Origin of the sequence: Parasphingorhabdus sp. (assembly GCF_036963805.1) — a bacterium.
Lineage (GTDB): Bacteria > Pseudomonadota > Alphaproteobacteria > Sphingomonadales > Sphingomonadaceae > Parasphingorhabdus.
In genome coordinates, this window is the sequence record NZ_JBALUN010000007.1 from 56,700 (window position 1) to 114,370 (window position 57,671).

At 56.5% G+C, this 57,671-nt stretch carries 48 protein-coding genes and 2 pseudogenes (2 of these 50 cut by a window edge); 32 read left to right on the forward strand and 18 right to left on the reverse strand.

The features are described from left to right. The 3 genes in view from V7676_RS14665 to hpaH are tightly spaced (at most 9 nt apart) and all read right to left on the reverse strand, a layout consistent with a single transcriptional unit that may run on beyond the window. Positions 1 to 486, reverse strand: partial view of a CaiB/BaiF CoA transferase family protein gene (locus tag V7676_RS14665; RefSeq protein ID WP_100093352.1) — the 5' end (the start) only. The gene continues 687 nt to the left of window position 1, outside the view; the window shows 486 of its 1,173 coding nt (coding positions 1-486); it begins with the start codon at positions 484 to 486; its stop codon lies beyond the left edge, outside the window. Beyond that, the gene (locus V7676_RS14670) at positions 483 to 1,277 is read right to left on the reverse strand and encodes an HpcH/HpaI aldolase family protein (protein WP_100093351.1); all 795 of its coding nucleotides are present in this window, start codon (positions 1,275 to 1,277) and stop codon (positions 483 to 485) included. Before V7676_RS14670 ends, V7676_RS14665 begins: the two co-directional genes overlap by 4 nt. A gap of 9 nt (positions 1,278 to 1,286) precedes the next feature. Further along, positions 1,287 to 2,141 carry a 2-oxo-hept-4-ene-1,7-dioate hydratase gene (gene hpaH, locus V7676_RS14675; protein WP_100093350.1) on the reverse strand — a complete coding sequence of 285 codons (855 nt, stop codon included), beginning with the start codon at positions 2,139 to 2,141 and terminating at the stop codon, positions 1,287 to 1,289. A 127-nt stretch (positions 2,142 to 2,268) separates the two neighbouring features. Between hpaH and V7676_RS14680 the strand changes: the two genes are divergently transcribed. From V7676_RS14680 to V7676_RS14690, 3 genes are all read left to right on the forward strand, one after another. After that, positions 2,269 to 3,129: an alpha/beta fold hydrolase gene (locus tag V7676_RS14680; protein WP_100093349.1), complete on the forward strand. Its 861-nt coding sequence runs from the start codon at positions 2,269 to 2,271 to the stop codon at positions 3,127 to 3,129. 75 nt (positions 3,130 to 3,204) lie between these two features. Then, the gene (locus tag V7676_RS14685) at positions 3,205 to 3,759 is read left to right on the forward strand and encodes a TIGR02444 family protein (protein ID WP_100093348.1); all 555 of its coding nucleotides are present in this window, start codon (positions 3,205 to 3,207) and stop codon (positions 3,757 to 3,759) included. A 371-nt stretch (positions 3,760 to 4,130) separates the two neighbouring features. Then, positions 4,131 to 5,156 (forward strand): IS110 family transposase, encoded by a 1,026-nt coding sequence (locus V7676_RS14690; RefSeq protein ID WP_100093347.1) that lies wholly within the window; start codon positions 4,131 to 4,133, stop codon positions 5,154 to 5,156. A 360-nt stretch (positions 5,157 to 5,516) separates the two neighbouring features. Here the strand turns inward: V7676_RS14690 and V7676_RS14695 are convergent, their stop codons facing one another. Continuing rightward, entirely contained in the window at positions 5,517 to 7,163 is a 1,647-nt protein-coding gene (locus tag V7676_RS14695) for a long-chain fatty acid--CoA ligase (RefSeq protein WP_206170022.1), read from the reverse strand. A 108-nt stretch (positions 7,164 to 7,271) separates the two neighbouring features. Then, positions 7,272 to 8,282, reverse strand: coding sequence for a serine hydrolase domain-containing protein (locus V7676_RS14700; protein ID WP_100093346.1), 1,011 nt, complete (start codon positions 8,280 to 8,282; stop codon positions 7,272 to 7,274). A 151-nt stretch (positions 8,283 to 8,433) separates the two neighbouring features. On the opposite strand from V7676_RS14700, the gene V7676_RS14705 reads away from it, so the two are divergent. The 4 genes from V7676_RS14705 (at position 8,434) to V7676_RS14720 (ending at position 14,426) form a co-directional block, all read left to right on the forward strand. Further along, positions 8,434 to 9,174 carry a GntR family transcriptional regulator gene (locus tag V7676_RS14705; RefSeq protein ID WP_100093345.1) on the forward strand — a complete coding sequence of 247 codons (741 nt, stop codon included), beginning with the start codon at positions 8,434 to 8,436 and terminating at the stop codon, positions 9,172 to 9,174. 122 nt (positions 9,175 to 9,296) lie between these two features. Next, positions 9,297 to 10,475, forward strand: a complete 1,179-nt coding sequence (locus V7676_RS14710; RefSeq protein ID WP_123906264.1) for a hypothetical protein — start codon at positions 9,297 to 9,299, stop codon at positions 10,473 to 10,475. Positions 10,476 to 10,579: 104 nt separating this feature from the next. Then, positions 10,580 to 12,823: a TonB-dependent receptor gene (locus V7676_RS14715; RefSeq protein WP_100093343.1), complete on the forward strand. Its 2,244-nt coding sequence runs from the start codon at positions 10,580 to 10,582 to the stop codon at positions 12,821 to 12,823. 43 nt (positions 12,824 to 12,866) lie between these two features. Beyond that, complete coding sequence (locus tag V7676_RS14720) at positions 12,867 to 14,426, forward strand: carboxylesterase/lipase family protein (RefSeq protein WP_164089016.1); 1,560 nt, start codon at positions 12,867 to 12,869, stop codon at positions 14,424 to 14,426. A 248-nt stretch (positions 14,427 to 14,674) separates the two neighbouring features. Here V7676_RS14720 and V7676_RS14725 read toward each other — a convergent pair. The 4 genes and pseudogenes from V7676_RS14725 to V7676_RS14740 form a co-directional block, all read right to left on the reverse strand. Then, positions 14,675 to 14,797 (reverse strand): annotated as a pseudogene (locus V7676_RS14725) (AlpA family phage regulatory protein); the annotation flags it as partial. Positions 14,798 to 15,176: 379 nt separating this feature from the next. After that, positions 15,177 to 16,156 (reverse strand): annotated as a pseudogene (locus V7676_RS14730) (IS630 family transposase); the annotation flags it as partial. A 742-nt stretch (positions 16,157 to 16,898) separates the two neighbouring features. Beyond that, positions 16,899 to 17,120, reverse strand: coding sequence for a helix-turn-helix transcriptional regulator (locus V7676_RS14735; RefSeq protein ID WP_100093339.1), 222 nt, complete (start codon positions 17,118 to 17,120; stop codon positions 16,899 to 16,901). Next, entirely contained in the window at positions 17,113 to 17,604 is a 492-nt protein-coding gene (locus V7676_RS14740; RefSeq protein ID WP_100093338.1) for a helix-turn-helix domain-containing protein, read from the reverse strand. The genes V7676_RS14735 and V7676_RS14740 overlap by 8 nt, the downstream gene beginning before the upstream one ends. Positions 17,605 to 17,968: 364 nt before the next feature. On the opposite strand from V7676_RS14740, the gene V7676_RS14745 reads away from it, so the two are divergent. Genes V7676_RS14745 through V7676_RS14830 form a run of 18 tightly spaced genes read left to right on the forward strand, consistent with a single transcriptional unit; the run spans position 17,969 to position 35,802 of the window. After that, complete coding sequence (locus tag V7676_RS14745; protein ID WP_100093337.1) at positions 17,969 to 18,280, forward strand: hypothetical protein; 312 nt, start codon at positions 17,969 to 17,971, stop codon at positions 18,278 to 18,280. A 28-nt stretch (positions 18,281 to 18,308) separates the two neighbouring features. Beyond that, a complete protein-coding gene (traL, locus tag V7676_RS14750) occupies positions 18,309 to 18,596 on the forward strand; it encodes a type IV conjugative transfer system protein TraL (RefSeq protein ID WP_100093336.1) in 288 nt (95 codons plus the stop codon). An 11-nt stretch (positions 18,597 to 18,607) separates the two neighbouring features. Further along, complete coding sequence (locus tag V7676_RS14755; RefSeq protein WP_100093335.1) at positions 18,608 to 19,174, forward strand: type IV conjugative transfer system protein TraE; 567 nt, start codon at positions 18,608 to 18,610, stop codon at positions 19,172 to 19,174. A 5-nt stretch (positions 19,175 to 19,179) separates the two neighbouring features. After that, positions 19,180 to 19,995: a type-F conjugative transfer system secretin TraK gene (locus V7676_RS14760; protein ID WP_100093334.1), complete on the forward strand. Its 816-nt coding sequence runs from the start codon at positions 19,180 to 19,182 to the stop codon at positions 19,993 to 19,995. Then, positions 19,992 to 21,305 (forward strand): TraB/VirB10 family protein, encoded by a 1,314-nt coding sequence (locus V7676_RS14765; protein WP_442955450.1) that lies wholly within the window; start codon positions 19,992 to 19,994, stop codon positions 21,303 to 21,305. The genes V7676_RS14760 and V7676_RS14765 overlap by 4 nt, the downstream gene beginning before the upstream one ends. Continuing rightward, complete coding sequence (locus tag V7676_RS14770; RefSeq protein ID WP_100093332.1) at positions 21,302 to 22,180, forward strand: DsbC family protein; 879 nt, start codon at positions 21,302 to 21,304, stop codon at positions 22,178 to 22,180. Before V7676_RS14765 ends, V7676_RS14770 begins: the two co-directional genes overlap by 4 nt. After that, entirely contained in the window at positions 22,180 to 22,794 is a 615-nt protein-coding gene (locus V7676_RS14775) for a hypothetical protein (RefSeq protein ID WP_100093331.1), read from the forward strand. Before V7676_RS14770 ends, V7676_RS14775 begins: the two co-directional genes overlap by 1 nt. After that, positions 22,791 to 25,349: a type IV secretion system protein TraC gene (traC, locus tag V7676_RS14780; RefSeq protein ID WP_100093330.1), complete on the forward strand. Its 2,559-nt coding sequence runs from the start codon at positions 22,791 to 22,793 to the stop codon at positions 25,347 to 25,349. Before V7676_RS14775 ends, traC begins: the two co-directional genes overlap by 4 nt. Next, positions 25,346 to 25,759 carry a hypothetical protein gene (locus tag V7676_RS14785; protein WP_240616883.1) on the forward strand — a complete coding sequence of 138 codons (414 nt, stop codon included), beginning with the start codon at positions 25,346 to 25,348 and terminating at the stop codon, positions 25,757 to 25,759. The genes traC and V7676_RS14785 overlap by 4 nt, the downstream gene beginning before the upstream one ends. 35 nt (positions 25,760 to 25,794) lie before the next feature. Beyond that, complete coding sequence (locus V7676_RS14790; protein ID WP_240616882.1) at positions 25,795 to 26,142, forward strand: TrbI F-type domain-containing protein; 348 nt, start codon at positions 25,795 to 25,797, stop codon at positions 26,140 to 26,142. Continuing rightward, positions 26,139 to 26,666, forward strand: a complete 528-nt coding sequence (locus V7676_RS14795; protein ID WP_335660410.1) for a S26 family signal peptidase — start codon at positions 26,139 to 26,141, stop codon at positions 26,664 to 26,666. The genes V7676_RS14790 and V7676_RS14795 overlap by 4 nt, the downstream gene beginning before the upstream one ends. Continuing rightward, entirely contained in the window at positions 26,663 to 27,295 is a 633-nt protein-coding gene (gene traW, locus V7676_RS14800; RefSeq protein ID WP_100093328.1) for a type-F conjugative transfer system protein TraW, read from the forward strand. The genes V7676_RS14795 and traW overlap by 4 nt, the downstream gene beginning before the upstream one ends. 44 nt (positions 27,296 to 27,339) lie before the next feature. After that, entirely contained in the window at positions 27,340 to 28,317 is a 978-nt protein-coding gene (gene traU / locus V7676_RS14805; protein WP_206170113.1) for a conjugal transfer pilus assembly protein TraU, read from the forward strand. Next, positions 28,314 to 29,072, forward strand: a complete 759-nt coding sequence (gene trbC, locus V7676_RS14810) for a type-F conjugative transfer system pilin assembly protein TrbC (RefSeq protein ID WP_100093326.1) — start codon at positions 28,314 to 28,316, stop codon at positions 29,070 to 29,072. The genes traU and trbC overlap by 4 nt, the downstream gene beginning before the upstream one ends. Then, entirely contained in the window at positions 29,069 to 30,811 is a 1,743-nt protein-coding gene (locus V7676_RS14815; RefSeq protein ID WP_100093325.1) for a conjugal transfer protein TraN, read from the forward strand. The genes trbC and V7676_RS14815 overlap by 4 nt, the downstream gene beginning before the upstream one ends. Beyond that, the gene (locus V7676_RS14820; protein WP_100093324.1) at positions 30,808 to 31,650 is read left to right on the forward strand and encodes a conjugal transfer protein TraF; all 843 of its coding nucleotides are present in this window, start codon (positions 30,808 to 30,810) and stop codon (positions 31,648 to 31,650) included. The genes V7676_RS14815 and V7676_RS14820 overlap by 4 nt, the downstream gene beginning before the upstream one ends. Beyond that, positions 31,640 to 33,076, forward strand: a complete 1,437-nt coding sequence (locus tag V7676_RS14825) for a conjugal transfer protein TraH (protein WP_100093323.1) — start codon at positions 31,640 to 31,642, stop codon at positions 33,074 to 33,076. The genes V7676_RS14820 and V7676_RS14825 overlap by 11 nt, the downstream gene beginning before the upstream one ends. Positions 33,077 to 33,093: 17 nt before the next feature. Then, complete coding sequence (locus V7676_RS14830) at positions 33,094 to 35,802, forward strand: conjugal transfer protein TraG N-terminal domain-containing protein (RefSeq protein WP_100093322.1); 2,709 nt, start codon at positions 33,094 to 33,096, stop codon at positions 35,800 to 35,802. A 3-nt stretch (positions 35,803 to 35,805) separates the two neighbouring features. On the opposite strand, the gene V7676_RS14835 is transcribed toward V7676_RS14830, so the two are convergent. Further along, positions 35,806 to 36,015 (reverse strand): hypothetical protein, encoded by a 210-nt coding sequence (locus tag V7676_RS14835; RefSeq protein ID WP_100093321.1) that lies wholly within the window; start codon positions 36,013 to 36,015, stop codon positions 35,806 to 35,808. A 229-nt stretch (positions 36,016 to 36,244) separates the two neighbouring features. Between V7676_RS14835 and V7676_RS14840 the strand changes: the two genes are divergently transcribed. Both V7676_RS14840 and V7676_RS14845 read left to right on the forward strand, forming a co-directional pair. Further along, positions 36,245 to 36,604: a helix-turn-helix domain-containing protein gene (locus tag V7676_RS14840; RefSeq protein WP_240616881.1), complete on the forward strand. Its 360-nt coding sequence runs from the start codon at positions 36,245 to 36,247 to the stop codon at positions 36,602 to 36,604. Beyond that, complete coding sequence (locus tag V7676_RS14845; RefSeq protein WP_100093319.1) at positions 36,601 to 37,905, forward strand: type II toxin-antitoxin system HipA family toxin; 1,305 nt, start codon at positions 36,601 to 36,603, stop codon at positions 37,903 to 37,905. The genes V7676_RS14840 and V7676_RS14845 overlap by 4 nt, the downstream gene beginning before the upstream one ends. A gap of 153 nt (positions 37,906 to 38,058) precedes the next feature. Here V7676_RS14845 and V7676_RS14850 read toward each other — a convergent pair whose 3' ends face one another. Beyond that, the gene (locus V7676_RS14850) at positions 38,059 to 38,265 is read right to left on the reverse strand and encodes a hypothetical protein (protein WP_123906262.1); all 207 of its coding nucleotides are present in this window, start codon (positions 38,263 to 38,265) and stop codon (positions 38,059 to 38,061) included. 354 nt (positions 38,266 to 38,619) lie between these two features. Here V7676_RS14850 and V7676_RS14855 point away from each other — a divergent pair, with 354 nt between their 5' ends. Next, positions 38,620 to 39,255 (forward strand): S24 family peptidase, encoded by a 636-nt coding sequence (locus V7676_RS14855; RefSeq protein ID WP_100093317.1) that lies wholly within the window; start codon positions 38,620 to 38,622, stop codon positions 39,253 to 39,255. A 131-nt stretch (positions 39,256 to 39,386) separates the two neighbouring features. On the opposite strand, the gene V7676_RS14860 is transcribed toward V7676_RS14855, so the two are convergent. The 4 genes from V7676_RS14860 to V7676_RS14875 all read right to left on the reverse strand — a co-directional run bounded on the left by V7676_RS14860 (position 39,387) and on the right by V7676_RS14875 (position 45,516). Then, positions 39,387 to 39,818 carry a thermonuclease family protein gene (locus V7676_RS14860; protein ID WP_442955451.1) on the reverse strand — a complete coding sequence of 144 codons (432 nt, stop codon included), beginning with the start codon at positions 39,816 to 39,818 and terminating at the stop codon, positions 39,387 to 39,389. 72 nt (positions 39,819 to 39,890) lie between these two features. Continuing rightward, positions 39,891 to 42,815 carry a MobF family relaxase gene (mobF, locus tag V7676_RS14865; RefSeq protein ID WP_100093315.1) on the reverse strand — a complete coding sequence of 975 codons (2,925 nt, stop codon included), beginning with the start codon at positions 42,813 to 42,815 and terminating at the stop codon, positions 39,891 to 39,893. A 48-nt stretch (positions 42,816 to 42,863) separates the two neighbouring features. Beyond that, positions 42,864 to 45,197 (reverse strand): type IV secretion system DNA-binding domain-containing protein, encoded by a 2,334-nt coding sequence (locus tag V7676_RS14870; RefSeq protein ID WP_100093314.1) that lies wholly within the window; start codon positions 45,195 to 45,197, stop codon positions 42,864 to 42,866. Further along, on the reverse strand, positions 45,187 to 45,516 hold the full coding sequence (locus V7676_RS14875; RefSeq protein WP_100095460.1) for a hypothetical protein: 330 nt from the start codon (positions 45,514 to 45,516) through the stop codon (positions 45,187 to 45,189). Before V7676_RS14875 ends, V7676_RS14870 begins: the two co-directional genes overlap by 11 nt. A gap of 562 nt (positions 45,517 to 46,078) precedes the next feature. On the opposite strand from V7676_RS14875, the gene V7676_RS18865 reads away from it, so the two are divergent. The 3 genes from V7676_RS18865 to V7676_RS14890 all read left to right on the forward strand — a co-directional run bounded on the left by V7676_RS18865 (position 46,079) and on the right by V7676_RS14890 (position 50,369). Then, positions 46,079 to 46,360, forward strand: coding sequence for a hypothetical protein (locus V7676_RS18865; RefSeq protein ID WP_442955449.1), 282 nt, complete (start codon positions 46,079 to 46,081; stop codon positions 46,358 to 46,360). Positions 46,361 to 46,743: 383 nt separating this feature from the next. Further along, positions 46,744 to 49,362 (forward strand): AAA family ATPase, encoded by a 2,619-nt coding sequence (locus V7676_RS14885; RefSeq protein WP_335660412.1) that lies wholly within the window; start codon positions 46,744 to 46,746, stop codon positions 49,360 to 49,362. A 41-nt stretch (positions 49,363 to 49,403) separates the two neighbouring features. Continuing rightward, positions 49,404 to 50,369 (forward strand): DUF6615 family protein, encoded by a 966-nt coding sequence (locus tag V7676_RS14890; RefSeq protein WP_335660413.1) that lies wholly within the window; start codon positions 49,404 to 49,406, stop codon positions 50,367 to 50,369. A 191-nt stretch (positions 50,370 to 50,560) separates the two neighbouring features. Here the strand turns inward: V7676_RS14890 and V7676_RS14895 are convergent, their stop codons facing one another. Both V7676_RS14895 and V7676_RS14900 read right to left on the reverse strand, forming a co-directional pair. Further along, the gene (locus V7676_RS14895) at positions 50,561 to 51,112 is read right to left on the reverse strand and encodes a hypothetical protein (protein ID WP_335660414.1); all 552 of its coding nucleotides are present in this window, start codon (positions 51,110 to 51,112) and stop codon (positions 50,561 to 50,563) included. Between the two features lie 122 nt (positions 51,113 to 51,234). Continuing rightward, positions 51,235 to 54,543: an NERD domain-containing protein gene (locus V7676_RS14900; RefSeq protein ID WP_335660415.1), complete on the reverse strand. Its 3,309-nt coding sequence runs from the start codon at positions 54,541 to 54,543 to the stop codon at positions 51,235 to 51,237. Positions 54,544 to 54,717: 174 nt separating this feature from the next. Between V7676_RS14900 and V7676_RS14905 the strand changes: the two genes are divergently transcribed. After that, the gene (locus V7676_RS14905; RefSeq protein ID WP_335660416.1) at positions 54,718 to 56,370 is read left to right on the forward strand and encodes a reverse transcriptase domain-containing protein; all 1,653 of its coding nucleotides are present in this window, start codon (positions 54,718 to 54,720) and stop codon (positions 56,368 to 56,370) included. Positions 56,371 to 56,511: 141 nt separating this feature from the next. On the opposite strand, the gene V7676_RS14910 is transcribed toward V7676_RS14905, so the two are convergent. Next, a protein-coding gene (locus tag V7676_RS14910; protein WP_335660417.1) for a tyrosine-type recombinase/integrase crosses the window boundary here: on the reverse strand, positions 56,512 to 57,671 show its 3' portion. The gene runs 16 nt beyond the window's last position; 1,160 of the gene's 1,176 nt are visible here — the last part of the coding sequence; the start codon falls outside the window, past its right edge — the gene reads right to left on this strand; it ends in the stop codon at positions 56,512 to 56,514.

Sequence of the window (57,671 nt, forward strand, 5' to 3'; positions counted from 1 at the left end):
GGCGATGTAGTCGTATCCGGGACGGTGGGCATAAGGCCCGGTCTGCCCGAAGCCGGTGATTGAGCAGGTGATAAGGCGCGGGCTAATCCGCGATAAGGCTGCATGGTCAAGCCCGTATTTGGCCAGCCCGCCCACCTTGTAATTCTCGATCATGATGTCGGCGCTTGCCGCAAGACTGCGGACAATATCCTGACCTTCGGCGGTTGTGATATCAACCGCGATGGACCGCTTCCCCCTGTTGGCCGAATGATAATAGGCCGCGCCCAGGTTTTCGCCCGCATCCGACATCACAAACGGCGGGCCCCAGTGGCGGGTGTCGTCACCACTGCCGGGGCGTTCTATCTTGATAACCTCGGCACCGAGATCGGCCAGCAATTGCCCGCACCATGGCCCGGCCAGGATTCGCGCGAGTTCGAGAACCCTGATGCCGCTCAGCGGTTTTGCCGATGCCTCCGTTGGCGCAGGCCCCCAGTCACACCGCGTCATTTTGTGCCGTTGCCCGCTGCATCGATGCGATTGTGCCAGTCCCGTGCCATGTCTCCCGCAGCCTTTGCTAGCGTAAAGGAATCTATGCCAACCGCGAGGAAGCGAGCACCTCCGTCCAGATATTGCTGCACCAGGCGTTCGTCACGTGACAGGATGCCGCAGGGGGTGCCGGTGGCGCGGATTCGGGCGAGGGTTTCTCCGGTCACTTGGGCGAGAGCCGTTGCATTGGCGGGGCCAAGCAGGCCGAGCGATGCGGCGAGGTCGGCAGGCCCGACAAACAGGGCGTCGATGCCATCGACGGCAGCGATAGCCTCCAGATTATCGAGCGCTTCGGCAGTCTCGATCTGGGCAATGATGCACAGTCGCTCGTTGGCCTCCGCCACGTAAGCGGGATAGCTGCCCCAGCGTGCGGCGCGGGCACCGCCTATACCGCGATCACCCGCTGGCGGATAGCGCGAAGCCTTGACGATTGCCGCTGCCTGCTGTGCGTTATCGACCATCGGCACCATGATTGTCGGGGCACCAAGATCGAGGATCTGGCGGATCGTCACTGGATCGTGGCCGGGAACGCGCACGATTGCAGAGCAGGCCGGAATGGTGTCAACCGCGCGCAACTGGTTGGCAATCGCAGGCAGGGTCTGAGCAGCGTGCTCGCCATCGATCAGAACCCAGTCATAGCCCAAGCCAGAGCAAATTTCAGCGATGTCCGGATTGGCGAGCGCCAACCAGAAACCGAGTTGCGGCGGACCGTCGCCGAGCTGGTCCTTGAAGCGGTTTTGCGGTGTCTGCATAGTCTTGCCCTAGACGAACCGGAAGCCGATAGCGCCCAACTGTCCGAAATCGGCGTTGAAAACATCACCCCTTCGGACTTCGACAGGGCGGGTGAACGACCCGCCCAGAACGACTTCGCCTGCCTCCAGCGTTTGGTCCCAAGGAGCAAGGCGGTTGGCAAGCCACGCCACGCCGTTCGCCGGATTGTTGAGCACGCCTGCGGCGACGCCCGTTTCCTCGATCACACCGTTGCGGCTAAGCAGCGCACTGACCCAGCGCATGTCGATCTTGTCAGGCCGCATCGGCAATCCACCGACGATTATCCCGGCATTGGCAGCATTGTCGCTGATTGTGTCCTGCACTATGCGACACGCGCCGGTTGCGGGATCGACGGGAAATGTGCGGCTGTCGATTATCTCGACCGCCGGGATAACATATTCGGTCGCCTTGAGTACGTCAAAGATCGTTGCACCGGGTCCTTCGATCCGTTTCCCCAAAACGAAAGCGAGCTCGACCTCGACCTTGGGCGTGATGAACCGGTCGAAAGGCACGTCGCTCCCCTGTTCGAATACCATATCGTCGAGCAACGTTCCGTAATCGGGTTCGGTAATCCCGGCGGCTTGCTGCATCGCTCGTGAAGTCAAGCCTATCTTGTGACCGAAGACCTTTCTCCCGGAAGCGAGCTTGAGGTCGACCCATCGTTTGCTGATGCGATAGCCATCGGCGATCGACATTCCCGGTCGGCGCACCGTGAACTGGCGGATCTGCTGACGTGACTGTTCGGCTTGGTCGAGCTCGGCCGCAAACGCTGCTATCTCTTCCTCGCTAAGACTCGCCGCCGAATCGCAGGGTCCGGTTCCGCTACCACCGCCATCTTGGTTCATAAATTGCTCCTCATCCGTAACCCACTTTGACGAATGCATTGCACAGTTATGAACGGTCGTCTATAGCCGTGCCGCACCGAACAGGCCTGTCATGGCAGAAACACGCAGTTTTCAGAGGAGAAACAGGATGCAAGGCGACACGAGCGTAAGGGAAGAGAAGATCACGGGGCGGGGGCTGACTTCGCACACATTGCTGGCAGGTGACCCGAGCAACCCCGCTATTCTTCTGCTGCACGGGGCAGGACCGGGCGCACACGCCGGTTCCAACTGGCTGCACCTGATGCCCGACCTGGCAGAAAATTTCTTCGTGATCGCACCCGACCTGATCGGCTTCGGACAGTCGGTCATCCCCGAACCCTGGCCTGACAACGTCATGGCATGGATCGGTACACGAGTCGAACAGTGCTTCGGCCTGCTCGAGACGCTGGGGATCGAGAAGGCCCATGTCGTCGGCAATTCGATGGGAGGCGCGCTCACTCTTCAGATGATGAGCGAAGAGCCCGACTGGATCGACCGCGTGGTGCTGATGGGGTCGATCGGCGCTCCCGGCCCCCGGACTCCAGAGCTTGTGCGCCTGCTGTCATTCTACTCGGATCCGCGGCCGTCCCGTTACCGCCAGCTGATGCACAGTTTCGCCCACGACGCCGCCAAGTTCGAAGGCATGGATGAGATCGTCAGCAACCGTTACAAGATCGCGACCGATCCCGAGATCATGAAAACCGCTGTCAAGATGATCGATTCAATGAAGCAGGGTATCGAAGCGCTCAACATGCCGCCATCGATCCTGTCCAAGCTGCCGCACAATGTTTTGATCTTCCACGGTAGGCAGGACCGCATCGTTCCGCTCGACACCAGCCTCTACCTGATCGAGCACCTGCAGTACGCCGAGCTCTATGTGCTCGACCGCTCGGGTCATTGGTCGCAGCTTGAGCGTTGGGATGTCATGCGGCCGATGATGGAAATCCATTTCGGCGCGCGTACTTTCTGATGCTCCCGGCATTCCGGCACCGGGTGCGCTGGTAGGCGCAATGCTCTGCGTCTGCCAGCCCGGACCGGTGTGGGAATGACCAAGCGGGATCAGACTGCTGCTTCGGCATTTTGGCAGTTCTCGCTGGACGTGTACGCAAAACCGTACGTCGCCGAGTTGTGCCTAGCCTTGCAGGATGAGCATGGCTTCGACGTCAACGCGGTGCTATTCTGCCTCTGGTCGGCGCAGGGCTCCCGTACGGTGCTCGATCAGTCCAAGATCGGCGAGGTTCTGGTCAGAATTTCGCTGCTCAACGAAAACCTGGTGCACCCGCTGCGAGACGCCAGGCGATGGGTGCGACGGTACATCGACAAAGCGACAGACACGGATCCGGCAGCCGAACTGACGAAGCTTTACGCAGCGTTGAAGGCAGTCGAACTGAAATCAGAGCGCCAGGTCCAGTCGGCGTTAATTGATCTTTCGCGGCCAGCCTCTGTGGATCATCGAACCTCGCCGGAAAGCGCGGCGCATGCCAGTCTCGAAATCTACCGCCGGGCGATTGCCGCTCCCGAAGCGGCGGCTGCTCTGCTGACGCAGTTGGTCGTCAGGGCGTTCGCGCCGGCTTCGAAGCGGGGGAATTCGCAGACCTGATAAAGTCGAAAATTCCCTCGATCTCAAAATCGCTATGTTCGGTCTGGCCGAAGGCCAGATCTCGATGAGGCCATGCCTAAAAATCGAATGCAGATAATCGAACGCGAGATCGCTACGTCCGATCATCCTGGGTATGAGCGCACTAGCGTCCTCGCGATAAACGCTTGCAATATTAGTCTGCTGGTCACGTGTTGTATCAAATCTCGGCCTGACGGTCCAGGTCCTGCGAACTTGTCGCGGCCTTTCGCCGGTTAATCGCGGGGTTGGGAACAGCAGCTCGATTGCGATGCGTTGGAAGTTTGGTTGCCCCCCGATAGGATGAAAACGGGCTCACGATTGTAACCGGGCCCAGCATCAAACAGGAGACAACCATGGAACAGTTTATCGGACTCGACGTATCTTTGAAAGATACATTCATCTCGGTGCGGGAGGGAGGAGCGCGGATCTGGCGCGGTAAGTGCCCGTCTGACCCTAAACTAATAGCAGAAGTGATTCGCAAGCGTGCTCCGAGCGTAAAACGCGTTGTGCTCGAAACGGGTTCTCTGTCGGTTTGGTTTTATCACGCGCTGAAGCAGGAAGACTTGCCGACAATCTGCATCGATGCCCGCCATGCTAAGGCAGCTCTCGACATGGCACCGAATAAGACCGATGCGAACGACGCAGACGGCCTCGCACATCTGGCTGAGGTCGGCATTTGCCGCGAGGTGCGCGTGAAGAGCTTCGAGAGCATGCTGACCCGCACGCTGGTTGCAGCGCGCAATCAGATGTTGAGGGCGACGACGCAACTGTCAAATCAGATCCGCGGTCTGATGAAGACCTTCGGCCTGGTGGTTCCCAAGAGCGCCGGGCGCTTTTTCGAGGGCCATGTACGTAGCCTGCTGGCAAGCAATGCAGGACTCGAGCAGATCATCTTGCCGGTGCTCGAGGCTTGGCGGGGTATCCGCGCCCGCGCCTCCGAATTGAGCAAACAGCTTATCGCCTCGGCGCGAGCAAGCGAGCAATGCCAACTGTTATCTTCGATACCTGGCGTTGGCGCGGTGACCGCCTCGTCCTTCGTTGCGGCGATCGAAGACCCGGAAAACTTCCGGAAGTCGCGTTCGGTTGGAGCCTGGATCGGCTTGACGACTAGGCGTTACCAATCGGGCGAAGTCGATTATGACGGCCATATATCTAGGCGTGGCGACAGTCATCTGCGCGGACTGTTGTACGAAGCGGCAGTCGTGATCCTCACTCGCACCACGGCAGACAGCGCGTTGCGCATCTGGGGTTTGAAACTCAAGGAGAAAATTGGCTTTAAACGAGCCGCCGTCGCGGTCGCGCGCAAGCTCGCCGTGATCATGCATACCATGCTTCGAACAGGTGAACTGTTCGACCGCTCGGTCCCTGCCGAGGCTTGACAAGAGTAGCATGACAGAAAAGCCATCAATGCCCTGATCTGAACTTCCCTATAGTTTGCGTCCATGCTGTGGGCACCGAGCCGTCCCTGTCGGGACGCGGACAGGATCATTCCGTTAAGTGCGCTGCACTTGGCATCATCCCGAGCCAACGTGCGTAGAAGACATAGGAAGATCCGGCCCTCGAAAACCTATCCTGCGGCGGGCACGTCTCGACCGCGTAAACGACCATGTACCCGACAAACGGCATTGCCGATGTGTCCAATCTGAGGGCGTACCCTTCCGACATTCCAACCATTGATCGACGCCCATGATGTGATGGAGGTCATCGGCCGAGGATGATGTGCTGAATGGGCAGCAACCCTATAAAGAACTTGGCTCGCACCGGACGGGCGAATCGAAGTCGCGGTTCCCGTAACTGTTTCGAAGTGCCTTTTTGTCGATCTTGCCCGTCGCGGTCAGCGGGATGCGGGCAAAGACAATTTCGTCCGGCAACCACCATTTCGCTACGCGTGCTGCCAGATAAATGCGGAGATCTTCGCGGGTCGGCGCGCGATCGTCGTGTGGTTCGATCACGAGCAGCGGACGCTCTTCCCATTTGGGATCATGGACGCCGATCACCGCGGCAACCCGCACGCCGGGACAGCCCGCTGCCGCATTTTCCAGGTCGATCGAACTTATCCATTCGCCGCCCGACTTGATGACATCCTTTGCGCGATCAGTGAGCCGAAGGAAGCCAAAGCGGTCGATTGTGCCAATGTCACCAGTTTCGAACCATCCGGCATGGTCTGCCGCTACGGCTCCGGGGTAATAACGGTCGACGACCCAAGCGCCGCGAACCTGCAATGCCCCTGCTTGCTCGCCGTCCCAGGGCAAGGAGTCTCCGGCCTCGTCGACGATACGTAGTTCGATCCCGAACTGCATCCGTCCTTGCCGGGTCAGCAGGACCTCATCGGCAAACTCGGTTCCCTCTGCGGCAAGGGCAGGTGTCGGAGTAGAAATGACCCCGAGCGGGCTTGTCTCGGTCATGCCCCATATCTGGAGAACCGTTACACCATAGCGCTCACGGAAGGTCTCAGCCATCGCGCGTGGCACGGCCGAGCCTCCGATCACCACTCGCTTCAGCTTGCCTACATCCTGCCCACTCGAGGTGATATGCGCGAGGTACATTGTCCAGATCGTCGGCACGCCGCACGAGAACGTCACCCCTTCGTCGCAAATGAGCCGCGCCAGGCTTGGCCCATCCATGCGATCACAGGGCAGAACCAGCTTGCAGCCGTTGATGCCTGCGGCATAGGGCAACCCCCACGCCGTGGCGTGATACATCGACGAGCAGGGCAGAATCACATCGAAAGCGCCGAAGCCGAAGGCGCTGCTCAACCCCGCGGCCATCGCGTGCAGGACGATCGAGCGATGGCTGTAGAGAATCCCCTTGGGATCACCGGTCGTCCCGGAGGTATAGCAAAGCACTGCGGCAGTGTTCTCGTCGAAGCAGGGCCAGTCGAAATTGCCGCTATGCCCGGCAATCAGATTCTCATAGCCGACACACGACAGCGCATCGGGCGCTTCGGCAGCAGCCGTGCCGAGCAGGATAAAATGCTCGATCCTGGCCAGCAAAGGTTTAAGTCGTTCGACCAGAGGAAAGAGATTGGCGTCGAAGAGCAAAATGCGGCTTCCCGCGTGACCAATGGTGAATGCGATCTGCTCGTCGCTTAGCCGGGGGTTCGCTGTGTGGAGCACCGCGCCCATGCCAGGCACGGCATAGAAAAGCTCAAGGTGCCGATGGGTGTTCCACGCGAGTGACGATATACGGTCGCCGGCTTCGATCCCGAGTACGGTCAGCGCTTGCGCGGCCTGCCGTGCGCGCCGGTCGCAGGACCGCCAATCAAATCGCCATGCGGGCTCGTTGACCAGTTCAGAAACAATCTCGCGGTTACCATGGGCTCGCGCGGCGTGCTCGAGAATGGCGCTAATCTGAAGCGGCCTTTCCTGCATCAAGCCCATCAGCATAACAGTCTTCCCATGTAGAGCGCGGTCCACTCTTTGCCAACTCCGAGGTCACCCTGCATCCGCGTCGCATGCCCGGCAAAAAAATCCTGCATCAGCTTCCCGAAGGTCCTATTGGACTAAAATCAGAGACAGGAAATGCCGATCGGACCACTCGCTCTTCCTGCCGGCGAGCAGCGCACTCAGATCTAGGCGAGCCTGCCTCACTATCGTCAGCCCACGCGACGGAATGACGTAAAGCCGCTGGTCGCCCGCACCAGCCGCAACCACCATATCTGGCGGCAGGTCAGCATTGGGATCCGTGATGTCGGTGGAAGCCGTCACCGCATCCCTAGACGGCGTTGTTCGTGGAAGCCACCAAGTCAGGCCATACGCAGGGTTGGCGCGGGTCCCTTCAAACAGCGCGGCAAATGTGCCGGGATCGACCAACTGCGCTCCTCGGCTCTTGCCGCCGCCGCGAACGAACTCGCCGATTTTTGCCCATTGCCCTGCGCTAATCGTCACACCCTGGGGCATCAGTGGGTTGCCGTCTGGTCCGTTGCGCCACTTTGCAACGGTCACGCCGATCGGACCGAGTATACGCCGTTCCAGATAACGGCGTGGATCGGGATCCTGTCCCGCAGCTTCGAGCTTGCGACGCATGATCTCGCCGAAAATCTGTAACGGGGCTGGTCCATACTGGAAGCGTGATCCTGGTTGGGCAGTAAGCGCAATCTTCAGCGACGCCGCATAACTCTGAGGGTGCCCTACGGCTGAGGGTTGGCCGCTGGTCATCGACAGGAGATGGTGCAAGGTGATCGCGTTTTTCGGCGGGTCGCTTTCCCACTCGGTGATAGTTTCCGCCGCGCGCTCGTCCAGATTGAGCAGACCATCCTGAGCGGCCGCTGCTGCCATCAAGCCAACGAGGCTCTTGGTGCCGGACCAAAGTTCATGTGGCTCGGTTGTTTGCGAAGAGGCGCACAGGACGAGCCCGTTCTTGAGAACAAGCACCGCAACGCCCCTGTTTTCATCGGAATAGGCGATCGCTTTCGTGCAGGTTGCCTGTGTTGGGGCGCCTGCTTGTGCTTCAGTTGCCCCCATCAACGTTGCGAAGGCAGTCGCGGCAATCCATAGCTTGTGCACGCTGAGATATCTCCATTCCGATACTTGTCTTTTGCAGTTATTATCGATAATAACTGATTCCGCAATCAATAATTGATTCCGCAATAATCGAATCCTCGCGCGCGCCGACAAATGGAGCGCGTCGCGAGCGAAGAAAGCCGAATGGAAAGAAATGGCCGCGACGAAGACGAACGACGAGAGCGCGCCGACTCAGGACCAGGTGATTGCACGCCTCTTGACGGACGACATCGTCGAATGGCGGATCCCTCCGGGTTCCTGGTTACGGGAAAGGGAAATCGCTGCGCGGTTCGGTGTGAGTCACGCGCCCGTGCGCGAGGCGTTCCGCCATCTCGCACGAATCGGCCTCGTCAAGGTGGTGCCATGGCGTGGTACCTACGTAATCGAAATCGACGAACACGCAGCGAACGAGGTCTATGAGCTGTGGAAATCACTGTTCGGCGTCGTTTGCCGCCTTGCGGCGGCCGAAATGACCGATCGCGACGGACGCGAACTCATGCTCCGGCTCGTCGAATACAAGGATGTAACCCAGCGCACCGGGGACACCTTCGAGCATATAAAGATCTCTAACCGCATCGGCCGATTCATCGCCAAGCGCAGCAATGCACCCCTTGCGCTCGAGTTGCTTGACCGAGTCGCTCTTCTTGCCCGCTGGCAGCACAATGTCTATACCGACAGCTACATTGAGACGCATGGCAACAAGGCGGCGATGCGATCGGCAGTGCTTTATGAGGAGCTTTGTCGGCACATCATCGCGCGCAGCGGCGATGCCGCCGATGCGACCGCACGCGACCTGATAGGCGTGACGCAAGACAGCTTCGGACGGGCACTTGAGGAATATAAGACGCGGCACAAGAAACCCAAGCCGGGGCGCCGCCGCGCGAAGGCGACGTGAGCCGGTGTCCGACCGACCGCCGCACGCTCCTTAAAGTGGGACTCGCGGTCCCGCTAACATTGCAAGCCGAATCTGCTGCGGCGGATTCCAGCGAAGGAAGCGTATTCGGCGCCGAGCGCTTAATGGCGGATATCAGAGTCTACGCCCAGGCGGGTAACAAGCAATCCGGTGGCTCGGGTGATGCCTGGACTGCGGACTGGACGCGGAAACGATTGGCCCACGCCGGATTGAAGGTCGAGTTGCAGTCGTTCGATGTGCCATGGTTCGAGCCCTCGCACTGCGTAATTACCTTTGGCCATCTCAAGGTGCCTCTCGTGGTACAGCCGCTGGCCGTCGAAACGGGCGCGGCAGGACTGGATGGGCCGCTCCGCCTCTCTGAATTTGACGGCCCGCTTAACGGGACGATCGCCGTGGTGCGCTTGCCCTACCGTCGCTGGTCGAGCCTAGCCGACCACGATGCTCGCGAGCCACTCGCCGACGCGCTGACTCGCGGCGCGAGCGCGGTAATTCTCGTGACCACCGGTCCTACGGGCGAAGCGCTGCTGCTTAATACTCCTGCCGACCGATTCGTTTCGGAGCGGCCGCTCGCCTTGCTGGCGCCGCGCCTTGCTGGCCCCGTGATCGAGGCCGCGCGTCATGGTGTTGCGGCCAACTTGATACTCCGTGACCAAGGTGGCACTCGCACTGCGCACAATGTCATCGGGCGCCTCATTCGCCCGAGGCGCCCCTGGCTCGTCGTTTCGACGCCACGCTCCGGCTGGACAGACTGCGTGGGCGAGCGGGGCCCCGGCATTGCGATCTGGCTCGCGCTCTCAGAGTGGATGCCGCGCGCGTTCCCGCAGCACAGCCTGCTGTTCTTATGTAACAGCGGGCATGAATACGAGAATCTCGGTGCCGGCCAAATCATCAGAAACGTCGGCCCTCCGCCCCGCGAAACCGATTTCTGGTTACATCTCGGCGCAAATGCCGCAGGGCGCGATTATCACGAAACGCCGGGGCGCTTGCTGCCACTGCCGAGCGCCGATCCCTATCGCTTCATATTGACGTCGCCCGAATTTGTCGCGCGTGCGCGCGAGACATTCAAGGGGCAACCAGGAATAGAAATGGCCTATCCTTCGGCTGAAGGCACAGCGGGCGAACTTTCCGAAGTGATCAAGGCCGGCTACTCGCGTCATGCCGGCATCTTTGGTGCGCACCGTCATCACCACGCTGCAACCGATGATTTATCGACCGTTACACCTGACCCCCTCGCTGCAACGGCGCGGGGCTTCCGCGACCTGTTGACCGCTATCGTCCCATAAGCAGCTGGATCGGGGCACTGCCGTGCTGCGCGTTTCGGACTTGACTTGCGCGCGATTTTGTACAATATTATCGATAATAATTACTATAAAAAGGGAGAGACTTTATGAAGCGCAAGGCGCATTTTTTTTTCTGCGCGTCCGCCATTTGGGTAGCGGCAAGTCCAAACGCATTCGCCCAGGATCGACCGGCCGAAGCTCTCCCTGCGGAGGAGGCGATGGTGGCTGGGGATGACGGCACGATCGTCGTTACCGCGCGGCGTCGTGAAGAGCGGCTCGCGGATGTTCCCACGGCAGCCTCGGTAATCGACAGCGCCTCACTCGCAGATCGCGGTGGCGCGACCGGCACCGGCGAACTGCTCGCGGATCAGCCCAGCGTCCGGTTCAACAATCTGAACTCGTCGATCACGTCCGAGATTTCCATCCGTGCATCGTCGACCGCTCGGGCGACTAACGGAGATCCGAGCGTCGGCCTCTATCGCAATGGTGCCTATATCGCGGGCGGCGCCGTGGGTGGCAGAAACTTTACGCGCCTCGACCTCCTCGACATTGGCCGAGTCGAAGTGCTGCGCGGGACGCAGGGTGCACTTTACGGTCGGAACGCGGTTGGCGGTGCGATCAACATCATCTCGGCCGAGCCGGAATTCGATGTCTCAGGCTGGGCAAGTGCCCGCTATGGTTTCGAGAACGAAAACCTGCAGCTTCAGGGTGCGGCGAATGTCCCGCTCGCCGAGGGGCTAGCGGTTCGGCTCAGCGCGGACTTTGTCGAGCAGGACAAGGGTTTCTTCTACAATCCCGGCAACGATGTCTATTTCGATCAGCAAAAAGGGCACGGACTTCGTGGCCAGCTGCGCCTCAAGCGCGGCCCCGTCGACGCCATCTTCATGGCCGAGACGCAACGGCTGACCACGCCTGCGATCCATTATCAAATATCCATTCCAGCCGGCACGCCGGGCTTTCCAGGAGGCTACACCCAAGATCGCTTCAGCTATCCCTGGAGCACACCGCCGCGGGCGAGCCAGGACGTAGATGGGCTGCAGGCGATTTTCCGTATCGATCTAGGCGGCGCGGATCTCACGTCGACGACTTCGTTCCGCAAGCGTCATTCAGAGTATGACCTCGACAATGACGCGGTGAGTTCGGCCGAGCTCGCGCGCGCGCGGGCGGCGGGCCAGATCGGTGCGTTGATCCCCATCGATCCCAGCGCTTCGTCCTTCGTGGTCGATACCACCGACAATTTCACGCTGGACATTCACGTCAGCGGATCAAGCGACCGTCTGACCTGGCTTGTCGGTGCCGATCTGCTGCTGCTCGACAGTGACTTTTCGGTGACCACAACTCGTACGCAAACGCTTGCCAATTCCTCGCCCGGCAATATCGCTCCCGCGCGGCTCCATTTCGAGAGCTATGCGGCCTATGGTTCGCTCGGCTTCGACCTTACCGAAAGCCTCAACCTCACTGGCGAGCTTCGTTACACCCGCGACAGCCGGAGCATCACAGCCCGCCTCTACGATCTCGCGACGGGACTCCCAACGGGGGGGGCCGCGCGGATCATCGACGATAGCATCAGCGCCGACAATATCTCCTACAATGCGACGCTTTCGCAGAAGGTTACGGCAGATGTTCTCGCATACGGCAAGGTCGGGAGCAGTTACCGCGCCGGTGGTTTCAACACGCGACTATCCGACCCTCGCGCACCGAGTCCGGTACAGGTCCTGTTCGGTAACGAGAGCAGCACATCCTATGAATTCGGCATCAAGGGCACTCCGATCCGCCGCGGCTATTTCGCAATCGCAGGCTACTACACCGTGCTCGACGATCTGATCGCACAGGTCGACGATGGCTGCGCGCTGACCAATGCGGCCTGTCCGGTCGCCGCGGTCGCCTTTCTCACCAACGCCGGTGATGCAAAAAGCTGGGGCATCGAGGCCGAATACAGCCAGGGCTTCGACCTCGGCGAGGGTTCGGGACGCCTTGCGCTCAGCGGCTCGCGCCAAGGCGGCGAGGTCAAAAGCGGCCGCTTTGATGGTCTCGACCTTGCGCAGGTCCCCGACTGGCTCGCCTCGGCTAACCTCAATCTGCGCTATCCGGTGGGCAAAGATGTCGCCCTGACGAGCAATGTCCTTGTCAGCGGGCAATGGGGGGGCAAGCAGGAACTCACGGCAACCTCGGTCGATCTCGACGATTATGTCCTCGTCAATCTCAGGGCCGGAGTCGAGTTCGGCGATTTCAGCCTGTCCGCCTTCGCCAACAATGTGTTCAACAAAATCTACTTCGTCGCTCAGGCACCGACGATCAACCGCTACAGCCAGCCGCGCGTTATCGGGATCGAAGGTCGTGTCAAATTCTGATCCGCTCCGGGCCACGCGAAGTAACAGGAAAACGGATCTCGAAATGAAGCCAACGTTTAGATCTCCGATTTTTATCATTATTTCTGCACTTTTTTCACTGACGACCGCAAGCGCGGCCGCGCGGGCTGCGGACGTACCGCACGCAACTAGCGAGCAGGGACGTTTAGCCGGAGCAACTGACGGTCTTGTCGAGCGATTCCTGAACATTCCTTACGCGGCCGCGCCAACTGGTCCCTTGCGCTGGCGTGCGCCCCAGGCTGCGCCAGGCTGGCGAGGCGTTCGCGATGCCTCGGTCATCGGTCCGGCATGTCCGCAGACAGTACGTCCGCCGCTGATTGCGGGCGGCATCGCCGAAAAGCAATCGGAGGACTGTCTCCAGCTCAATATCTGGCGGCCGAAAGGTGCCCGCGACCTTCCGGTAATGGTCTGGATGCACGGGGGCGCGCATGTGATTGGGTCGGGTACCTTCCCTGTGTTTGACGGGTCGGCCTTCGCCCAGCAAGGCGTCATTCTGGTTACAATAAATTATCGTCTCGGCCCGCTCGGCTATTTTGCCCATCCCGCATTGACGGCGGCATCTCCGCAAGAGGAGGCGATCGGAAATTATGGGCTGATGGACCAGCTGGCTACGCTACGTTGGGTCCAGGCGAACATCGCTTCATTCGGCGGTGACCCGCAGCAGGTCACACTGTTCGGCGAATCCGCCGGCGCGATCGCACTCTCGACAATTCTTGCGAATCGCGAGGCCAAAGGACTTTTCGCACGCGCGATAGTCCAGTCTGGGGTCGGACTCACCGACCTTCGGATCCTTGCCGATGAGGAAAAGCGGGGATTGGCTTTTGCGGAAAGTGCTGGGGCACTAGCTTCGGCCAGCGCGGATGACTTGCGCGCTCTGCCGGTCGCGGCGCTGGTGGCGGCAGGTAAAACCCGTGCGCCGGGTGCGATGATTGGCCCCTTCATCGATGGAAAGCTGGTGCGCGAATCGCCATGGCGGACAATGGCGCGTGCCGAACCGGTGGATGTCCCGCTAATGGTCGGGGCGAACAGTAACGAGGCAAGCGTAATCCTTGCGATGGGGGTACCGCCCGCCGCTGCACTTGCTTTTCTGGGGGAAGATACCGGCGTCGGTCGCGCAGCGTATGGCGCGGGGCTCGCGGACGACGAACTGGCTCGCCAGGTTTTGGGTGATGCCTGGTTCGTGGCCCCGGCACGGTGGCTTGCTGGGCGAACGCAGCACGGCGCACCAAGTTATCTCTATCATTTCGACTATGTCGCCGAAGGGCGCCGCGACCGGGTGCAGGGTGCGGCGCACGGGTCCGAAATTCCTTACGTTTTCGGCACGCTCGATTATCTCGCGTCGCTTACCGGATCCGTAAGCGCCGCCGACCGCCGCTTCAGCGCCGAGTTGTCCTCCTGCTGGGTGGCCTTTGCAAAGAGCGGGGTGCCGCGTTGTTCGCTCACGCCCGACTGGCCACGATATGACGCAGCCACGGACCACCTTGCCCTACTCGCGACGACGACCCATGTCGTGTCGAAATTTCGTAAGCCACAGCTCGATCATTTGCTGAAGGTTCACGCAGAGCAAGCTCGAGCCGTTCATTAGGCTTCACACGAGTGTCTCGCGAAAGTGATACCCAGATGTTTCTTGCCGACCCTTGCACACGAGCAGGGAGAATCTGCGCCAGGCGAATGGGTGAAGTCGGCGCGTTGACGAGGGTCGGCTTCTGCGGACAGCGTATAGATTGAAGCCAATCGACCGCCGCAGGCCCGACCGTCGAGTCCACCGCATACGCATGATGCGGGCCGCCTTGGTTGAGTTCGCAGCACGCTGGCAGCCGAGCTCGTCGATGATCATTCCAGTCTGACGGAAATCCAGCGCTCGATCTCATCTTCCGCCCACGCCACGACATACCCTCCAAGCTGGGCCGGTTTCAGGAACTTGCCCTCCGACATCCAGCGATAGATGATCGAGCGCCCAAGACCGACGCTATTCTACACCTCTTTCAGCCGGATGAGCCGAGTCTTGCGTCGTGGCTGATTCGCCACCCGATCATCTTCCTCACCCATGAGAGCCTCCGTGCGTAAACGCCTCGCCGAGAAGAGCATCCCTGCGCTCGAGCTCATCGATGTGGTCGGACAGGAGCCGGGCAACACGGTGCACTGTGCCTTTGGCCCAATGCGGTCTCACATCGTGGACCTGGTTGCCAAGAACACGTTCGAGTGCAGCCGGCAGCTCGCCGGTGAAGTCCTCGAAGAACTGTACGAGATCCGATTGCAGCCCGGCAATTGCATGATCGCCGCTGCTAACCATGAACAGCAGGATATGGGCCTGCGGTGTAACGCCGCTCGCAGCATGGTCCACGATATTGTCGTGGGAGGTAAACACCCGATTGGATAGCCAGTTGTCGCGCATTGAACTGCCAGATATTCTCGACCGGGTTGAGTTCAGGGCATTTGGCCGGGAGCGCAATGATGCTGATATTGCCGGGCACATCCAGCTTGTCGGTCATATGCCAATCGGCCTGATCCATCAGTACGACAGCGTGAGCGCCGGGGGCGATGGCGAGCGCTATCTCGGCCAGATGGAGCGTCATGGTTTGGGTATTGCAGAAGGGCAGCACCAGCCCTGCGCCCTTGCCGTGCTCCGGGCAGATCGCGCCGAAGATATAGGCCGATTTCGTCCGCTGGTCTTTGGGTGCCGAGGGCCGCGTCCCTCGTCTGGCCCAGCGCCGCGTGATCTTGTTCTTCTGCCCGATCCGCGCTTCGTCCTGGAACCATATCTCTATTGGCGTGCCCTTCGGGAGAGCTCTTCTGACCTTTGCCAGCTCGGCGGCAAAGCCCCCATTTTAAACGCCTCCAAGGCAAGTTCGTTCTGGGCGTGGTGGCGAGGCCGTGCCGTCAGCTTGACATAGCCCAGTCTCTTCAGCTCACGCCCCACGGTCGTTACATCAAGCGAGACCGCAAATTCGTCATAAAGCCACCGAACCAGGTCGATCAGCCGCCAGCGAACGACGCCATTGATCGCCGGGATCGGACCGCGCTCGACCGTTTCAACAAGCGCTCGGCGCTGAGCATCATTGAGCAGCGACGTCTTCCCGGTGCCTTGCCATCGAGCAGGCCGCCCGGACCCCTAGCGTTGAAGCGGACCACCCAGTCACGCACGATCTGCAAGCTCACCCCGCCGATCCGCGCCGCCGATGTCCGGCTACCGCCGTCGTAAATTTCGGCCAATGCCAAAAGCCGCCGGGCCTGGTTCGCGCTTTTCGACTTCCGCGCCAGTTGCCTCAAGGCAGTGCCGTCAAAATCATCACGCAAGCTAATCGCTGTTCCCATGTCACGTCCTCAAAATGAAGGACGCCATAGATTCAGACTTTCGACCGTTTGGCATTCACAAATGTGAGTCAGCCTCAGCGCAACTTGGTATTAGAACCGACCAAAATACACATTTTCAAAGCACAAATTGGGTCTCTTCGCCCGAACACAGATAGCCTACCATATTGTCAATTTGGGAAGCACAAACTCTATGCAAATAAACGCATCAATAATCGGCAGATTGCGCCGCAGATACGAAGTTGAGGTCGCGAACAATACCGGTTCCGCGGCGTGGCGGGTCGAAGCACACAGCTATCTAACTGATGGACCCTGCTGAAATAAGTTGTGACAGAACAAGCAGGACGTCCGTCGGCAAAATAGCATGAAGTGAACGGCTATTGCCGCGCAGATAAATCGACGAAAGAAGAGTTTTGAGCGGATCACCGTTCACAATATCGCTTGCAAAACTGCGCTGGCTGCCAAAGGACATAGTGATGGACTTGCAATGATGCCGTTTAAATTTTCCGGTATATTTTCAATTGTGGCTTTTATATTGAGATGGAATGAATCCCTAAATTCAAGCCCAACGTTCTGTGATGCGCTATATGCGACCTCGACCTCATCGATTTTGGCAACGAGATATAGATGTTGAGTTTGTTTCGCAGCTTTCAGAGCACCATAGCGCCATCTTAGCATGCACATCTGCCATGCACAGCATCTGTGCTACTGAGAAAACTATCCAACTGAAGAGAAAAGGTCCAGATCAGACGGGAGTTGCAATCCGCTGCGCGATCCATTCATCGATCTCTTGCTCAAGCCAGGCAACAGCGTGACCGCCAAGCTGATAGGGTTTGGGGAATCGCTCCTCACTCATCCACCGGTAGATAGTTGAGCGCCCAAGGCCGACGCGTTTCTGGACTTCCGATAATCTGATGAGCCGCGCGACTGGGGGGCGTTCCTGCGTCTGGGTAGATGACTCAGGCATCGGCGCGGCTCTCCGATCCTGCATATATATCGCCAAGGAGTACGTCCTTGCGCTCCAGCTCTTCGATATGATCGGACAAAAGCCGCGCCAGACGCTGCGCCGTGCCTTTGGCCCAGCGCGGTTTTACGTCCTGGATCTGATTTCCCAATATGCGTTCCAGCGCGCTAGGTAGCTCGCAGAAAAGCTCTTCAAAGAATAGAGAGATATCTGTGTGAAGCCAATCTGATGAACGTTCGCCGCCAGCGACCAGAAACAATATAAGATGCGCATGCGGCGATGCACCGGACGCGCGCATGATCCGCAAAGCTTCAGCCAAAGTTGCTGAGCGCGTGCCATCCAATATGCGGCGCAGCGCATCCTTATGTATGCCTGCAGCCTTGCCGATGTCCGTGCGGGTCCGGCCGCTATTGTCCGCAGCCGCAAGCAACAATGCCGCCAAATCACCGCGCACGTTATGTTCGGCCAGCATCTCCATTTCTACCATTGCTTTGAATCCTTTCGAATTTTGAAAACCGACTCAGCAAATAGGCCAAGAGGAAAACTGTAGGAAAACAAAAAGAACATATAAGGAACATATAGGAAGAATCGAATCATATGATCAGAGAGATTCGCGCAGGTTCCGGCAGGCAAATCGCGATAGCCGTCGCGCCTTACGCAAATCGCGGCAAGATGAGCGCAATCTGGCATCCCATCTGCGCAGAAGTCTGCCGCCATATGCCCTATTGTCGGTTTTTGCTTGGATAACTTCCAAAAATCGCACGTCCTGTTTTCCTACAGACCAGATCTTATTCCAGAAAGAACATACAGCGAACGAACAGTCGCTGCCCGTTTAACATCTGGAGTACGCCATGACACAAACCTTGCCCAAGACCCGTCGCCGGATCGCTGACTATATCATTCCCGCAAGCGTCGCCCTTGCCTGTGCGGGCGCTGCTTATGCAGGCGCTGATACCACTTTTGATCCTGCTCTCGCCAAATTTACCGATTTTCTCGAAGGCTCGGGCGGCAAAATCATCACCGTCCTTAGCCTTGCAGCTGGCCTGATTGGTCTTGCTTCGGGCCGATTTTCCCTTGGCCAGATTGCAGTGCCGGTTGGCGTCGGCATCGGTGTCGGCACCGGTGTTCCCATCGTTACCTCGGTCGTGACCGCGGTCATCTGAGCCTGAGCGAAGAATAGGAGGGCGGCACATGGCTGACAGATATCTTATCCCCAGACGATTGGATGATCCTGAACTTATTGGTCTTTGGACCATCGATGAGTTTGCCGGAATTCTGATTCCCTTTGCTTGGGGCATATTGGCCCAGCATGTCTTTATCGGCATCACGCTTTCCTGCGTCTCCTGGTTTGCTTTGCGGAAGTCAAAATCGGGCGGGAAAGCAGCGCGGCTTATTCATGCTGTCTATTGGTATCTGCCAGCCAGTTTTCTTGGCCTCAAAGCCACGCCGCCCTCCTGTCACCGTCGTCTGGCCGGTTGAGGAGATAGAGAATGCGCGCTCAATTTGCCCACGAACAGGCCCAGTCCTATTTGCGCCAGCGCAATCGCCTTGCGGTGCTGGCAAGCGTCACCGGTCTCGCTGCTATCATCCTGTCCGGTTTTGCGATGACAAAAGCGCGCGAGGTCGTGCTGGTCCCTGTCACCGCGCAGCAAATGAGCGTCTCGAGCGCAGGCGTTTCAGCCGCCTATCTCGAACTGGTGACCCGCGACACCGCGTTGATGCTGCTCAACCGCTCGCCGCAAAGCCTCGACTATTGGATGGATGAAATTCTCAAAATTGCCGATCCGGCCGCGCATGGCCGTCTCAAAGCCGAACTGGTCAAAATTGTCGAAGAACAGCGCGGCTCCGATGTCAGCCAGTCATTCATCATCCGGGGGCTCACCGTCGATCCGGCTACCCTGGTCTCGACTGCAACCGGAACGCTCAAGACCTTTGTCGGCGCGCAGGTGATTGCGAGCGAGGCTCGCTCCTTTGAATTTCGCTGGTCGCAGCGCGGCCTGAGCCTCGCGCTCACCGGTTTCCGCCGTCTCCCCCAAGATGAATCGAACAAGGACTGATCTGCATGAGCCTTTTTGCTTACCTTTCCACGGCTGCGCTAGCGGGCACCGGCCTTGGCCTGTTCAGCCTTGGCGCTACGCGCAGACCCGATACCGGCTTCAAGCCGCTGGGAATTGCAATCCTGGCATTTGCTCTGACCGCGGCGCCTGCCCATGCCGACCAGTTTGTCGAGGCTGCGGACAACGCCCAGATTGATTGCCTGCTCTCGCGCGGCGAGCTCACCCGCATTGCGCTGGTCGATGACGGCTTTGCCAATGTGTCCAAAATGGCGAGCGGCTATCCCTATAATGATTTCAGCGTCACCCATGAGCCGGTGCGCGGCGATATCTATATCTCGGTTCCCGTCCAATATGCCTCGGACAAGGTCAGCTTCTTTGCGACCTCGAAGGCAGGCTATGTTTATAAATTTGCCTGTCGCGCAGAAATGGCGGGTGCAAGTCAGATATTTATCAGCAATCCCGCGCTCGCAAAAAGCGAAGCCAGAGACTGGGAAGAAGAAACAGGGCCTGAGAACGCTACGATCCGGCTCATTGAAGCCATGGCGACAGACGCCGTTCTGCCCGGCTTTACCGCCATGCAGAAAATCGACCGTCCCAAAGTTATCGGCGGCCTCGAAGTCCAGCTGATCGCGCAATATGACGGCGCGCAGCTATCCGGCCAGCATTTCCTGATCCGCAACAAAAGCGCGCAGACGCTCGATCTCACGCGCGAGCGCGATGCGCCCGCAGGCGCGCTCGCCTTTGCCTATGGAGCCGATCGTCTTGGTCCCGGTCAGAGCGCCAGCGCCTTCCTTGTCTTTGCCAAAGGAGGCATCAACTGATGGACAAGCAGCCAGATAATCAGGCAGCCGAAACGCCGCCGGAAGCGCAGCGTCAAAACGCCCGCCGCAGTCTCAACCACCAAATTGCACGGCGTCAGAAACTGCTGCTCGGCGGTATCGGCGCGCTTGCTCTGATCGGCGGCAGCTGGATCATATTTAGCGGCGATGATGCGGGCAACAGCGGCACTACAGGCGCAGTAACCATCGATACCGGCGGGCTCGTCAACCGCGATCTCGCTAGCCGCGAATTCGTAGCAAGCTATGGCAATCGCCTCGACGCGCTGGCGCGCGAGCAAAAGTCGCTCAAGGACGCACAATTGCCGCGCCCGGCCATCGAACAGGAACTCAATGCGCTGCGTCAGGAAAACGCGCAGATGCGCAGCGACGGGCAGGCCGCGATCGATGCCATTTCGGCGGAAAATGCATCGCTCAAAAGTGAACTCCAAAAAACAGCAGCTGCGCCTCCGGTTTTACCGCCGCAGCCCGACTTTGGTCCCGGTAGCGCCGGAACGAGAACAACCGCTCCCGGAACACCGGGCGCGCAAGCCCACGCTGCTGAGGGCGACAGCAAGGTAAGCCTGCTCAGCTTTTCAGACAGCGCGCCCACTAAAGAAAGCAAAGCGGCAACGAGCACGCCTGTATCGCCATTGCTGCTCGAAGACAGCCCGGAATATCTGCCGCCCAACAGCTATGCGCCGGCACGGGTAATTGTCGGTGTCGACGCATCCACCGGCGTTGCCAGCCAGAGCGATCCGCTTCCCGTGGTGCTGCGTATTACAGGACCTGCCCGCTCGGTGATGAGAAGGGGTAAGCTGCTCACCACCGACATAACCGGATGCCTTGTCAACGGTGCCGCACGCGGCGATCTTTCAGCAGAGAAGGTCTATGTCAAACTGGCACGAATGACCTGCGCGCAGCCGGGCGGCCGCTATGCGGTAAGCGAGGTCAAAGGCTTTATCAGCTTTGCCGGAAAATCGGGCGTGCGCGGACGCATCGTCAGCCGCGAGGGTAGTCTTGTCAGCCAGGCACTGCTGGCCGGTATTGTCGGCGGCTTCGGGCGCGGTTTCTCGGCCAATGCCAATGGCATCTTTGCCGGCAACATCGGCGAGGATGGCAAGCGCAGCAGCCTGTCGGGTGCCGACATAATTACCGGCGGCCTCGGCCAGGGCGCGGGCGATGCCGCCGATACCGTATCCAAATATCTCATCGAGAGAGCGGAACAATATCAACCCGTCGTCGAGATGCCGACCGGCATTTCGGTCGAGATCGTCTTCCTCGACGGCGTCCACGTGAGGAGCACAAAAAAATGAACAATGCCGATTTTTCTACCCAAAAACGATGCCTGAAGACCACGGCATTGGCAGCCATACTCGCTGTCGCCAGCGCGGGACTCGTCACCGCCTCGGCCATCGCAGCGGTCACGGGCGTGAACGGGTTTACTGATAGCGGAAAAAGCCAGGTTGTCGCCGCGCTCAAATTGCGGCTTCCCAAAACGCCCATCACCAGCCTTGGCTGCGAAGGCTTTGGCGGGCTATGCGAAGTGGTGTCGGGCAAGGCGCTCTTCTATATCGATGAGCGCGCGCGATATCTGTTTGTCGGACGTCTGTACGATATGGAAACGCGCGCTGATCTGACGGCGGCCAAATTACTGGCTATCAATCCCGACCTGCTGGCGGCAGGTACGGCTTCCGCCAGCCAGAAAATAAATGCCGGGCGGCCAACGGCCAATGCTGCGCCGCAAAAGGTCAATCTTGAAGGTCTGCCGAAAAATGGAGCGATATTCTGGGGCAATCCCAATGGCCCCAAGGTCATCGTCTTCTCGGATTTCCAGTGCAGCTATTGCAAGCGGCTCACAGAAGAACTGAAAAAGGCGCGCGTCCGGGTCGAGGAACGGCCGATTTCAATCTTCGGCGCACAGAGCCGGGCCATTGCCGAAAGCGTGATCTGCGCTGCTAACAAGGCGGTAGCCCTCCACCGCGCCTATGCCGGAGGGCAAACGGATGGACGCAGCTCCTGCGATACCAGCGGTCTTGATGCCAATGAAGGTTTTGCGCGTAGACAAGGTTTTTCCGGAACGCCGGTGATGGTCCGCGCATCTGATGGCGCCGTTCTGCAAGGCTATCGCAGCGCTCCGGAAATACGGACGTTTCTAAGCGCATCCGCAGCACAAGGAGGAGCGCGCTGATGGCCAAGCCTCTCACCTATTCGGCGCTCGCATCAGCGATACTTGTACTCAGCGGCTGCGCCAGTCTTGGCGGCAATATCAGCGGCAGCTTTGATTGCCGCGCGCCTGGCGGAACCTGCGCGCCAACTTCGGCGATTGATGCCGAGGCGACCGGGCAAGGGGTTTCAATACTGGCAGCCCCGTCAGGAGCAGCCATGACTTCTGGCTCCACTGGCCGGATGCTCAGGGTCGTACTCGCAGCTTACCGGGATGCTGAAGGCCGGATGCACGAAGCGCGCGTGGTCCATGTCGCGCTGCCCGAGGCAGCCAGCGCCAAATATCAGGCTCCCAGAAGTACGGCCGATATTGGCAAAGCGATCGCGCGCGGCATTGGTAGCCAAGACAACCAAAATCAAAAGCACAGCAAGCAGGAGCATGAAGGCGAAGCTCCTGCTGCCAATCCTTTTCCCTTGCCGGACGCGCTGGTTTCCCCCTCGCCAGTGCCAATGGCAGATCCCGGCGTCCTCCCGCCGGGACCAGAGGGGTCCGGCGTGATTGCTCCCCTGCATGACCGGGCCCCTCAACTTATTCGCCCGCAAAGCATCGACATGCCCGAAGCGGAATTGCAGCCATGACCCTGTCGCTCGCAAAAGCGCGAAGCGCGCTCCTGACCGGTCTGTTTTCTGATACGGCCAGCCCCGATGCGCCGCGCCCGCATCTGGCCATCGATATGCTCTCGAACTGGCTCCCCTACCGGGCGTTCGACGAAGGAACGCGGCTCTATTGCAATGCGCGATCGAAAGGCTTCATCCTTGATGTGACGCCGCTCATCGGCGCGGACGAACGCAGCGGCGAGATATTGGCGCAATTCTTCTCCGAAGGCATGCCGCAAGGCAGTAGTCTGCAAATACTCAATTTTGCCTCCCCCAGAATAGCCCATATTGTCGGACCCTGGTTTGCCCGCCGCTATGAACAGGGCGGCATCTATGAAGCGATCGCCCGCGCGCGCACCGACCGGCTCTATGATCTTGTCTGGAAATCCGGCTCGGCGCACGCGCCTTTTCATGCCCGCGCGACCCGGCTGGTGATATCTCTGGGCGTGCCAAACCTGAGCAGCACCGGGGACAGCGAACTGGTCCAGTGCCGCGAAGGGCTGATCGGCATGCTGCAATCCCTGGGACTTGGCGCGCGGGAAATGGAGCCCGCAGAGCTTTTGGGGCTGATTGATGATCTGACCTCACCCACCAGTGCGCGCGACGCAGAGCCTTCCAGCTGGAATCCGCTCGACCCGATTGCCGACCAGGCGATCCGCCGCGATATTGAACTGGAGGTGGAAGACGACCGCCTGATCTTGCGGACCGAGAGATTTAGAAATCTTGGCCGCGATAGCGAAGGCAGCCCGCAGATTGGCGAGGTCTATCCCGACCGCTTTGATCTGCGCCATTATGGGGTCCGCGCGATGCCCGAACGCTGGAGTCCATGGGAATGCGCGCGGCTGATCGGCGATATGTTCACCGACAAGCTGCGATTTCCTTGTCCAGTGGCAACGATGCTTTGCCTGCAATATCCCGATCAGGAGGCGGCCTCGGCCAAAGCAGGCTATAAGTTCATGCGCACAACCAGCCTCAGCCAATCGAAGAGTGCGCGCTTTTTGCCGCGCCTTGCCGAGCAGTCTGCCGAATGGAGCCATGTCCAGGCAGAATTGCAGGCTGGCAAAAGACTGGTCAAACTTTTCTATGGCCTCACCAGCTATTCGCCATTGGGCCAGGGCGACGCCCATGAGCGCACGGTCAAGGCGGTCTATAAAGCCGCCGGCTGGGATCTGACCGACGAGCGATTTCTGCAATTACAGGGCCTGATCGCATCCTTCCCGTTAAGCCTAGCCGATGGTCTGGGCGATGACATGCAGCGGCTCAAGCGGTTCCGGACCATGCTCTCGACGACGGCCGCGCATATTGCGCCGATGCAGGGCGAGTTTCTGGGCGGCAATATCCCTCATTTGTTGCTGGTTGGACGGCGCGGTCAGCCCTTCTGGTGGTCGCCGTTTGAAAATGACGCAGGCAACCATAATATCGCGATTTGCGGCAAATCGGGTTCGGGAAAATCGGTGCTGCTGCAAGAGCTATGCGCCGCTTTACGCGGTGCAGGCGCAAAAGTGGTGGTGATCGATGATGGCCGCTCGTTTGAGCATTCGGTCAAATTGCAGGGCGGGCGCTTTGTCGAGTTTACCCTCAAATCAGGCTTTTCGCTCAACCCCTTTTCGATGGTCGACGATGCCCGCGCGGTGGATGACGAGGATTATAGGCTCGATTGTTTTGCCATGATCAAGGCGATCATCGCGCAGATGGCGCGGCACAGCGAAGCGCCGAGCGATGTTGAGCACGGCCTGATTGACCAGGCGGTGACCAAAGTCTGGGAAAGTCTTGGCAGCGGGGCGAGCATTGATGATGTGGCCCGCACGCTCGTTGCGACAGCCAACCCGATTGCCGAAAATCTCGCTCTATCGATTGCGCCTTATTTGGAAGGCGGAAGCTATGGCGGCTTTTTCACCGGGCCTGCCAGCTTTGCGCTTGACGATGACTTCACCGTTTTTGAGATGTCGGATCTCGCAAGCCGCGAGGATCTCAGAAGCGTAGTTCTGTCCGCCATCATGTTCATGACCAGCCAGTCGATGACGCGCGGGGTCAGAAGCACCAAGAAAATGCTGCTGATCGATGAAGCATGGAGCATGCTGCGCGGCGGCTCGATGGGCGAATTTGTCGAGACCTATGCGCGCACGGCGCGCAAATATGGCGGCGCACTGGCGACAGCAACCCAGTCGCTCAATGATTATTATAAATCGGATGGCGCGCGCGCTGCGCTTGAAAATAGCGACTGGATGCTGGTCTTGCAGCAGAAAGCCGAGACGATAGCCGATTTTCGCAAGAATGACCGGCTCGATATGGATGACCGGACCGAAACGCTGATCCGCAGCCTAAAACGCTCGGGCACCGAATATAGCGAAGTCTTTATCAAGGGCCCGGACACGCAGGCCATCGGCCGACTCGTTCTCGATCCCTTTTCAGCCACGGTCTATTCCTCCTCGCCCGATGTTTATGCGGCGATCGAACAGGCACAGATGAACGGCCGGAGCCTGGCCGACGCTATTGCCCATGTCGCAGCTCAGATAGCTGCGCAGGGAGCAGCATGATGCGTCGTGCCATGCACACACCCGCCATCCCGCAGGTCAGCAGAGAACCAGTGGCAAGGCCGGGCAAAGCGCCGTCCATCCCGATAAAAGACCTGATACAGGGAAGCTGCTTCCTGTTCCTGGAAACCACGCGCCTTGCCGTCTCCACCATCCTCATCGTTCTGGGACTGCCGCTGTTTGTCTTTCTGTTTCTGGTGGGATGGGATTTGGGGCTGCTCTTCACCCAGCTTGGCAATCTGGCGGTCCATTATCACAGCGCAGAACCCGGCCAGCGCTTGCTGTTTTCTACAGATCTCAAAATCGCCTTCATCGCAGCTACGGGCGCGCTGCTTCTCGCCCGCATGCCGCGCTTTTTCCGAACGCTTGCCGAAGCCTTTCCTGACAAAAGTGACGGAGAACCCGCCCAATGACCGATCAAACGGAAACATTCCAAAGGAAATCTTTTTTGCCGCGGCTTCTCCTTCTGCTCGGCTGCATCGCCCTCCTGCTCTGGGCCGGATGGGTGAGCCGCATGATATTGCAGCCGCAAAAACCCGAGATCGCCACCGTTCGGCTTGCCGAGACAATAGGAAAATTTGTCGAAGCAGAGGCGCGCGGCTCAGGAGATCCGGAAACAGCCAAAGCCAATATTGGCGTTTTTCTAAGCGCCAGCGAGCAGGCTGTTCAGGATATGGGCCAGGGTGGCCGGATCATCCTGGTCGCCGAAGCTGTGCTCGCAGGAGACGCACCCGATGCAACGGTGGAACTTGAACGCCGGATTGCCGCACGCCTCAAAGCGGGAGACGGCAGATGACAATCAAGTCCTTATCCACAAAAGCGCACCGACGCATCAAGCGCATCGCTATTTTAACCGCGCTCGCCTCCTTGCCCTTTGCTGCGCAGCCATTCGAAGACTTTCGCCAAAGTCATGCCTTTTTGCTCAATGCCAGCCCAAGCTTGCCAAACTGGGCCTTCTGGCTCGACAAGCACATGCCGATCAAACGCGGCGGGCTGATCTTTTTCGAACCCAGGCCGTCCACAATTCTCAGCGCCCAGTTTGGCAGCAGTCCGCAGCTCTTTGGCAAATATGTACTCGGCATGCCTGGTGATATTGTGACCCACAAGGGCAAGGATGTTCTGATCAACGGAAAATTCGTTGCCCGAACAAAATCTGAAACCCGCCTGGGTCTGAAGCTTACCAAAGGTCCTGCAGGCGCAATACCTGATGGCTGCTATTATGCCGGAAGCGCTCATAAAGATGGCTTTGACAGCCGCTACGCTGACATCGGCTTTGTCTGCGGCGCCCAGATATTGGGCAGCGGGAGGGCAATCCTGTGAAGACAGCTGCTGCCATCATTGCTGCATTTTTCCTTTGCGCAGGCCAGGCGCAGGCCCGGGATTACGGCCAGCAAGGATCGGTTTTTCCGGTGATAGAGCGCGATCTGCTCGAACAGATCCAGACGCGCCTTATCTCGATGCAAAAGAGCGGAGAGATGGACCGGCGCAATGCCGAACTTAAGCGTCGCACATTGGCGAGGGTAGAACGACCCGAAGCGGTAACGGGTCTCGCAAACGCCCGGAGGGGCCGAAGCTGGCAGTTTGATCCGACCATCACGCTTGCCGATGACATATTTGGCGCCAATGGCGAACGCATTTGGACGCGCGGCGCGCGGGTCAATCCACTCGACAGTGTAAAACTCAGATCGCCACTGCTCTTTCTCGATGGAGATAATCCAGCGCAGCTTAAATGGGCGCTCGGGCAAAAAGACAGTGCCAAGCTGATTCTGACCAAGGGTGCGCCGCTGGCGCTAATGCGCGCGGAGCAACGGCGCTTTTACTTCGATCAGGGCGGCAGGCTCGTCCGGCATTTTGGCATCAAAGCGCTGCCAGCGCGTGTGCGCCAGAACGGAAGGCTTCTCGAAATCAGCGAGATCGCGCTCTTGCCCGATCAGAGGTCAGCGCCATGATAAAAGACATAGGCTTATATCGCAAAATTGCTTGTCTGCTGGCGATGCTGATGATCGTCAGCCTCGCCAGTCCAGCCCGTGCGGATGCGGGTCCTGGCAAATGCACCGGCAGTTTTGTCAATCCCATCACCGATATCTGCTGGTCCTGTCTGTTTCCTATTTCCGTGGGCGGTCTCAAAATATGGCCTTCAAACAAGCCTGATCCCAAAAACCCCGCCAGTCCGCTGTGTCTATGCGGCATTCGTCCCGGCATCGCCATGGGATTTTGGGAACCGGTGCGTCTGGCCGATGTCTCGATGAAGCCCTGGTGTTTTGTCAATCTGGGCGGGACCAAGCTCGATCCCGGCTTTGATATCGGCTACCGGTCAATCTCCGGACCATCGGCGGTCGGCGGGGCGAGCCAATATTATTCAAGCTGGCATGTTCACTGGTATGCCTATCCGCTGATCTACTGGATGGAAATTGTTGCCGATTTCCTCTGCCTTGAGCCCGGCTCGATCGATATATTATACATCAGCGAAATTGATCCGCTGTGGCAGGATAGCGAACTCACCGCGATCATCAACCCGGAAGCCGTCCTGTTTGCCAATCCGCTGGCGCTCGCTGCCTGCGCTGCCGATTGCGTCGCCGCCACCGCCAATCTGCCGCGCGACGAACTATTCTGGTGCGCTGGCTGTCAGGGTTCAATGTACCCGATGAACGGCAATGTGTCGGCTTCCATTGGCCATGTCCAGGCTTCAAGACTGGTCCTGTCCCGCTTTGCGTATAAATTGCATCGGCAGCTGGTGGCCTGGGGCACGATGGGCAGCAAAGGGCTGTGCGGCAAATATCTGATGCCGGTGATGCGCAAGCAGCAATATCGCTTCCAGATGACCAATCCCAATCCCGCGACCAAGGGCCGCTTCGCCTGTCCGCCGATTGGCACCTCGACCACCTTTCAATCTGCCGGACAGGTCATTCCCGCCATTGGCGAAGACATGGGCTATCTCGTCTGGCGCAAACGGAACTGCTGCGCGCTATGAAAAAATTGTTGCCCACTTTAGGCCTATTGACCTTCGCCATTGGCGGCATTGCTGCCGCGCAGCAACAGGCAGATGACAGCCTTGATATCGAAGCCATCAGGGAAAATGCGAAGCGCCATGCAGGGGAAGCCGAGGCGCTGGCTGCCAATGTCCGTGAGCGGGCGCAGAATATCACGCCTGAAGCCCGAACGCTTCAGAACGAAGCGCGGCAAAATGCAGGCAGTTACCGGCAAAGCGTCGAAACTGTTTCAACCAAAAACGAACTGCGATTCGATTTTGATGCGATGATCCGCGATCATGCAGAAGCGGAACAGGCGGCGTTCAAGGGAACACCGCGCTTCATCGCCTTTGCCAGCCTGTCGATGCCGGCGGCAAGTTTGAAGGCGCTGCTCAGGGATATGAGCGATGCAGGCGGCGTTGTCGTGCTGCGCGGTTTTCCTGAGGGCGACGCGGGCAAATTCAAGGCGCGCCTTGCTGCGCTCTGGGAAAGCGGAGAAGAGACGGATGGTCTGGGCATCGACCCACGCCTGTTTCGCGCATTCGGTGTCACGGCCGCGCCGACGTTCGTGATGGCTTCGTCTGATTTCGAGCCTTGTGACGGCTTTGACTGCACCAGCATTGTCCCGCCCTTTGATCGCATGACCGGAAATGTCTCGGCTGCCCATGTTCTGGAACGCTTTGCATCAGGCGGCGGCCCCGGTGCGCAGCTAGCAGGCCTTCACCTTAAACGCCTGCAAGCAGGAATGCGCCCATGACGAGGCGACACATCCCTGCCCCCATTATCACACTCTTTGGCTGGATTGCGCTTGCCTCGTTAGCGCATTCCCAGACGCAGGAAAGCGCACGCGCCGATGGCAAGGCCTTTGGTCAGGCGCAGATTGAAAAAGCAAAAACGGCGGCGTCCACGAGCCCTGATGCTGACCGCATTCCCAATTTTGATGCGGACAAGGCAAGCGCGCTTTCCGATCTGGCCGAGCAGCCTGAACGGCTTGAGGCGGAAGCGCGGAGCGCTGCTCGCTCGCATACGGGTCTTCAAACGATCGAAGACAGCGTCCGGCGGCGCGCGCGCTTCACGCCAGCTGAGATCGAACGGGTCATTGCCCGAGCCGGCGCAATCAATGAAACACCGCTTGAATATACCAGCGGCATGGCGATCGGCGGCGAGAAAGGCACCTGTGTTCCGCTACCACCGGGCAGCGGGACGGCGGGCAGCTATTTTGCGACCTGCAACACTGGCACGATCATTGAGCAGGGCAGCGGTATGTGCAGCGTCACGCTATTAGCCGAAATAGAACAGCAACCCCGTTATCACTATCTCTGTCACGCGATAAGCACCTATGGTTTTGGCGTTGCTCCTTCGTGCGATATTTTCAAAGCGGATAGATGTCAGGCTACGGGATCGCGCCCCGGACCCTGCCTGCAATGGGGAGGCAATCGGGAACAGGGGCGTTACTGTGTCGAGCCAGGCGAACCTTATGTGGAAATGACCTGTTCTTCATCAGTTGTGGGCGAGACTCCGTACCTTGTCACCTCAGAAAATATCGTCACAATCAGTCGCGATGAGAGCCGGTGCCAAAGCTGGAGTGATGAAGCCGATTGCAGTCAAATATCCGAGACATGTACCGATGAGGCTCCACAAACCCGGATCGTAGACGGCGTTGCTGTCACCCTAAGCTGTTGGGGCTGGGAGCGCCGCTACCAATGTATTCGCCGGAGCGCTGGCAATGACTGCAACGAGATTGAAGCGAGGTCCGATTGTCGCTTTGTGCGCGAGGACTGCATCAGCGAAGACAGCCCCTGTTCGACTATCGAGCGTGTCTACGAGTGTCCGGTTCCCGGCGGCGATGGTACGGGCACGCAATATGTCTGCGACGGTGATGTTTATTGCATCGACGGATCCTGCGAAACGATTGAGCGCAAAGCGAATGATGAATTCAAAGACGCAGCCACGGCGCTGCATGCCATGGACGAGGCGCGCGGACAATTTGATCCCGAGACGCTGACCTTGTTCAAAGGCAGCCGCGAAACCTGCTCCTCGAAAGTTTTTGGCGTGCTTAACTGCTGCAAGGGCAAGGGCTTTCCGCTGATCCCCGGCGTCAGCCTGCTGGTCGCGCTGGGCTGCGACCGTGAAGAAATCCTGCTCCACGAACGCGATGCCCGGGGCCTGTGCGCCTATGTTGGTACTTATTGTTCAAGCAAGTTTCTTGGGGTCTGCACTACCAAGCGCAAGGCTTATTGCTGCTTTGAATCGAAACTGTCGCGCATCCTGCAAGAGCAAGGCCGCAAGCAGCTTCCCAAGCCCTGGGCCAAAGCTAGGGAAGAACAATGCGCCGGGTTCACGCTCGATGAATTTGCCCGGCTTGATCTCAGCCAGATGGATTTTAGCGAAGTCTATGCCGAATTTACCGAAGCTGCGCGGCTTCCCGATGAACTGGAGACCAGCGCGCTTATCCAGCAGAAGATAAGCGATTATTATGAACGGAGCGGACCATGAAGCAGCGTGCTTTTTATCTTAACCCGCAACAACATCTCTACGTGCTAGCTGCCATCATCCTCATGCTTTGCGCCATGTTTGAAGGGTCGGCCAGTTCGGCCAGCGCGCAGGAAACAGCGTCCAATCCTGCCGATGCGCTCTACTGCCAGGAACGGCGACTGGGCTATTATTTTTACTGTGTCCAGCCAAAGGTAGAAGTTCCTGGTCCGTCAGAACAAGAGCATGCTGCAGAAACCGCGGTCGAGCAGCTCGGCGCGATCACAAAATCGCTGCGCGAACTCAAAGCCAAAGCCATCATCGAACCGACGCCAGCCAATGTGACGGCCTATATTCGCTTCCAGCGCGAGCAGCTCGACCGCGCTTCGCTGTTCTCTGATGTCTGGCAGCGGGCAATCTGGCAGGACCCGGGTCTCGATTATACGCTGGAGCGGCCGGTTTCGACGCTCGCCAAAAGGCAATGGCAGGACAACCGCCAGCAGGGCCGCGATGCAGTTATGGCGCGCCTGTCATCACGCTACGGACTGTTCTACTTTTTTGCCCAAAGCTGCGGTGCCTGCGAAGTGATGAGCCCGATTGTCAAATCGGTTGCCGCCCGCTGGAACATAACCATACGCGCCATATCCACCGATGGCGGCCCGTCGGCGCATTTCCCGGGTTATAAGGTCGAAACCAGCGAGCGAACGCGCATGGGGCTGGAGGCTAAAATTACCCCGGCGCTGGTGCTGTGGGACAGCTTGACCAAGCGGCCCATCCCGATCGGTTACGGCGTCCTGTCGGCCGACGAGCTGCAGGACCGTATCTATCTTCTCACTTCGAAGGAAGCCGGACATGACTACTAAGCTATCCAAAATCGCGGGGCTTTTGGCGGCGCTCAATCTTGCCGTCAGCCCGGTCGCGGCCCACGTCGGTGACAGCATGGACCGCTTCATGGATGACATGGGCGGGGCAGCGAATGTAACCGGGCCGACGGCGTTCCAGGGCCAGTCGGCAGGCTATTACAGCCTCGGCAATGTCTGGACGCGCTTTCCCCAGAAAACGACAAATATCGCCAATCTGCAGCTACCCCGCGCACGCGCTGGATGCGGCGGCATCGATATATTTGCAGGCAGCTTCTCCTTCATCAATGCCAGTGAAATTGTGGCGATGCTCAAAGCCGTGGCCAATAATGCGGTGGGCTTTGCCTTCAGCCTCGCCATCGACACAGTCTGTCCCGAATGCTCGAAAATCATGCAGGAGTTTTCCCAAAAAGCCCAACTGATGAACAATCTCAATATCAACAGCTGCGAGATGGCGCAGGGGCTGGTGGGCGGCGTCTGGCCGAAAGGCGATCTCGCCGACAAGGCGATCTGCGAAGCCATTGGTAATTCGGAAGGCATATTTACCGATTATGCCGCAGCCAAACATGGCTGCGGCACGAGAGGCCAAAGGAGCGCGACCAATGCGAGCGCGGGCGCTGACTACGCCGACGTAAATCCCGGTGTGGCGCGCAATTACACATGGCATATCTTGAAGAAATCGGCCTTTTTCAATCCGAACGGAACATTTGACCGCGAGCTTGCCGAATATGCAATGACGCTGATTGGCACGGTCATCTATGTACCGCCCAAAGACGATAGCCCCGGCAAGTTCACACCTTTTGGCGGCGATGCGTCTTCAAGTCTGGTCACCGCTTTGCTCGACGGAACGCAAAGCCAAACGATCAAGGTTTTTGACTGCGACGAAGCCGATCAATGCCTCAATCCGACGTTCCGCAATATGAGCCTCGCTACCTCAAAAGCGATCCGTCCCCGCGTGGCAGCGATGATCGGCAACATGGTCAATGCGATCCGCAGCGACAGCGCGATTGGCGATGCGGAAAAGGAACTTCTGCAGGTCGCGTCGGTGCCGCTCTATAAAATCCTCACCGTGCAGGCCGCTTATGGCCGCGGCATGCCCACCGATGATCGTGAGACGCTGGCAGAAATTGCCAGCATCGATCTTCTTTATGCCATTTTGGAACGGATCGTATCGGAATCTGGCCGCTCTATGGCCAGTTTCATCGCCGCTGACGAAGCCAAGCTCAGCCTGTGGCGCGGGCAGCTTGCTGATGTTCGGGCTGGTCTTGCACAGCGGCAAGCCACGGGCCAGGCGAAAGTCTCAGCCATCATGCAGATCATTGAGAAGACCGCGATGATCGAAAATCTGCTCGCGGCTTCAATGTCGCCCTCGATGGCAGCAGCGCTAGACTGGTCGCGCGGCGTTCAGACCCGCAGCCTCGTTCCGTGACAGGAGAGTAGCCAGACATGCTCGAGATTTTTACGGTCGGCGGCGGCGAATATATCGTCAATGTCCTCAATGCAGTTGCCAGCTGGACCGGCGCGGGCGGCTATAAGAGCCTGATCCAGGTCACCATGGTGATGGGGCTTGCATTGGCCGTCATTGTGCTCGCATTCAATCAGGACTGGCGCGCCTGGCTCAACTGGTTTTTGGGCGCAACGCTCATCTATATGTGCCTCATGGTGCCGCGGATGGATGTGCAGGTCACCGACCGCGTCAATCCCGGCCTCGCTCCGAGCGCGGTCGCCAATGTGCCATTAGGATTAGCGCTCATGGCGAGCTTTACCAGCCAGATCGGCGATTATCTGGTGCGAAGCTCGGAGGTCGTGTTCGGTCTCCCAAATGATCTCAATTACTCCAAAAATGGCATGATCTATGGCGCGCGCTTGTTCGAGGCAACGAAATCCTTGCGCATTTCCGATCCGGAATTTGCCACCAATCTCGACGAGCATTTTCGTCAATGCGTATTTTATGATCTGCTGCTTGGCCGGATATCGATGAAGGAAATCTCCGAGAGCAATAATATCTGGACGACGATTGCGCCGGGCAGTCAGGCGCGTGCACAGAAATTTCTGACGCGGCAGGCCGATGACAGTGTCACGGCCAGTATCATTACCTGCCGCGAGGCTTATGATAATTTAAACGCACAGTGGGCGGGATTGATTGACGCGATGAGTGGCACTTTTGGTCGCCAGTTATACCCGAAGCAGACCGCAGCGCTCGCCAAAGCCAAGCTGATAGCGGATCTTCCGGTTGCCTATAATTATTTGGCAGGCGTCTCGACAAATGCGAGCGACATTTTCCGGCAGGTGCTGACGATCAATGCGATGAATCAGGCGATGCATGGCATGGCCGGGGCCAGCGGAACATCAAGCGTTGATGTGTTTGCGCAGACCCGCGCGGATATCCAGACCGAACGCACTTATGCCTCGATTGCGCACAATGCTATGAAATGGGTCCCTATCCTCAATGTGGTGCTGACGGTGGTGTTTTACGCGCTATTCCCGGTGCTGTTTCCGCTCTTCCTGATGCCGAAAACCGGCCCGGTCGCGCTGCGCGGCTATGTGACCGGCTTCTTCTATCTTGCCGCATGGGGGCCGTTGTTTGTCATACTGCACATGATCCTGATGTTCAAAGGCGCAAGCGAAGTCAGTGCGGTGGCCGGCGGCAGCGGGCTTAGCCTTGCCACCTTTACAGGGATGAGCGACGTCAACAGCGATATTGGTATATTGGCGGGCTATCTGGTCGCGTCGATCCCGTTTCTTGCAGGCGGCGTTGCCAAAGGTGCGATGGCGATCTCGTCGCAGGCTACGTCATATCTTAATCCGAGCCAGAATGCTGCGGAAGAAGCGGCGCGCGAAGCCAGCACTGGCAATGTCTCTATTGGCAACAGCAATCTCGACAATAGCAGTGTGTTTTCACGGCAATTCGCGCAAGCCTCGCTGGCCCCCAATATCGGCTATGGCGCAGCACAGACACGCGGCTTTGGCGAAAGCGGGACACAGACGACCAGTTTTGCCGATGCTGAATTTGCTACCGTCCCGAATTCGCAATATCCCTTCACCCCGACATTGGGGCAGGACTTCACATCGAGGCTGTCAACGCTGGCGAGCAACAGCCGCAGCCAGAGCGAGACCTTCTCCAACATGGCCCAGCAATCGACCAGCTCTGCGATCACAAGGTTCAATGAGCTGCGCGACACCTACAGCAGGGGCACGTCTTTCGAGACCTCCAGCGGTCAGGGTTCCAGCAGCAGCATTGGCAGTGCATTCAGTGAAGTCGACAATGCATCCAAAGGTCTGCAGCAGCAATATGGCCTGTCACGCCGGGCTTCCGATGACATTACCATCTCATGGTTTCTCAATGGTGATGCCGGATTGGGTGTAAAAGCGGAAAGAGGAGCAGTGAAAGGAAATGCGGGGCTTAAAGGCGGCCGGAATCAAAGTTGGACGGACAGTGATATTGGCATTGCCTCGGAAGACCGTAGCAAAATCCTAGGTTCGCTCAAACAGATCTCGGAGACCAACAACTGGTCGAACACGCGTGACAGTTTCTTGCGCAGCGTAAGTACGAGCAACAGCTCGCAGGTCTCGAGCAGCGCGTCGGGGCTCACCAAATCGCTTACGGAAGCGCAAAGCTATACCGTTGAAGCAAGGCGCGCGCAGGAGGTTGCCAGCAGGCTTGAGAACCAGGCGACATGGTATGAGAATAATAATGTTGCCGGATCGCTTAACCTCAGTCAGGCCTATCGCGACTGGGGAATGTCAGAAATAGATGCCAACCGTGACTATTATGGTCAGGCACGCTTTGATGACATCGATTTCCAACTGAGCGCGAAAGGTCAGCAGTTGCAGGCGCGTTTTGTTGAAAGCTATGCCGATCAGCTTCACGATGAAGTTGCGACTGATCTCAACCTTCCGGCCTTTGCGCCCGTCAGTAAGCCGGGCGTGGGCAGCGCGGGAGATGTGCGAGGTAGTGTATCGCTTTCGCAATCGGGACGTAGTCCAGTGGGCGGATCGTCTGGCGACGGCTCGATTGTCGAAGAGGTAAGTAGCGTACATCAACGTGGCCGCGAACGGATTGGAACTGTAAAAAGCTATCTGGGCAAGCAGACAAAAGGCGCGAAAGGGGCTACCGAAAAGGCCGCAGACGATATCAAGGAATGGGGAGAATAGTGCTCAAAGCAATCCATCATAAATGATAACATATATGACGAAAGCCAAGAGTAATAAGAAAAATGCAACTAGCCCTGCCTTCCCCCAAGGGTCGGCCCAGGTCTTTTTCCATGTATAGGCGGTAAGCCGGTTTTCGGCGATCGCACGGTCAATTTCCTGAAACCCCTCCCATTTTGGATCTTGGCGATTTTGTTGTTTTTGCTCGTCAGTCATGGTCCTTCACTCCAATGCGTCCTGGCAGTTCTCACTATATCATCATCGATGTCTATTTTCGACTGCAACAAATCACCCTGTTCAGAGCTGCACTCTACTTTAATGCATTATGTTCGATACATAATTTGAATATTAGATCATAATGATTGAATATTGACATATTATGCATATTTCAATAATGAAGCATAATCGATACACAAATGTATTTTTTAGCGTTAAAGGCTTAACAATGGCACATTATATGGAAACGCAGCATAGGCCGCTTGCGGCAACGCTGGCGAGTCTCGGCCAGAGAGTGGAAGCATACCGTATTTCGCGCAACCTCAAGCAGGCGGAATTAGCAGAAATGTCAGGAATTTCACGCTCGACGCTCGCGCGCATAGAGGGCGGCAAAGGCGGGACAATCGATAGCCTTGTCCGGGTGATGCGCGCATTGGAGCTGGAGGACCGGTTGCTCGAGATCGTCCCAGATGCGACCCTTAGTCCGCTCGATCCACGGTCGGATAAGGGCAAAACCCGACAACGGGTCCGGCGGCCCGAAGGCGAGATTGAAACGGAAGAGTGGACATGGGACGATAAAACGCCATGACACGTGCGGTCATCAATCTCTGGGGCCGTCAAATCGGCGCTGTATTATGGGATGAAGGCCGAAATATCGGCGTCTTTGAATATACTCCGGAATTCGTTCGCAGCGGGATTGAGGCCGCGCCGCTTAGCATGCCGCTGCGAAGCGGCGTCTATGATTTCCCGGCATTGCCATTTGAGACCTTCAAGGGGTTGCCTGGAATGCTCGCGGACAGCCTGCCGGACAAATTTGGTAACGCCCTCATCAATCGCTGGCTTGCAGAACAGGGAAGAAGCCCAGACAGCTTCGATCCTGTCGAGCGACTATGTTATACTGGTCGGCGCGGAATGGGCGCATTGGAATTTGAACCAGCCGCAGGCGAACCAAGGAGCCAGGGCGGACCAATTGAACTTGCGCCGCTAATCGAGCTTGCCAATCGCGTTATAGCCGCCCGTGAGGACTTGGCGGGTGTGCTGAATGGCGACGACGATCACCATGCTCTTCAGGAAATATTGCGCGTGGGAACTTCAGCGGGCGGCGCGCGGGCGAAGGCAGTCCTTGCATGGAATGAGGAGACCGGCGAGTTTCATTCAGGGCAATTGAAAGCAGGCCCGGGCTATACCCAGTGGCTCCTCAAATTTGACGGTGTTTCCGGCAATGCCGACAAAGAGCTCGCTGATCCGATGGGCTATGGCAGACTGGAATATGCCTGCTATTTACTCGCCAAGGAAGCGGGTATTGCCATGATGCGGTCTCGGCTCCATGAAGAAGGTGGCCGCGCTCACTTTATGACACAGCGTTTTGATCGTACCGAAGATGGCCGTAAACTGCACATGCAATCGCTTTGCGCAATGCGGCATTTTGATTTTAACCTAGCTCGGGCATATAGCTATGAACAGGCCATTGAAACCATTCGCATTCTGGGTCTCGGGCGCGATGCTCTAAAAGAGCAAGTCCGACGCGCTCTGCTCAATATATTCATTCGCAATCAGGACGATCATACCAAAAATATTGCATTCCTGATGGACCGCGATGGAAGCTGGAGTCTATCGCCAGCATTTGATGTCACTTATGCATATAATCCTAGCGGGGTCTGGACGAGCGAACATCAGATGTCACTCGCAGGCAAAACAGACAATTTTAACTTGGAGGATCTCATCACATTTGGAAAATTTGCCGACCTCAAAGCAGCAGAAACCAAAGCGATCATAGCAGAGATTAAATCCGCAATCGGTAAGTGGGATCAATTTGCTCAGATCTCGGAAATTCCTAGAAAAATGGCAGAAAAGGTCAGTAGCGGCTTCCGCAATCTTGAGATCAAATGAATCGTCCGACATTGCCCATGGCAATCTTGGGAAAGTTCTGAATGTTCGAAGTGATTACATATTTTCAATAAATGGTTAGCCAAAGCCAATATGATAGAGACAGCGGAATGCATTCGTAAACCTACGTTGAAGCATTAGCGCCCTTAAGCAAATTCATACCGCCAAATGCTCTAAGCCATAACGGCTCAACCATGGCATTAGCGGTTCGATTGAGCTTGCTGGATAGAGTGAGTTTTGCGCAAAATCGGCAACCCTTCCCAATTCGTTGCGAAGAAAATCGCCCGCTTCCTTAGTCGATGAGATAGCATTTTGTGGCAGAACGACAACAAAGTCATAGATCTTCGCATATTCTTTGTCCACAATATGGTTCAGATCCTACGCCAGGCTCTGGAAAGACTTCCCAAAGCCTATTAGAATATTTGGTTACTTGTCTCGCCTAGATACTTTTCCACCTTCTCAACCGTCCGTCGCCTCGGTCTTCGCCCCATTCTTAGGTCCAACACGAACCTAGGATCGCCAACTGCTCGCCTCCCAAAGCGCGTTGCAGAAATATGGGTTTGCTTCAGGTGCAATTCGATACGGTCTAATAGTTTCATTACCTTCCTCGAATCAGTTTTCACTTGTGTTCTTGTTTTGTTCCTATTAGGAAGAATCCATATTGTCTAGGATAATTCCTATGAGCAAAATGACTGGATTGAATGAAAGGCATTGCCGATGGACAATGTTAGAGAAGAGCTGGACCGGCTTATCCGGCAAAACAAGGATGATTATTCAGGCCTATCTCGGCTACTTGGCCGCAATCCTGCTTACATCCAGCAATTTATAAAACGCGGCAGCCCGCGCAAGCTTGATGACGAAGATCGCCGGAAGCTAGCGCGTTACTTTGGCGTCGATGAGCAGCTGCTTGGCGGACCGCCGCCTGCTATCCATAACGGACTTGTCGAAATCGCTGTCCTCGACGTGGATGCTTCGGCAGGGTTTGGGGCGATTGCCGAAAGCGAAAATAGCCAGACCCGCTTTGGCTTTGACGAGAGATGGCTCAAGAAACTGACACCGTCCAAAAGTTCAAGCCTTTCGATTGTTCGTGTGCTCGGAGAATCTATGGAGCCAACTCTCAGCCACCGTGATGAGGTGCTTGTTGATGCTTCCGATCACGGCTCGCGCCTGAGAGACGGAATCTACGTCTTGCGTTCAGACGATACGCTTGTCGTCAAACGGGTTGCCCTCAAACCTGGCGGCAAACAAATCACGATCTCCAGTGATAATACAGCCTATCCGACCTGGGATGACGTGGACCGCGCGTCCATTCATATCGTTGGCCGGGTCATTTGGTTCTGCCGCACGTTGTAAGCATTTACAGCTTGGCAATTATCCAGTGAAAGAGCGTATAAAGCGGCCAGCCCAGTATCAAAAGAGCTATAAGACCCGCCGCAAAATAGAGCAGCCTCTCCCGCCAGCTCTTGTTTGGCCTGCTCGACTGATCAGGCACAGCGATGCCGCTTCCAATATTTGTCCCACCGGGCGGCCCATCCGCCGCGCACCATTGCGCAGTTGATATCGCCGCTTTTGGGCGAGACGCACCAGGCTGCGGTTCTCGATCCACCAGCTCCGCCATCGGACCTACACCGCATCGCGCGGCCACTCACCAGAATATGACCTTCGCTGGACGTGCCGATCGGACGGCCGACAAGATTGACGAGTGCATCGCGGGCTGCTTTTGCTGTTGCATTGGGACAAGGATGACCGGACCTGCAGGTGCCATCCATTTCGCGGGCGGCTATGCCGGATAGTCTAATTCTTGGACCTTCAGCGCACCAAATTGGTCCATCGCCATCCCAGACCCTGATAGGCGTGCAGGTGAACGTTTCACCGCTTGGAACAATGGCCACCTTCAAGGCGAAGAGCAGGAGCAGATTAAACATCATCCAAACCACATGCGATAGTCCCAAAGATATGTCCAGTGATGGTAGCACCCATTTTGTCGTTTAAATCCCGATTTCGAACGGCTTCACCATGTCTTTCGCAATTTCCGGCTTGTCTTTGCCGAGCGGTTTTTCCTGGGCCGGCCTGCCCGCTTTCAACCCCGTCGCAGCAGCTTGACGGAGCCGCTCGGTTACTTCCAGTGCAGAAGTTTTCGTGCCTGGATTATGAGCTACCGCGCTGCTGAGCTTGCTGGCATTATCAACAAATAGTGTCAGACTGTCGCGCAGCCGGGTTATCGTCACCAGAAATGTCTGCTGGTTGGCAAGGTTCTTTTCGCGGCTATCCATAACCGCGATACCGTGGTCAGACGTCAGGCCCTGCGCCATATGGGCATTGAGCGCATAGGCTAAATCAAGCCGCTTGAGCATTGGGTCGCTGCGTTTGAGCCTATGTTCAAGGCCGGCTGATGTTACCAGCGTGACATAGGTGTTGTTGATATCGATAATCTTTGCCTGATCTGCATTGAAGAGGCCGCGCCGGTGATCATTTTTGGTCCACCGAATGCGGTCTCCGCTATGAATGTCGATCTGCTTTTCTTCAAATAAGGCCAATCGATCTGCGCCTTTCGCAGACCGCATTTTGGAGGACTGAAACTGCACTATGTTCCCTTTGCTATCGCGTAATTTCACGATTCTGCGGGGCGCATCAACGGCAGCTATTTGGTATTGGCCCGGCCTCAGACCTTGTTTGCGATCGCGGGCTTCGACCTCAAGCACCATGCCTGCTTTATAGGCCGACATATAGCGCAGCTCCTCGCGCGTGGCGTTAACGCGGGAAAGAGTGGACAGGCGCAAAGGTGCCTGTCCAAGCTCGCCATTGGCTTTTAAGCCGGTCTGGACGGCCTGATTGACCGCAGACCGCAGAGCCCGCCCCGACGCATAGATAGCGGTATTTTCGCGCTTCGATGGCGCAAGCGACAACCAGCGTTCGGCGGCCATGACCGCGCTGTCGCCATTGGTTTCGACGGTATGATCCTTGAGATAGCCCATGGCTTTGGCGACCTGACCTGATTGCGCGGCGGATTGTGCGCGGCGCAATCCTGAATCGCGCGCGCGCAGATTGACGTCCATGACCGCGCGTTCGGCGCCAGCTTTCTGGATCAGATCAAAAGGCTTACCAGCATCAACAGCGCCGAGCTGCTTGCGATCCCCGATGAGCACCAGCCTGTCGACACGCGCCAGATTGGCCAGGCGGATGAGCTTCTCCTTGTCGGCACTGGACACCATTGAAGCCTCGTCGAGAACCAGAACATGATCTTTGAGTTGCCGTCTTGCCTGTGAAAGCAGTGCGCGATCAGCCGGCGTATCCAGCAATTTGGCATGGTTCCTTAAAAACCGCGCCAGCGTCATTGACGATATACCAGTGTCGCGTTCCAGCATCTGGACGAGCGTATTCTGGACGGCAAGCCCCAGGACCTTTTTGCCTTCCTCTCGTAATAGCTCTGAAACAGGTTTGAGAAGGCTAGATTTGCCAGCGCCAGCAACCCCCTGAACCGCTACAGTCCGATTGTGAGACGACAATATGAGCCGGGCACCGGCTTCCTGTCCCTCGTTGAGCGTCAGGCCGTGGTTAAGCGCAGACACGGCTTGAACACGCTGGGACGCAACATCGCTGCCGACAATAGGCAAAACCGCTGAGCGTCCGAGTGCGACGTGGGATAATATCTGCTCCTCAAGCGTTATTGCGTCCTGCGAGGTAAGCCAGTCTTTCTGTCCGCCTGCGCCTTTGACAAGAGTGCCCGAGCGGACCAGAGCACGCACCTGCTGTTCGACATGATCAATGGTCGTTGGCAATCCAAAGTCGAGTGCGGTTTTGAGCAAAGCCTCGCGCGACCAAGCGGCCTCTCTTTGTCCAAGATGCCTGACGGCAGATGCAACACACTGCGCCGCTGCAATGGTTTCAGCATCTTTCTTGAATATATGGTCTGGAATCAGCGGGTCATCCGCATTTCCGCGAATACGCGCTGCAAAATCGCGCAGCAGTTTTTTACCGCGGTCGGCCAGATTTTTGGCGAAGCTTGGAGCCGCATCGAGCATTTCGGCGCGATCAAGAGCAGATGAAATCTTGCCCTGTAGATCAAGACCAATATCATCAGCTGCGCCGCGCCAACTCGACGCCAATTCATCACGGTCTGCTATCGGGGCTTTTGCCGATCGGGTCTGAAGCGCTGCGATATCCCGCGCTTTGGGCGTCTGAATTCCGAGGCGGTGAACCGCATCGACAATTTCCTGACGCCGGGAAGAAAAGGCCATAATGTCGGCTCTTGTGAAACCCTCGGCCTCAAAATTGCCATGCTTGCCGGTCGCGCCCGGCTGATAGCCAAGCTTTTCAACGGCAATTCTGAACCGCGCCATGGTCATGCTGTTAAGCAAAGTATTGAGCGACCAGAGACGATCATTTTTGAGGCTGAGCCATTTCCCGTCCGGGCCCTGCGTGACATTGGCGACAACAGCATGAAAATGCAGATTAGGTTCCTGATTGCGATTGGTATCATGCTGGAACAAGCCAATAGCGAGATTACCGGTTGGCACCGTTTTGATCTGTCTCTTTTCTACAATTCTGGTTTCTGCTGCATTCTTCTCGGCCCATGCCAGCGTTGCGATCACAGCTTCACGATATGCCTCGACAATACGCTTATCACCGCCGACCAATGCCAGAAGCGACCAGCTTTTCGGCAGCGAAAATGTGAGATCAGTTCCAGGCCGGTGCGCCTGGTTTTGATTACCGACCTGAATAGCTCCAGGCAGTTTGCCGCTCAGTAAAGCATCAAAGGCCTTGGCATCCACTTGACCGCTAAGGCCCAGCGTTTCAGCAGCGTTTCCTACCCATATTCCTGATCGGTCGGCATCGGCTTTGGCGTAATAATTGTCGGCAGCAAAATAAGTTGCGGCGGCGGAAGAAGAGCGCACATTGGCAATGGAGAGCATAAGAATGACCTATGGTGAATGAGCCCCTCGCTCCCGATATTATCTATCCTACATGTCAGGCTCCCAGTCACCGAGATCGGGCTCTTCGTGCGCGTCGACAGCGCCTTCCAATAGGTCTTTTTCCTGCGGCGGACGGATATCGCTTTGGATACGCGGTAACGCATTATTTGGAGCTGATGCCGCTGCTGCTATTCCCGCGATCTGGGTTGCCTCGTTTTGACCATGGCCTTCATTCAAACCATCCTGTGCAGCTTGGTCGTCGCCCGTCACAAGGTTCTCTACAGGCAACGTGGCGTGATAGCCGGCGGCCACCAAGGACGGATCGCTGCCTCGAGTTTCAGCAGGCGCGCTGGTGCTGTGTTTCAATATTTCGGCAGGTTTATCCCGCGTTTCGGGATCACTCGATTTTGCGGGATCATCGTCTTTGTTTTCCAAACCCGACAATAGGTCCATTTGACGCAATTCGACCGGTTTCCCGGCTCCATCATCGTTGGCGGATGGATGTTCACCATTGTCGCTTGTTCTGCGTTCAGTTTGTACTTTCTCAGGCGATCCATGGTCGAACATGGTCGGATTGGTTTTGACGGCTTCACGGGTAATGAAGCCTTCGGCAATTCGCGGCCAGTCGCGCGGCGTCAGAGCAATGGGCGCTGCGGGAAAACCGTCTGGAAACTTGATATAGCCGGAGAGCCTCGGCAGGTTCATGAACTGGTCGGGAAGGAGCAATGGTTCAACCTGACGGCGCGGCGTCAGGCTCACCGCATCGCGGGCGTTATTATAACCGTAGCTATAGCCCTCCTCCATATCCTTTACCTGCCGATGCCCGATAAAGTCAGAGCACCAGGTCGCAGTCTCGCGGTCTGCGGTGGCAAGGATAAGCTTGGTACGCGCGAGCGAAGAAAGTGTCATCGCCATATTCTCCCCATAGACCTCTTTCAGCTTGGCGAAAGCGTGCACGCCGGTCACGATAGCCCCACCAAAATTTCGGGCCGTTTGCAGCCCTTTTTCCAGTGCTGGCAGGCGGTGGAGTGCGCCAAGTTCATCGATGAGGAACCAGAGGCGAAGATCCTTTGTTCGGTCCGTCGTCATCAGTGTATTCATCGCGGTGTCCATCCACAAGGTGAGAAGCTGGGACGAAATACTCATCTCGACATAGCGCGCTGAAATGAACAATATGGATCCGGCCATGCAGTCGCCGCGCACCCAGTCTCGAAGGGAAAATGCAGGTCCATCTGTGGGCAATAATTTGAGCGCCTTGGCATTGGCGTTGAATACCGCACGGATGGACTCAGCCATGCGCGCAGCTTCGGGAGCTGTAAGTGGATCGGCCATGGTTCCGCGCATAAGTTTATGCACCTGCGCAAGGTCGGCGGTCATTAATTTGGACGCCAGCGCTTCATTGGTTGCTTCGCCTTTGGCCCTTAAATGAAGACACATTTCCACAAATAGCATACGCGCGGCGAGCACCCAGAACTGCTCGCTACCCCCGCCATCATGAGGCACCAATGCTTCTGCTGCCGCATGAAACTCGCCCTCGCTTGAGCAATCATTGAAGACACTCCAGGCCGGGCAACGTTCGTCAAGAGGATTCAAAATGACGTCGCGGGACGCATCATAAAATGTCTCGACAAACGCCCCGGTCAGATCAAAGATCACCGCCCGCTGGCCGCGTCGGCGCGCTTCGGATACCAGATCAAACAATGCGACGGTTTTACCTGTTCCCGTTGTGCCGATAATCATCGCATGGCTTTGTTCCAGCCGCCATGGGTAGCTCAACCCCGCCAGATGCGAAGGTACATAATAGCCCGCATGTTCCAAGGCCGCGCGGCCTGCCAAATGCCATTTGAAACCCAGTTCGGCGCGCATCTCGCGCCCCTGTTCGATCCGGTTATGCCGTTCAATCTCCTGTTCCAGTTCCGGCAACGTTACCAGCATCGCGCCGCGTTCATGTTTACGTTCCTTGGACTTGCCGCCGAAATGTTCGGCGAACCAATAGAAGAAGATGAAAGTCGGCGTCAGGACCGAGGCACCAAGAATAATCGCAAAGCGGACCGCGTCCCAAAAAGCGGCCACTGCTTCTCTCATCAGCGGGAAATCGCGTATCAGTGACATTGGCAACTGCGCATGCCCGCCAGCTGCCAATTTGAGGTTTACCAGCTTTGCCGGATCAAACTCCATAAAGGCATAAAGGCTGGCATAAATTTGCATCCAGACCAGGTAGAGTTGATGATCATCCAGAGCGCTTGTAACGTTCCACCAGCACAGCCCGATCGTTACCACTGCAGCTACTATCACCGGTCCTTTTAGACCGGCGGCAAACATGAATGCAAAATGCCCAAGTAGCTGACTGCCGCGCGTGAAATTGAGGAGGTTACGCTTCATCATCGCCTCCTGAAACAGGAGCCGAAGTCAGTCCCAGACGAGCCAGTTTACGGTGATAGGCTTCGAGCGTTCGTTTCCTCAAGCTGCTATCTGGATGGCCTGCCAAAAGAGCATCGAGCGCTATGCTGATAAAAATATTCTGGCGCTGGGAATCGAGCGGAAGGATCTTGCCACCAGCAGAATTTTGCGCATGCCATGCATCGACCAGAAGGTCGCGCACGACAATGCTGACACTGACCTTACGATCATCTGCCTGTGATCTCACCCAAACGGCAAGAGCTTTTGGAACGTAGGTTTGAAGACTGATATGCTTGTTCATGATCAGGTTCCTGTGGGAATATGGAACCTGGTTCACCTTGCGGAAGGTATGATGAGAATAAATCGTGAACAAAGTAAAGTCAAAGGCTTTATAATTATTGATTTTCAGTACATTAAAAGAATATAAATTGCAGGCAAATCGCGAATCCGGCTTGTAAATCACGCTTAAATTATTTGGGACCAATGCAAGTTTTTGATATTAAACTATTGAATTTAATGCATATTGCGAAGGCAGCCCGCTGCGTAGGGTGTGCAGTCAAGTTCCCAACCCGGCAGACCTGACCCAGCCTCGTTTCTTGATCCTTAAATAGCTGAATTGAAACAACTTTCCTTCAAAAGGATAAAATGAACCTTTCTGGGATCAAGTGAGAAAAGGTCAAAAAGGCCGTTTGGCAACCAAATAGCATGCAAAGGCCGAAAACTGCTGAGCGGTTTTTGTCAATTTTCTGCTGGATTGAAGGTCCAGTTGGTGCGGTTGTTATCGCGTTGGAAGTGCAAACTGGAATACACTTTATCATAAACGAAAGGTTAAAATTGCAGCAAAAGGAAAGGCCCGGTAGCGGATGCTAGCGGGCCTTGGTAAGTTGCAATGTCAGTTTCAATTAATCAGCAGATTTTGCCTTAGCCTTGGAGAGAAAGTCAACCTGCTCAGCGATGATTTCGCAACCGTAATGAGTGACGTTCTTGTCGTCGGTCGACTTGGTATAATGGATACGTCCTGTAACCATTATCATGGCACCCTTGGTGACATGTTCTGCAACGCATTTGCCGATGCCGTTGAAGCAGGTAATGCGATGCCATTGCTGTCCAGGCACCATCCGGACAGGGGCTGGTTTCTGTCATAAAATGGGATGTGTTTTTGGACTAGCATACGCATCGATTGCGTTTCTGGAATAAACGGCAATTCTCGAGCTTTTGGATCGTTGTATCGAGATACTATTGACGGGGGAGGAGATTTACCGAAACGACCTTTCGGCGATAAAGAATAATAACTTCGAATGGTAAAATTGATTGGGCAACAATTTTCAAAAGATTGAATTCCAATGACCTCAAATGATTCGCTTGACGTTTGATTAGTATTAGAACTCGCAAACGACAGAGCAGTAATTCGCGCGGGATAACCCATGGATAGATGCACAACTTAAACGCACCCTTTTTAAAGTTTTCCAAAAAGTCTTATAGACAACGTATTGCGGAATCTCCTTATAGGGGCTGGGAGTAATAATCGATGTCCGGTAAACAGCCAAAGTCCGCTTTTGAAATGATCCTAGATTGGTCGCCGGCACGGCCGCTATGGCAACAGGATGCGCTACGCCGAATTGTCGCTATAGGCAGCTTGAATGACGCCGATGTAACGGAGCTGACGTCGCTCTGCCTTAAAGGCCAAGGCAAGCCAGGTGTCGAGCTCGATGCGATTCCGCTGACAAAAGAAGAGCGGCTCGTCCGGACAACTGCGGGTGGCGCGATCTCACTGCACTCGATTAGCAACACGCAGAATGCGAACAGGCTAGCGGCCGGTCAGACGCTCACGTTCGGCCCGAGAGGGATGACGATTATATATGGCGATAACGGCTCCGGCAAATCCGGTTACGCGCGCATACTTAAGCGCGCCTGTCGCGCGCGGTTCAGCACCGAGGTACTGCCCGACGCCCTCGAACCAGCTTCGGTAAAAGGGGCGAAGGCGACAATCAGCTACGCGGATGGTGGCCTGGCGATGCCATCAATCACTTGGTCCGACAGCGCGATATCCGATCACATCCTCTCTGCAGTCAGCGTGTTCGACCGCGAGTCAGGTGCGGTCCATGTTCGCGAAAAAAACGAAGTCGCGTTCCGGCCATTTGGACTCGACATTCCGGATGAACTCGCCTCAGCTTGTGTCGCAGTGAAAGACAGGCTAATGGCTGAGCAGAAACTACTCAACGCGGCTCGCGATGGCGTCTTCAATCAACCCACCTTTAAGCCAAACACACCAGTCGGCAAGGTGCTTTCAGCACTTAAGCCCGACACCGATCTCGCCAAATTGAAAGCGCTAGCCGAACTTAGTGAATCCGAACAGGACCGACTGCGGCGCCTGACCGAGGATCTGGCGCGCGATCCGCTCAAGGTAGCGGCTGAACAAAGGGTTTGGGCGATCTCGCTCGGTGGTTTGGCCGATCGGGTTGAGGCTGTCGTTGCGGCACACGCCGATGGACTGCTGACGGCCGTTTTGGCCGCTGCGAACGAAGCGCGCGAAAAGCGCGCGGCAGCCAATTTGGCAGCCAGCGTGGCATTTCGCGATGCGGTGCTACCGGAAGTTGGCGGTGAGACATGGCGACATCTCTGGGCAGCTGCCAGAGCCTTTTCAGAAGGCGCTGCCCTGCCTGAACAACCCTTCCCACCAAGCGAAGTCGGAACAGCATGCGTGCTTTGCCATCAGCAACTCGATGAAGCGGCTGTGAAGCGGATGATCGGCTTTGAGGCTTTTATCACCGATCAGACCGAGCGACAGGCGCAGGAGGCTGAAAGCGAAGCTGACCTTTTGGTTGCGGCGCTCTTGGATGAACCAGTCCGGATCACCGCTTTCTCGCACCGCCGCCAGCTCGCGGTTGGCGCGCCGACTGTAGCGCGCCAAATTCTGCGCAGTCTGGCCGCGGCTCGCCTGCGACGCGCTGTCGTTCTACAAGCGGTGGCTGCCGGCGTAACACCAACCCTGCCTCCCTCGAAGGCCGCGCCAACTGCCGCGCTACGCGAAAGCGCGGCCGAGGCGCTGCATTACGCCGCGGAACTGACGGCCGCGAAAGACGCGACCGGTCGCGCTTTGCTTGAGAGCGAACGTGACGCGTTGCTCGATCGCGCCGCTCTCGATGTCCTGCTGCCGAAGGCAGAAAAAGAGATTGCCCGGCTAGCCGATCTTGCGCGGATTGCTCTGTGCCTTGCCGAAACCAACACCACGGCTATCACCACGCTCGGCAATGCGATCGCGGACGAGGTAATCACACCGCGCGTGCGGGATCGTTTCCAACAGGAAATACAAAAACTCGCCGCCAGTCGCGTACGAGTCGACATTGTACGTTCAGGAGGAAAGTTCGGATCACCACATTATCAGGTTCGACTCTTCGCGAACGCCAATGCCAAGGTGCATCTCGTGCTGAGCGAGGGCGAGCAGACCTGCGTTGCGCTAGCGCTGTTCTTGACGGAACTGGCCACCGCCAGTTTTGCTTCTACTTTGGTGTTCGACGATCCAGTCTCGTCGCTTGATCATCGCTGGCGGCAAAAGGTCGCTGAGCGGCTGATTGAAGAGGCAAAGGTGCGTCAGATTATCGTATTCACGCACGATTTGGTCTTCTTGAACGATATGCAGGTGCTCGCTGCACGGCATAATGTCGATCAGATCGACGTGTCCCTCACCACATCGCGTACTGGTGCTGGTATCGTTAACAAAGGACTGCCTTGGGCTGGCCAGAAGATCGCACAACGCCTTGACACTCTGGAAAAAGAAGCGCGTGCTTCGCGACTTCTGTATGATGTGCAGGACGATGCGGGTTACGCTGACGCCGCCGCCAAATTCTATAATCGGTTGCGATCAACTTGGGAGCGCGCGTTAGAGGATGTGGCGTTCTGTAATGTCATCCAGCGCCACCGTGACTATATCAACGCAAAGGACTTGAGGAAGGTCGCTTTGCTCGAGAACACCGACATCGCCGCATGGGAAACAGGCTTCAAAATTTGCTGCGACATCACCGATGCGCATGACCCAGCGCGCGGTCGCAATGCTGCCATGCCCCCACCCGCAGACCTCCTGAATCATGTCGGACAACTCTCGGCGTGGGTATCGTCGCTGCGCGATCGGCACAAGTTGGTTAACTAACTAAACCGCTCGCTTCCATTAGACTATAAAGGATTTTGCTCTTGCTTTGCGAATTTTCCAACAGGTTTCCGCGTGATCTTGCCATTTGGCTCGAACGCGACCGCCATCTTACCCGCAACTTCCGTGAAGAAACCACCACCGACATGCTAATGGCGGGGCTAATTCCGCTCGAACCGTTGGGCGTCCGCGTAGATTTTCCCGACGAAACCGTCACGGGCGCCGACATGGATTGGATCTACGCCGCACCACATGAAGTCGGCGGAGGCAGCTATCTCCGCCTCATGATTCAGGCGAAGCGTTGCAAGGAGGTGACGCTGAAGGATGGGTCCAGCTACTGGTATTACGCACATCTCGACTACGGCACGCCGAAAGGAAGCCAAGCGGCAACTCTGGTGAGCCATGCCGCTACCTCACCCGGAGGCATGGAGACGCTGCCTCTTTACATGTTCTACCATCCATTGTCGTCGCTGCAGCCGGCCACTGGGTCCCGTCCAGCGGTTGAGGGCATTAATCTCAGGCTTGCGCGCGATGTTGTCGGCGTCGTCGCAGGAGGTTGTGCGCGTGTACAGAAGACCGTGGGCCATTGGCGCAACGGGTTCTTCTCGCTCTCAGACTTGCTCTGCTTTCCTCTGGTGCCGATACCGGCGACCACTCAGCCTCCGCCCGAAGCTGCGAACACCACTCAGTTCGTTATGCCAGACGGCTTGGGCTTCAGTTTAACAAGCTACCCTTCGGCCGCATTTCATCCAACGCTGGTGGCTGATCGGATCAACGATCTTGACGCTGGGGTAGATCGAATTAAGGCCGACGAACCGGCCGCGCGACCTGCTGAGGGAATTCCTGATCATATTCGTCGGGCGATCGAAGGTAACGTAACTGAGAAGGACCGGAAGCTGCTAAAGCGGCCTCGGGTAATCTTCAGTACATCACTGACTCGAGAAAACCCATTGTTCGATTTAGCCCGCGAGGCGTCACAGAGTCGCCGTCGCCGTGATGGCAGCGATTGAGGCACTATTTTTTATGGTATGACTTTCGCAAGTTATCAAAGTAATCAACCTAAGGCAGTTGTCGGATAGCAATCAATCGCTTTAGCTTCAATTTGTTTGGAGCTGCTTCGAATATGCCATCAAATCAAATATTTGTGATATGAAAAGCGCGATCGCTCCGACCCGAATGCCGTTATCGCTACAGCATCCGATTAATAGTCCCCGCGAAGTTCCATAACGGCGCCCTCGCACCACGTAATGATGATCCAATGTGCCTGAAACAGTTCGTCTAAGTCGACCGAAACACCAGCGTATAGCCTTCCATTTTTGTCGGTTGGATAACGAAACCGATCAGCGAAAGGATCAAAAGACTGAATTTGTGAGATCATCATCTGGACGGTTTGGGTCAGATCATCATTATCACAGCAGCCCTCCGACACACGAATTTCTAACAGCAACTTAAAAAGCGCTTGCAGGTCATGGCCTGGCTTTCCATCTATACAGCCCGCCAATTCGAGAACAGCTGACTTGATTGCCAGTTCGACGCTTTGTCTCCAAAGCGCGAGCAGTGGTCTTTCGAGCAATCCGGTGTGATCAGCCCGTGCTAGATCCCACAGTGCCTCAAAGCCCTGTTGAAAACTGTACGACACTAAATCCCACGACCCTGCGGTCAGGTCGCTCGAAAAATCTCTGACAAGCTCGCGGAATGGGGGTTGCACATTTACGATTTTCTCGATCAGAGCTTCCCGACGCTGGAATGACATAGCAAGTTACTCCGACTGGAAACACAAGGATTGGTTGTTAATTTGCATGGCGCCCAAGTAAGAGCAAGACAGCAAATAAAATTGGCGAAACCCATGTCGATTTTACGAGGGTCGGATAAAACCTAATGAGAGGTCGTTGATTCAGCCTGTTTAACTTCGAGCACCCTAGCCGTGGCGAGCGCCTGCTCACCATAAACCGGATGGTCGAGCCAAAAACTAACAAGATTTATATCCGTCGCTCGACCGACCCTAGCCATCAACTGAAGAGCAACATCTATATGATCCGCATTAAGCGAATTGCCGAAATGGCCACGGTCAAACACCGACACGGCGACGTACCCCTTCGCCAGCACTTCACGGACCAGCTGGTGGACCATGTTCGGCCAGTATGTCTCAAACCTAATTTCAACATGTTCGCCCAATCCTATGTTACGTGCCTCCCTGTGCAGTCGCTGGACGACATCGAATGCTTCGGCGAAACCACAAGCAACAAAGGTGTCCACTGATGGGGTGGCATCACCTCCATTAAGCACGTGGATAAGGGGTGCAGCTTCGTACCAAGCGCGCATAGCTAGTGTGTCTGGCACCGGTTCAGTCACGTTGAGAGGCAGGCCCAATGTCGCAAGGAGAGCGATAGCCTCGGCAAAAGCAAGAATCGCGTATTGATGCGAATGTCCATGGAGAAGAGGGCCTGCGGCGAGACGCTGAAGCTCCTGCTCAGCATCGGGCGTCGGATCTCGACGAAGAGCCCGAAGGATATCGGAGATAAACCAAGGGTCGCCCGGCCGATCACGTAACCCGCGCAGCAACAACGCCTGCCTCTTTTCGACGGCGAGTGCCTCGTAAAAAGCCTCCCAATATTGGTCGCGGAAAGGATGATCATAAGTACGCGTAACAGCACTCACCGCCAGCGAGCAATTCTCTGGCGTCTCGGGTAAAGTGAGCATTTCTTCATACTCATCTACGGCGGATTCGACGGTAAAGTCGTGCTCGATACCATCAACCCCTTCCAGCGCATCTATCACGATACTGTTCAGCCAGATGTTGCTGTTACTCAGATGCTCGTTAAGCATTTCGCGCACTGCTGTTCGGTCGGTTTCTTCAAGATCCCGCCCGCGGAACCGAATGATATCGCAAATAAGGAGGCGGAGGTGATAGACTTGCGAAGTCCACACTTGCTGCAACAGCTCGGGAAATCTGGCCGGCATTGGCTCCTTTGGGGAAAGACGCAGAATCGATAGCCGCAAGAAGAGCAGCCCGACGCTGAGATTCTCGAATGCGTCGAGTTGCTCGGTTTGTTTTAGCAGCACGCCCTCTTCGCTCTGCTGAAACCGGTTGTTCTGGATCGCCTGAAGCAGGTTCTGCAGATGCCGTGGTGCAGGGTGAAGGTGCATGCCGTAAACCGTGCCGAAGGCCGCTGCTCGCCAAGCTAGACGGAAGTCTTTGTTTTCCTCTCTCAGCCTGTCGGCCTCTGCTATTAGGTGCTGGTCGGTCGAAGCAAACAGTTCAATCAGATCCGGAAGTATTCCATCGCCGAGCCCGAATGGAATGAGGTCTAGGTACAGCTTGTCAATGGCTTGATCATCTCCTGTTTCTGGAAAATTCGGTACTAGTGATGAAAGACCGCTAGCGCTTGTTGCGTCTTCAGGCAGCGCCAGCTCTATTTTCTGATAGTTTCTTTTGAGCTGAGCGATCAGATCAAGCATCCGACTTATTACATAGTCTTTCGCCTTTGAGCCCGCCCGTCCCGATAACGCGCTGCGCAGCAACCTCAAATCGGGAGAGTTCGATAACAGCATATCGATCTCTTGTGTCGTCGTGCAGCCGCCCAGTATGAATTCTCGCAGTTCCGCATGAATCGGCAGGCGCACCAGCATATTGAGCTCGGCAGGGTTAACCGCTCGGCGCAGCACCGCCTCGGCAGCGAAAAAATCGCCGAGCAGGTCGTGTCGAAACCCGATGCGGTTGCCTTCGCTCCATAGCAAGCCAGCGGCGGTTACTGCCGAGATGGTTGCCCCGCTGTTAGGATCGACGATACGCTCAGCCGAGGCTTTCGTCATTGTTGAAATGAACCCCGTTCGCATCGCCGTCGCCAAATCAGCGAGCCCCCGATCAGCCTGTGGAGTAGCCGCCGCTTTTAGCCGCGCCCGGGTAAAACTATGATAAAGCGAGAAGCGACCATCTATCGTATTCGTCTCGCTCAGCATTGCTGCTAGAATGGCGGCGTCGTGTGCGGTAGCTACCACTTCGAGAGCACTTACCTCGTGTTCGCTCAACGCCCGACCCAAATGGGCTTCGACCAAACACTGTGCCTGTGCGGCATCTGGTTGCTTGAGCGACACTAATGCACCGCAGAGACTTGTGGGGAGGGTACTTTCCTCCTGGCCGGTTAGTACGATCCTAACCCCGTAATTGATGCGCATTGCCTGCAGCGCCGCGATCAGATCAGCGCGCCTGTCGGCGGGGCAATCGTTGATCGCGTCTATATGAAGAATGATTTCAGCACCCGCCGCCGCTGCTGCCGTGAACAACGCAGGAACAGTCTCGCTGGTGTATCGCGCCGTGTCGGCTCGCAGGAGCGGGCCTATCTCGCGATCAAAGTCACGAGCACGGATTAGAACTGGAAGATTACCACGTTTCGCACAAGCCATGCCGAGGCGCTTAAGAAGTTCTGTTTTACCGCTTCCCGAGGGGCCGATAATTTGTAACTGTTCTCCATTGGCGCTGCGGGTGCCAAGCTCTTCGGTACTTTGTTCGCCATCGAACAGAGGCTCAATATAGGGACCGAGCGTTGCCCAACCGAGGTCTTGATACGCTGCCTGATATTGTGTGATTGTCATTTTGGCGGCAGTAATCGGATTTTTAAATTGGTCGTTGAGGCCATGTGATTGAGCAAAGGCAATCCATCGCGCGAGGCTGAGAGCATTGGTTCGGGGAACCTTTAGAAGCGAGATAAGATCACCGTAACCGCCAATAGCCAGTTTGAAGTCGCCTTTGGGAATCGTAGAACCCGGCGATGCTTCTGGATAAAGACAAAGCATCCCGCCAACTGCTTCCTTGACGTCCAATCCGTCGCTATCACGTAGGCTATCAGTGACAGTGAAGCGGTTCTCCAGTGCCTGCTGATAGGGATTGGTGTTGCCCAGTTCCTTTCGGTCGCCACTATCAAGTTGGAGCGACCAAGAGCCGTTCACGTTGCCATAAACAGGGTGGATGTAAGCCTTTATTTCAATAACGATGGCAGTCTCTTGGGTTGCCACCAACAGATCGATTTGACGTCGTTTCGGTCCGAGTGTGAAGTTTGCCAAGATGACTGCATCGACCCCGGCTTCCTGAAAGTCTTGCAGCAGGCGTCGGACGCAAGCGGCTTCGGCCGCATTGCTAATAGGATTACCAAGAAAGAGTCGGGTTGAAGTCGTGCATAACGTCATCTTCAGAAACTAGACTAGACTCTCTCTCTTTATCAAGAGAACTCGACGGCTGCATTTTGTCCATCGTTTTAAGTTCTTGTGCCATTGCTTGAAATGTCTGATTAGGTCTGATAACTGCAGGCTCAATGAGGTCTTCCTTCGCATACGGGCTGTGAAACTGCGGCTTACGAGCGAATGTCTCTACTTATCATGCGCGCCGGATATTCCGATGTGCAACCTGGCGTGATTGGAAGGGAGACCTCGTTGCCATCACCTAATAGAATCTTTGGGAAACGCATACCAATCACAATTCCGGTGGAATTCACAGACGAACACACTTTGCTATCTTATCTTGGAGTTACGCCCCAAGAATTAAAGAAGATATGGTGGTATCGTGCTGCCATGTATACGGAATTCTCGATCCCGAAAGGTTCGGGAAAATCGCGGCTTATAACCGCCCCCGATAATCGACTGAAGTTGCTGCAGCGAAAATTGTTGCAACTTCTCGATCAGCTATACCTTGTACGCAATCCAGTTCACGGTTTCGTAGCAGATCGCTCAGTTAAATCGAATGCGGAAGCGCATGTTAACCGACGGCATGTTGTCAATATCGATTTGAAGGACTTCTTTCCTTCTATAACGGAGAACCGGATTCGGGGTCTATTGCGAGCGTTTGGGATAGATCATCGCGTTTCGGAAATAGTTGCTAGGCTTTGCTGCTATAACGGGTATTTGCCGCAGGGGGCACCCACCAGCCCAATCCTCTCAAACATGATTTGCTACCGGCTTGATACGGTCCTGTTGCAGATCGCGAAAGCTGCGCGCGCGATCTATACGCGTTACGCCGACGATATCACATTCTCGACATTCCAACCGCCCGCCGGGTTATATGAAGGCGCTATCCCTGCAACCGGGCGTTTTCCACCTGATCTTTTGGCGGCGAACCTGCGTGAAGCCGTGTCAGGCAACGGCTTTACTCTAAATCCTGACAAGGCGCACTATGCCGATCATCGCGCGCGACGGGTCGTTACAGGTCTCAAGATTAATGAGTTTATAAACGTCGATCGTCGCTATGTGCGCAATGTACGTGCCGCCCTCCATTCGGTGGAGAAGATCGGGATCGACGATGCACAGGCCAGATTCGAGACCGAGTTTTATGGTAATGCGAGCCTTGCCGCCCATCTAGCTGGCAAGATCTCGTGGCTAAGCTTTATAAAGGGCCCGACCGACCCGCTGGTGCGTGACATCATGTTAAGGTATAATCGGTGTTTTCCGGCCCAACCCCTGAAAGTTGAGCCTACTGAACTGGACAGGCGCAACCGCGCAGTGTGGCTCGTGGAGCATGATGGCAACGCCGGCACGCAGGGTACTTGTTTCTTCCTGAAGGACGTCGGCCTCGTGACCGCAGCTCACTGTGTAGCGAACGTTGATGATGTTGAAATCTACCACCCGAGCAAACGTTCAAACAGATTCAAAGCGAAGGTATTAAAGCGACACGAGGATCGAGATCTTGCGCTACTTGAACCTGCGCTTCCCAACACTGAATATCTGGAGTTGGAGGTCTCAGTTCAAACTTTTGCTGAAGGTGCCCAGACAGTTTCGCTAGGCTATCCTGACTATGGACCAGGCGATGCGCTTAATGTCCGTCCAGGAACAATTAGTTCGCTCCCGATGAAACACGGCATCCAACTAATCGAAGTAACGCAAAAAATTGCGCAGGGCATGTCTGGAGGGGCCCTCCTTGATGATCACCAATACGTGGTTGGCGTCAATCATAAAGGGGCTCCGGAATCGGAACGCAATCTCGCTGTTCATATACAGGAATTGATTGACTGGCTCGATGAATAGATGCTTTATAGTGAAAGATTTGAAGGACAGCATCTCATCTTCGAATGTTAATCCCAAATAGACATACGACTGCTTTTAGACATCGCTCGTTCGACTTTTATTAAGCGCACTTGACCGCAAAACTGACAAACAGTTGGCCCGCTATTGGCAGAGGCAGCTATCGACTAAATCTCCTAATCGATCACATGTTTCGAGCAGAACAGCATCATCGAGATGTGCATAGCGATGAGTGGAACCGATATTTGAATGGCCCAGCAACTTGCCAATCATCGGCAATGTCTCTGATTTACGCGCTGCAAAACTGGCGTAATTGTGCCGCAGATCATGAAGTCTCACATCATCCAAACCAATACCCTGTTTAAACTTCTCCCAAAAGGCTCCAACCGCATTGCCTGGTCTTTTCTGCTCCATCGGGAAAACACGCGCCTCACCCTTCTGGCGCGGGATGCTTGCGATAAGTGCCTGCGCATCTTTCCCAAGCCAGACGATACGCGGTCCGGTTTTGCTATCGCTAAGTTTCAGGCGGCGTCCATGAACCTCTGACCATTTTAGATTGACGATCTCCCCGCGCCTGCAACCAGTAAGTGCCAGCAACATGATGATCGGCGCAATCATTGGCTCCTTTTTGCGCACCTCGATCAGCGCCTTCCCCAATCTCGCGGCTTCTTCTGAGTTAAGAAAGCGCTCAATCTTGCGCCCGCGATTGCGTTTGATTGCATTAATCGGATTGCTGTTTTCTGGAAGATATCCCCATTGCTCCGCCTTGTTGAACATCGCGCGCAAGATTTCACTAGCGCGGTTTGCCGCTCCCGGCCCCGCCGAACGGCTAAGCTGTGCATGCCATCTTATCGCATCAGCGGGTTCGATCTCATCAAGAAATTTGCCTTCAAAGGCCTTATTCAGATGCTTGCCACGATAAAAACTCTGCGTTTTGCGGGTCGATGGTTTCCAGTTGGGCGATGATGTTTCCCAATAATATTCTAGAAACTGGTCATAGCTGGGCACATAGCGCGAGCGTTTCTTTTCATCCGCCGGGTTCATGCCAAGCTCAATGCGCAAGATCAGACGCCGCGCAACATCCTTTGCCACCGCCTCGCTAATGACCGCAGCATTGGCAATCGTCACCGTGCGCTGGCGTCCGCCAATTCGCATTTGAAGTATATAAACTCTTCGGCCTGACACATGCTTGCGTACTCCAAAGCCAGGAACGACTTTGTCAAAGACGGTCTTGCGCTCCGGTTTGCCGAATTTATCAAAGCGGCTTTCGACACGAGCAAGCTCTTCGCCAATAACGCGTTTGA

Coding starts and splice junctions, on each gene's coding strand:
- V7676_RS14835 (WP_100093321.1), bottom strand. CDS start 36,015: ATGACTGACGAGCAAAAACAACAAAATCGCCAAGATCCAAAATGGGAG.
- V7676_RS14840 (WP_240616881.1), top strand. CDS start 36,245: ATGGCACATTATATGGAAACGCAGCATAGGCCGCTTGCGGCAACGCTG.
- V7676_RS14875 (WP_100095460.1), bottom strand. CDS start 45,516: ATGAACAAGCATATCAGTCTTCAAACCTACGTTCCAAAAGCTCTTGCC.
- V7676_RS14870 (WP_100093314.1), bottom strand. CDS start 45,197: ATGAAGCGTAACCTCCTCAATTTCACGCGCGGCAGTCAGCTACTTGGG.
- traC (WP_100093330.1), top strand. CDS start 22,791: ATGACCCTGTCGCTCGCAAAAGCGCGAAGCGCGCTCCTGACCGGTCTG.
- V7676_RS14900 (WP_335660415.1), bottom strand. CDS start 54,543: ATGACGTTATGCACGACTTCAACCCGACTCTTTCTTGGTAATCCTATT.
- V7676_RS14690 (WP_100093347.1), top strand. CDS start 4,131: ATGGAACAGTTTATCGGACTCGACGTATCTTTGAAAGATACATTCATC.
- V7676_RS14735 (WP_100093339.1), bottom strand. CDS start 17,120: ATGCCTGAGTCATCTACCCAGACGCAGGAACGCCCCCCAGTCGCGCGG.
- V7676_RS14815 (WP_100093325.1), top strand. CDS start 29,069: ATGACGAGGCGACACATCCCTGCCCCCATTATCACACTCTTTGGCTGG.
- traU (WP_206170113.1), top strand. CDS start 27,340: ATGCTGATGATCGTCAGCCTCGCCAGTCCAGCCCGTGCGGATGCGGGT.
- V7676_RS14720 (WP_164089016.1), top strand. CDS start 12,867: ATGAAGCCAACGTTTAGATCTCCGATTTTTATCATTATTTCTGCACTT.
- V7676_RS14905 (WP_335660416.1), top strand. CDS start 54,718: ATGTCTCTACTTATCATGCGCGCCGGATATTCCGATGTGCAACCTGGC.
- hpaH (WP_100093350.1), bottom strand. CDS start 2,141: ATGAACCAAGATGGCGGTGGTAGCGGAACCGGACCCTGCGATTCGGCG.
- V7676_RS14830 (WP_100093322.1), top strand. CDS start 33,094: ATGCTCGAGATTTTTACGGTCGGCGGCGGCGAATATATCGTCAATGTC.
- V7676_RS14695 (WP_206170022.1), bottom strand. CDS start 7,163: ATGCTGATGGGCTTGATGCAGGAAAGGCCGCTTCAGATTAGCGCCATT.
- V7676_RS14845 (WP_100093319.1), top strand. CDS start 36,601: ATGACACGTGCGGTCATCAATCTCTGGGGCCGTCAAATCGGCGCTGTA.
- V7676_RS14885 (WP_335660412.1), top strand. CDS start 46,744: ATGTCCGGTAAACAGCCAAAGTCCGCTTTTGAAATGATCCTAGATTGG.
- V7676_RS14705 (WP_100093345.1), top strand. CDS start 8,434: ATGGCCGCGACGAAGACGAACGACGAGAGCGCGCCGACTCAGGACCAG.
- V7676_RS14715 (WP_100093343.1), top strand. CDS start 10,580: ATGAAGCGCAAGGCGCATTTTTTTTTCTGCGCGTCCGCCATTTGGGTA.
- V7676_RS14755 (WP_100093335.1), top strand. CDS start 18,608: ATGCGCGCTCAATTTGCCCACGAACAGGCCCAGTCCTATTTGCGCCAG.
- V7676_RS14825 (WP_100093323.1), top strand. CDS start 31,640: ATGACTACTAAGCTATCCAAAATCGCGGGGCTTTTGGCGGCGCTCAAT.
- V7676_RS14740 (WP_100093338.1), bottom strand. CDS start 17,604: ATGGTAGAAATGGAGATGCTGGCCGAACATAACGTGCGCGGTGATTTG.
- V7676_RS14795 (WP_335660410.1), top strand. CDS start 26,139: ATGACAATCAAGTCCTTATCCACAAAAGCGCACCGACGCATCAAGCGC.
- traL (WP_100093336.1), top strand. CDS start 18,309: ATGGCTGACAGATATCTTATCCCCAGACGATTGGATGATCCTGAACTT.
- V7676_RS14680 (WP_100093349.1), top strand. CDS start 2,269: ATGCAAGGCGACACGAGCGTAAGGGAAGAGAAGATCACGGGGCGGGGG.
- V7676_RS18865 (WP_442955449.1), top strand. CDS start 46,079: ATGCTAGCGGGCCTTGGTAAGTTGCAATGTCAGTTTCAATTAATCAGC.
- V7676_RS14775 (WP_100093331.1), top strand. CDS start 22,180: ATGGCCAAGCCTCTCACCTATTCGGCGCTCGCATCAGCGATACTTGTA.
- V7676_RS14745 (WP_100093337.1), top strand. CDS start 17,969: ATGACACAAACCTTGCCCAAGACCCGTCGCCGGATCGCTGACTATATC.
- trbC (WP_100093326.1), top strand. CDS start 28,314: ATGAAAAAATTGTTGCCCACTTTAGGCCTATTGACCTTCGCCATTGGC.
- V7676_RS14785 (WP_240616883.1), top strand. CDS start 25,346: ATGATGCGTCGTGCCATGCACACACCCGCCATCCCGCAGGTCAGCAGA.
- V7676_RS14710 (WP_123906264.1), top strand. CDS start 9,297: ATGGCGGATATCAGAGTCTACGCCCAGGCGGGTAACAAGCAATCCGGT.
- V7676_RS14770 (WP_100093332.1), top strand. CDS start 21,302: ATGAACAATGCCGATTTTTCTACCCAAAAACGATGCCTGAAGACCACG.
- mobF (WP_100093315.1), bottom strand. CDS start 42,815: ATGCTCTCCATTGCCAATGTGCGCTCTTCTTCCGCCGCCGCAACTTAT.
- V7676_RS14820 (WP_100093324.1), top strand. CDS start 30,808: ATGAAGCAGCGTGCTTTTTATCTTAACCCGCAACAACATCTCTACGTG.
- V7676_RS14685 (WP_100093348.1), top strand. CDS start 3,205: ATGACCAAGCGGGATCAGACTGCTGCTTCGGCATTTTGGCAGTTCTCG.
- V7676_RS14760 (WP_100093334.1), top strand. CDS start 19,180: ATGAGCCTTTTTGCTTACCTTTCCACGGCTGCGCTAGCGGGCACCGGC.
- V7676_RS14855 (WP_100093317.1), top strand. CDS start 38,620: ATGGACAATGTTAGAGAAGAGCTGGACCGGCTTATCCGGCAAAACAAG.
- V7676_RS14670 (WP_100093351.1), bottom strand. CDS start 1,277: ATGCAGACACCGCAAAACCGCTTCAAGGACCAGCTCGGCGACGGTCCG.
- V7676_RS14895 (WP_335660414.1), bottom strand. CDS start 51,112: ATGTCATTCCAGCGTCGGGAAGCTCTGATCGAGAAAATCGTAAATGTG.